49 protein-coding genes, 1 tRNA gene and 1 pseudogene (1 of these 51 running past the window's edge) are annotated in these 57671 nt (G+C 44.0%); 39 read left to right on the top strand and 12 right to left on the bottom strand.

What is annotated here, in order from left to right:
* From R8N28_RS02220 to choV, 13 genes and pseudogenes are all read left to right on the top strand, one after another.
* Window positions 1–979, top strand: the 3' portion of a protein-coding gene (locus tag R8N28_RS02220; RefSeq protein ID WP_046264875.1) for a CoA-acylating methylmalonate-semialdehyde dehydrogenase. It extends 515 nt beyond the left edge of the window; the window shows 979 of its 1494 coding nt (coding positions 516–1494); its start codon lies beyond the left edge, outside the window; its stop codon occupies window positions 977–979.
* 93 nt (window positions 980–1072) lie between these two features.
* A complete protein-coding gene (locus R8N28_RS02215) occupies window positions 1073–2227 on the top strand; it encodes an acyl-CoA dehydrogenase family protein (RefSeq protein ID WP_065275222.1) in 1155 nt (384 codons plus the stop codon).
* Window positions 2228–2276: 49 nt separating this feature from the next.
* On the top strand, window positions 2277–3053 hold the full coding sequence (locus R8N28_RS02210) for an enoyl-CoA hydratase (RefSeq protein WP_065275223.1): 777 nt from the start codon (window positions 2277–2279) through the stop codon (window positions 3051–3053).
* 10 nt (window positions 3054–3063) lie between these two features.
* A complete protein-coding gene (locus R8N28_RS02205) occupies window positions 3064–4194 on the top strand; it encodes an enoyl-CoA hydratase/isomerase family protein (protein WP_065275224.1) in 1131 nt (376 codons plus the stop codon).
* Between the two features lie 19 nt (window positions 4195–4213).
* Window positions 4214–5110: a 3-hydroxyisobutyrate dehydrogenase gene (gene mmsB, locus R8N28_RS02200; RefSeq protein ID WP_065275225.1), complete on the top strand. Its 897-nt coding sequence runs from the start codon at window positions 4214–4216 to the stop codon at window positions 5108–5110.
* Between the two features lie 9 nt (window positions 5111–5119).
* Window positions 5120–5878, top strand: coding sequence for an SDR family oxidoreductase (locus tag R8N28_RS02195; RefSeq protein WP_065275226.1), 759 nt, complete (start codon window positions 5120–5122; stop codon window positions 5876–5878).
* Between the two features lie 462 nt (window positions 5879–6340).
* Window positions 6341–8358: pseudogene (locus R8N28_RS02190) on the top strand (diguanylate cyclase).
* Window positions 8359–8963: 605 nt separating this feature from the next.
* Entirely contained in the window at window positions 8964–9563 is a 600-nt protein-coding gene (gene betI / locus R8N28_RS02185) for a transcriptional regulator BetI (protein ID WP_017820329.1), read from the top strand.
* 18 nt (window positions 9564–9581) lie between these two features.
* The gene (gene betB, locus R8N28_RS02180) at window positions 9582–11042 is read left to right on the top strand and encodes a betaine-aldehyde dehydrogenase (protein WP_033906452.1); all 1461 of its coding nucleotides are present in this window, start codon (window positions 9582–9584) and stop codon (window positions 11040–11042) included.
* A 180-nt stretch (window positions 11043–11222) separates the two neighbouring features.
* Window positions 11223–12938: a choline dehydrogenase gene (betA, locus tag R8N28_RS02175; RefSeq protein WP_005373209.1), complete on the top strand. Its 1716-nt coding sequence runs from the start codon at window positions 11223–11225 to the stop codon at window positions 12936–12938.
* A gap of 36 nt (window positions 12939–12974) precedes the next feature.
* Window positions 12975–13913, top strand: coding sequence for a choline ABC transporter substrate-binding protein (locus R8N28_RS02170; RefSeq protein ID WP_005382646.1), 939 nt, complete (start codon window positions 12975–12977; stop codon window positions 13911–13913).
* 77 nt (window positions 13914–13990) lie between these two features.
* Window positions 13991–14833: a choline ABC transporter permease subunit gene (gene choW, locus R8N28_RS02165; RefSeq protein WP_005392552.1), complete on the top strand. Its 843-nt coding sequence runs from the start codon at window positions 13991–13993 to the stop codon at window positions 14831–14833.
* Between the two features lie 2 nt (window positions 14834–14835).
* Window positions 14836–16014 carry a choline ABC transporter ATP-binding protein gene (gene choV, locus R8N28_RS02160; RefSeq protein ID WP_042523602.1) on the top strand — a complete coding sequence of 393 codons (1179 nt, stop codon included), beginning with the start codon at window positions 14836–14838 and terminating at the stop codon, window positions 16012–16014.
* Window positions 16015–16110: 96 nt separating this feature from the next.
* On the opposite strand, the gene R8N28_RS02155 is transcribed toward choV, so the two are convergent.
* On the bottom strand, window positions 16111–16767 hold the full coding sequence (locus R8N28_RS02155) for an NAD(P)H-dependent oxidoreductase (RefSeq protein WP_042523604.1): 657 nt from the start codon (window positions 16765–16767) through the stop codon (window positions 16111–16113).
* A 243-nt stretch (window positions 16768–17010) separates the two neighbouring features.
* On the opposite strand from R8N28_RS02155, the gene R8N28_RS02150 reads away from it, so the two are divergent.
* Window positions 17011–17445, top strand: a complete 435-nt coding sequence (locus R8N28_RS02150; RefSeq protein WP_017633662.1) for a globin — start codon at window positions 17011–17013, stop codon at window positions 17443–17445.
* A gap of 41 nt (window positions 17446–17486) precedes the next feature.
* On the opposite strand, the gene R8N28_RS02145 is transcribed toward R8N28_RS02150, so the two are convergent.
* Together R8N28_RS02145 and R8N28_RS02140 are read right to left on the bottom strand one after the other, a co-directional pair.
* Window positions 17487–18269: a slipin family protein gene (locus R8N28_RS02145; protein WP_005373196.1), complete on the bottom strand. Its 783-nt coding sequence runs from the start codon at window positions 18267–18269 to the stop codon at window positions 17487–17489.
* Window positions 18270–18279: 10 nt separating this feature from the next.
* The gene (locus R8N28_RS02140) at window positions 18280–19656 is read right to left on the bottom strand and encodes an NfeD family protein (RefSeq protein WP_065275227.1); all 1377 of its coding nucleotides are present in this window, start codon (window positions 19654–19656) and stop codon (window positions 18280–18282) included.
* A gap of 498 nt (window positions 19657–20154) precedes the next feature.
* Here R8N28_RS02140 and R8N28_RS02135 point away from each other — a divergent pair, with 498 nt between their 5' ends.
* From R8N28_RS02135 to R8N28_RS02125, 3 genes are all read left to right on the top strand, one after another.
* Window positions 20155–21123, top strand: coding sequence for a cytochrome-c peroxidase (locus R8N28_RS02135; protein WP_005373180.1), 969 nt, complete (start codon window positions 20155–20157; stop codon window positions 21121–21123).
* On the top strand, window positions 21116–23473 hold the full coding sequence (locus R8N28_RS02130) for an ATP-binding protein (protein WP_005373178.1): 2358 nt from the start codon (window positions 21116–21118) through the stop codon (window positions 23471–23473). Before R8N28_RS02135 ends, R8N28_RS02130 begins: the two co-directional genes overlap by 8 nt.
* Before the next feature lie 99 nt (window positions 23474–23572).
* Window positions 23573–24040: an OsmC family protein gene (locus R8N28_RS02125; protein WP_065275228.1), complete on the top strand. Its 468-nt coding sequence runs from the start codon at window positions 23573–23575 to the stop codon at window positions 24038–24040.
* A gap of 76 nt (window positions 24041–24116) precedes the next feature.
* Here R8N28_RS02125 and gdhA read toward each other — a convergent pair whose 3' ends face one another.
* The gene (gene gdhA / locus R8N28_RS02120) at window positions 24117–25469 is read right to left on the bottom strand and encodes an NADP-specific glutamate dehydrogenase (RefSeq protein WP_017633658.1); all 1353 of its coding nucleotides are present in this window, start codon (window positions 25467–25469) and stop codon (window positions 24117–24119) included.
* Between the two features lie 305 nt (window positions 25470–25774).
* Here gdhA and R8N28_RS02115 point away from each other — a divergent pair, with 305 nt between their 5' ends.
* Window positions 25775–26785 (top strand): DUF2804 domain-containing protein, encoded by a 1011-nt coding sequence (locus tag R8N28_RS02115; protein ID WP_017633657.1) that lies wholly within the window; start codon window positions 25775–25777, stop codon window positions 26783–26785.
* Window positions 26786–26792: 7 nt separating this feature from the next.
* The gene (locus tag R8N28_RS02110; protein WP_005373167.1) at window positions 26793–27650 is read left to right on the top strand and encodes a sterol desaturase family protein; all 858 of its coding nucleotides are present in this window, start codon (window positions 26793–26795) and stop codon (window positions 27648–27650) included.
* A 16-nt stretch (window positions 27651–27666) separates the two neighbouring features.
* On the opposite strand, the gene R8N28_RS02105 is transcribed toward R8N28_RS02110, so the two are convergent.
* Window positions 27667–27741, bottom strand: a tRNA-Gly gene (locus tag R8N28_RS02105).
* Window positions 27742–28136: 395 nt separating this feature from the next.
* Between R8N28_RS02105 and R8N28_RS02100 the strand changes: the two genes are divergently transcribed.
* The 3 genes from R8N28_RS02100 to R8N28_RS02090 all read left to right on the top strand — a co-directional run bounded on the left by R8N28_RS02100 (window position 28137) and on the right by R8N28_RS02090 (window position 29912).
* Window positions 28137–28655 carry a DUF4136 domain-containing protein gene (locus R8N28_RS02100; RefSeq protein WP_005373165.1) on the top strand — a complete coding sequence of 173 codons (519 nt, stop codon included), beginning with the start codon at window positions 28137–28139 and terminating at the stop codon, window positions 28653–28655.
* An 87-nt stretch (window positions 28656–28742) separates the two neighbouring features.
* The gene (locus R8N28_RS02095) at window positions 28743–29180 is read left to right on the top strand and encodes a hypothetical protein (protein ID WP_237289131.1); all 438 of its coding nucleotides are present in this window, start codon (window positions 28743–28745) and stop codon (window positions 29178–29180) included.
* 51 nt (window positions 29181–29231) lie between these two features.
* Window positions 29232–29912, top strand: coding sequence for a DedA family protein (locus tag R8N28_RS02090; protein WP_017820317.1), 681 nt, complete (start codon window positions 29232–29234; stop codon window positions 29910–29912).
* Between the two features lie 124 nt (window positions 29913–30036).
* Here R8N28_RS02090 and R8N28_RS02085 read toward each other — a convergent pair whose 3' ends face one another.
* The 3 genes from R8N28_RS02085 to R8N28_RS02075 all read right to left on the bottom strand — a co-directional run bounded on the left by R8N28_RS02085 (window position 30037) and on the right by R8N28_RS02075 (window position 31875).
* Window positions 30037–30360: a hypothetical protein gene (locus tag R8N28_RS02085; protein ID WP_042522561.1), complete on the bottom strand. Its 324-nt coding sequence runs from the start codon at window positions 30358–30360 to the stop codon at window positions 30037–30039.
* 86 nt (window positions 30361–30446) lie between these two features.
* A complete protein-coding gene (locus R8N28_RS02080) occupies window positions 30447–30905 on the bottom strand; it encodes a hypothetical protein (protein ID WP_017633653.1) in 459 nt (152 codons plus the stop codon).
* 328 nt (window positions 30906–31233) lie between these two features.
* On the bottom strand, window positions 31234–31875 hold the full coding sequence (locus tag R8N28_RS02075) for a murein L,D-transpeptidase catalytic domain family protein (protein ID WP_025767877.1): 642 nt from the start codon (window positions 31873–31875) through the stop codon (window positions 31234–31236).
* Between the two features lie 898 nt (window positions 31876–32773).
* Here R8N28_RS02075 and R8N28_RS02070 point away from each other — a divergent pair.
* Entirely contained in the window at window positions 32774–33349 is a 576-nt protein-coding gene (locus R8N28_RS02070) for an imm11 family protein (RefSeq protein ID WP_053349404.1), read from the top strand.
* Between the two features lie 139 nt (window positions 33350–33488).
* On the opposite strand, the gene R8N28_RS02065 is transcribed toward R8N28_RS02070, so the two are convergent.
* Window positions 33489–35849, bottom strand: coding sequence for an EAL domain-containing protein (locus R8N28_RS02065; protein ID WP_054574642.1), 2361 nt, complete (start codon window positions 35847–35849; stop codon window positions 33489–33491).
* 473 nt (window positions 35850–36322) lie between these two features.
* Here R8N28_RS02065 and rbsD point away from each other — a divergent pair, with 473 nt between their 5' ends.
* The 13 genes from rbsD (at window position 36323) to vctC (ending at window position 48934) form a co-directional block, all read left to right on the top strand.
* Window positions 36323–36742 (top strand): D-ribose pyranase, encoded by a 420-nt coding sequence (gene rbsD / locus R8N28_RS02060; RefSeq protein ID WP_005382620.1) that lies wholly within the window; start codon window positions 36323–36325, stop codon window positions 36740–36742.
* 23 nt (window positions 36743–36765) lie between these two features.
* The gene (gene rbsA, locus R8N28_RS02055) at window positions 36766–38271 is read left to right on the top strand and encodes a ribose ABC transporter ATP-binding protein RbsA (RefSeq protein WP_005373147.1); all 1506 of its coding nucleotides are present in this window, start codon (window positions 36766–36768) and stop codon (window positions 38269–38271) included.
* Window positions 38268–39251 (top strand): ribose ABC transporter permease, encoded by a 984-nt coding sequence (gene rbsC, locus R8N28_RS02050; RefSeq protein WP_005382618.1) that lies wholly within the window; start codon window positions 38268–38270, stop codon window positions 39249–39251. The genes rbsA and rbsC overlap by 4 nt, the downstream gene beginning before the upstream one ends.
* A gap of 87 nt (window positions 39252–39338) precedes the next feature.
* Window positions 39339–40217 carry a ribose ABC transporter substrate-binding protein RbsB gene (rbsB, locus tag R8N28_RS02045; protein ID WP_005373143.1) on the top strand — a complete coding sequence of 293 codons (879 nt, stop codon included), beginning with the start codon at window positions 39339–39341 and terminating at the stop codon, window positions 40215–40217.
* Between the two features lie 222 nt (window positions 40218–40439).
* Window positions 40440–41357: a ribokinase gene (gene rbsK / locus R8N28_RS02040; protein WP_065275230.1), complete on the top strand. Its 918-nt coding sequence runs from the start codon at window positions 40440–40442 to the stop codon at window positions 41355–41357.
* A 35-nt stretch (window positions 41358–41392) separates the two neighbouring features.
* Complete coding sequence (locus R8N28_RS02035; RefSeq protein ID WP_065275231.1) at window positions 41393–42415, top strand: substrate-binding domain-containing protein; 1023 nt, start codon at window positions 41393–41395, stop codon at window positions 42413–42415.
* Between the two features lie 499 nt (window positions 42416–42914).
* A complete protein-coding gene (pnuC, locus tag R8N28_RS02030; RefSeq protein ID WP_065275232.1) occupies window positions 42915–43646 on the top strand; it encodes a nicotinamide riboside transporter PnuC in 732 nt (243 codons plus the stop codon).
* Between the two features lie 10 nt (window positions 43647–43656).
* Window positions 43657–44388, top strand: coding sequence for a nucleoside phosphorylase (locus R8N28_RS02025; RefSeq protein ID WP_065275233.1), 732 nt, complete (start codon window positions 43657–43659; stop codon window positions 44386–44388).
* Between the two features lie 134 nt (window positions 44389–44522).
* On the top strand, window positions 44523–45203 hold the full coding sequence (locus R8N28_RS02020; protein WP_005382613.1) for a Crp/Fnr family transcriptional regulator: 681 nt from the start codon (window positions 44523–44525) through the stop codon (window positions 45201–45203).
* Window positions 45204–45366: 163 nt separating this feature from the next.
* Window positions 45367–46275 carry a siderophore ABC transporter substrate-binding protein gene (locus tag R8N28_RS02015; protein ID WP_065275234.1) on the top strand — a complete coding sequence of 303 codons (909 nt, stop codon included), beginning with the start codon at window positions 45367–45369 and terminating at the stop codon, window positions 46273–46275.
* Between the two features lie 22 nt (window positions 46276–46297).
* The gene (gene vctD / locus R8N28_RS02010) at window positions 46298–47233 is read left to right on the top strand and encodes an iron chelate uptake ABC transporter permease subunit VctD (RefSeq protein WP_017820306.1); all 936 of its coding nucleotides are present in this window, start codon (window positions 46298–46300) and stop codon (window positions 47231–47233) included.
* Window positions 47226–48176, top strand: coding sequence for an iron chelate uptake ABC transporter permease subunit VctG (gene vctG, locus R8N28_RS02005; protein ID WP_005376631.1), 951 nt, complete (start codon window positions 47226–47228; stop codon window positions 48174–48176). Before vctD ends, vctG begins: the two co-directional genes overlap by 8 nt.
* A gap of 2 nt (window positions 48177–48178) precedes the next feature.
* Complete coding sequence (gene vctC, locus R8N28_RS02000; protein ID WP_005376629.1) at window positions 48179–48934, top strand: iron chelate ABC transporter ATP-binding protein VctC; 756 nt, start codon at window positions 48179–48181, stop codon at window positions 48932–48934.
* A 42-nt stretch (window positions 48935–48976) separates the two neighbouring features.
* On the opposite strand, the gene cueR is transcribed toward vctC, so the two are convergent.
* Both cueR and R8N28_RS01990 read right to left on the bottom strand, forming a co-directional pair.
* Window positions 48977–49363 carry a Cu(I)-responsive transcriptional regulator gene (gene cueR, locus R8N28_RS01995; protein ID WP_005376627.1) on the bottom strand — a complete coding sequence of 129 codons (387 nt, stop codon included), beginning with the start codon at window positions 49361–49363 and terminating at the stop codon, window positions 48977–48979.
* An 87-nt stretch (window positions 49364–49450) separates the two neighbouring features.
* Window positions 49451–50419, bottom strand: coding sequence for a helix-turn-helix domain-containing protein (locus R8N28_RS01990; RefSeq protein WP_005376626.1), 969 nt, complete (start codon window positions 50417–50419; stop codon window positions 49451–49453).
* A gap of 116 nt (window positions 50420–50535) precedes the next feature.
* Between R8N28_RS01990 and R8N28_RS01985 the strand changes: the two genes are divergently transcribed.
* The gene (locus R8N28_RS01985) at window positions 50536–52542 is read left to right on the top strand and encodes a TonB-dependent siderophore receptor (RefSeq protein WP_065275235.1); all 2007 of its coding nucleotides are present in this window, start codon (window positions 50536–50538) and stop codon (window positions 52540–52542) included.
* 41 nt (window positions 52543–52583) lie between these two features.
* Complete coding sequence (locus R8N28_RS01980) at window positions 52584–52865, top strand: DUF2218 domain-containing protein (protein WP_005376622.1); 282 nt, start codon at window positions 52584–52586, stop codon at window positions 52863–52865.
* Between the two features lie 88 nt (window positions 52866–52953).
* On the opposite strand, the gene R8N28_RS01975 is transcribed toward R8N28_RS01980, so the two are convergent.
* Window positions 52954–53205: a YgjV family protein gene (locus R8N28_RS01975; RefSeq protein WP_005376619.1), complete on the bottom strand. Its 252-nt coding sequence runs from the start codon at window positions 53203–53205 to the stop codon at window positions 52954–52956.
* An 861-nt stretch (window positions 53206–54066) separates the two neighbouring features.
* Between R8N28_RS01975 and R8N28_RS01970 the strand changes: the two genes are divergently transcribed.
* Window positions 54067–57671 (top strand): retention module-containing protein (locus R8N28_RS01970; RefSeq protein ID WP_318183315.1); only part of this gene is annotated, 3605 nt, incomplete at its 3' end.

Below are 57671 nucleotides of genomic sequence, written 5' to 3'. Positions count from 1 at the left end.
TTTGAAGCCGTCAGAGCAAGTGCCACTAACGGCAATGAAACTGGCGGAGCTGTTTGAACAAGCTGGCGCACCAAAAGGCGTATTGCAAGTTGTTCACGGGACCAAAGAGCAAGTCGACCGCATTCTGACTGATCCAGTTGTTCGTGCGATCTCTTTTGTTGGCTCTGTGCCCGTTGGTGAGTACATCTACAAAACAGGTACAGACAACCTGAAACGCGTGCAGTCATTTGCAGGTGCTAAGAACCACATGGTCATCATGCCGGATGCAAACAAACAGCAAGTCATCAATAACCTAGTTGGCGCGTCAGTTGGTGCTGCAGGCCAACGCTGTATGGCGATTTCGGTTGCCGTATTTGTCGGCGAAACCAAAGAATGGATTCCAGAGCTTAAAGAGGCGTTAGCTCAGGTTCAGCCTGGCGCGTGGGATGATGAAACCGCCGGTTATGGTCCACTGATTAGCCCTCAAGCGAAGCAGCGAGTGGTGAATCTGATTAATGAAGGCAAAGCGTCAGGCGCGAATTGTGTTCTGGACGGGACAGACTGCCAAGTACCTGGCTTCCCGAACGGTAACTGGCTGGGGCCAACACTGTTTACCAACGTGACCACAGACATGTCGATTTATCAGGAAGAAATTTTCGGGCCTGTGCTGTTAACTATGGAAGTGGATGACCTAGATGAAGCGATTGAACTGATCAATGCAAACCGCTTTGGTAATGGTACGTCTATTTTCACGGCGAACGGCGCTGCCGCGAGAAAGTATCAACACAATATCGAAGTAGGTAACGTAGGCATCAACGTGCCGATTCCGGTGCCATTGCCATTTTTCTCATTTACTGGGTGGAAAGGCAGCTTCTACGGCGACCTGCATGCTTACGGTAAACAAGCGGTTCGCTTCTACACCGAGACGAAAACTGTCACCGCGCGTTGGTTTGAAGATGACATTCCAAGCGGTCCAAACATGACCATTCAACTTAGCTAATTACTGGATTAGCGACACCTCTAGCCAAGCGCCACCGTTTAAGTGGGCTTGGCTCGGATACAAATGCAACGAATTAGACCTTAGGACTTCAAGATGGATTTTGAATTAAACGAAGATCAACTCGCGTTTGCCGAAGTAGCAAAGCAGTTTGCAGACCAAATGTTAGCGCCTCATGCGGCCGAGTGGGATGAAAACCATCATTTCCCTAAAGACGTACTGCGTCAAGCAGGTGAACTTGGCTTTCTGAGCATCTATACGCCGCCAGAGCATGGTGGTTTGGGATTGTCTCGTTTGGATGCGGCGATCATTTTCGAGCAGTTGGCTATGGGTTGTACCGCGACTACTGCGTTTATGACCATTCACAACATGGCGACGTGGATGATCACCAGCTTTGCCAAAGCCGAAGTGGCGCAGCAATTTAGCGCGGATCTAATTTCGGGTGAAAAGCTCGCTTCCTACTGTTTAACCGAACCTAATGCCGGCTCTGACGCCGCTTCTCTAACGACTAGCGCAGTGCGTGATGGCGATGAGTTTGTCCTCAATGGCGCAAAAGTGTTTATCTCTGGCGCGGGTGATACAGATGTATTGGTCGTGATGGCGCGTTCGTGTGGTGAAGGAGCGGGTGGCGTTTCTGCATTCGTTGTTCCTGCTGATTGCGAAGGCATTAGCTACGGTAAAAAAGAAGCCAAAATGGGTTGGAACTGCCAGCCAACTCGCATGATTACCTTCGAAAATGTCCGCATTCCGGCTGACTATCTGTTGGGTGAAGAGGGAGAGGGCTTTAAGTTCGCCATGCTTGGCCTTGATGGTGGTCGAATCAATATCGCTACTTGTTCCGTCGGTACTGCGCAACAAGCACTGAACGAAGCCAAGCAATACATGAACGAACGCAAACAGTTCGGCCGTTCACTGGCGCAATTTCAAGCGTTGCAGTTCAAGCTTGCTGATATGGCGACTGAGCTGGTCGCTGCGCGTCAAATGGTGCGACTCGCTGCCGCTAAACTCGATGCCCAGCACGCAGAAAAAAGTGCGTACTGTGCCATGGCAAAACGCTTTGCTACTGATGTGGGCTTTAAAGTCTGCGATCAGGCACTGCAAATTCACGGTGGCTATGGCTACATCAAAGAATATCCAGTCGAGCGCCATTTCCGAGACGTTCGTATTCACCAAATCCTTGAAGGTACCAACGAAATCATGCGTCTGATCGTCGCAAGACGATTACTAACGGAAGGCGTTGAGCTGCTTTAGTCAGCGAGACACAGCCTTACCTCAAGAAATTAAAAAGGACTGAAAGATTATGACGGCACAAATCAAATTAGAGCGCGAAGCGCATATTGCCAAGCTCACGATTAGTAATCCGCCAGCGAACACTTGGACGCTTGAGTCTTTGAATCAGCTAAAAGAGTTGGCGATTGAACTTAGCAATGATCGCTCTATTTATGCGTTGGTTTTAACAGGCGAAGGCGGGAAGTTCTTCTCTGCTGGAGCAGATCTTAATAACTTTGCATCGGGTGATAAATCACAAGCAGCAGACATGGCGTTCGCATTTGGTGAAGCGTTTGAAGCGCTTTCTGCATTCGATGGGGTTTCTATCGCAGCGATTAATGGCTATGCGATGGGCGGCGGTCTGGAAGTGGCGATGGCGTGTGACATTCGTATCGCAGAAGAACAAGTACAAATGGCACTTCCTGAAGCATCGGTAGGTTTGTTGCCGTGTGCGGGTGGGACACAAAACCTGACCGCGTTGGTAGGTGAAGGCTGGGCGAAGCGTATGATTCTATGTGGCGAGCGTGTGACGGCCGAGCGAGCGGAAAAAATTGGGTTAGTCGAAGAGGTGGTGGCGAAAGGTCAAGCACTCGAAGCGGCTATGGAGCTAGCACAGCGTGTTGCAGGTCAATCACCGAAATCTGTGTCTGCGTGCAAAACGCTCATTCAAGGTCGACGCAGCCAAACTCATGCAGCTGGATTGGTTTTGGAGCGTGAACTGTTTTTACAGCTGTTCAATACACACGATCAGACTGAGGGTGTGAATGCGTTTTTGCAAAAGCGCAAGCCACAATGGATAAACAGCTAGCGGAGGCCAAATGACAGGTACAGTAAATGTTTCAAAACTTGAGTGCGCTGATGGCTCTGTTATTGGTGTGCTAGAGCTTGATAACCCAGCAGCTCTCAACGCGTTGAGTTACGTGATGATTGAGAAGTTGTACAAACAGCTTAATGAATGGCAAACGGACGACAGCGTCGTCGCGGTATTCTTGCATGCTCAAGGTGAAAAAGCGTTTTGTGCTGGTGGTGATATTCAAGCGATCTACCGTGCACTTGAAAACAAAGAGCAAGACTTTGATTCTGCGTTTTCAGCGATGGAAACCTTCTTTGACCTCGAATATCGCTGTGATCATCTTATTCACACTTATCCAAAACCGATCATCGCGTGGGGGCATGGTTATCTGATGGGCGGCGGTGTGGGCTTATTTATGGGCGCAAGTCATCGCGTAGCAGAAACCACCACACGCTTTGCGATGCCAGAGATCAAGATCGGCCTTTACCCAGACGTAGGCGCTACCTATTTCCTAAATCAGTTACCAAAACATTTGGCACTTTTCTTAAGTTTGACGGCTTGCCAAATTAACGCGACAGACATGAAAGCGTTGGGATTAAGCCAATGGATTGCACAGCCAGAAAACAAGCAAGTGCTGCTGGATCTGCTTGCATCGGTAAGTTGGAAAGGTGAAGCGAACATCAACGAAAAAATCGCCACTACGCTGCGTTCGGTACACGTGGACGAGCCAACCGAAGGGATGTTGATGCCCTATGCGGAATTGATTGAGCAGTTATGTTCGGGTGACTTAGCGTCAATTGTTGATGCAATCAGCCGTGCTAACGTTGATAGCAAGTGGTTCGTCAATGCGCAGAAGTCACTGAACTATGGCAGTCCGTTGTCGCTCAGTATCACTTATCAGCAGTTAACGCAGTATCAAAACCTCTCTTTGAAAGCGTGTTTTGATATGGAATTTAACCTAACACTACGTTGTGGCTTAGAAGGTGATTTTAGAGAAGGGGTTCGTGCGCTGATTATTGATAAAACCAATCAACCGACTTGGCAACATCGCACGGTTTCTGACGTAACGCCACAAGTTTTGGAGCGCTTCTTCTCGCCAATTGACTCAGCAGAATACCCACTGACCGCATCGTCGGTAGCTATAGCGGCACTTTAGTACAAGGAAGAAATACGATATGGACAAAATTGCATTTATTGGCCTTGGTAACATGGGTGCGCCTATGGCTAAGAATCTACTCAGAGCGGGCTTGAATGTCGAAGTATTTGATTTGAACCCAAGCGCAGTTGAGGAGTTGACCGCATTGGGCGCTTCAAGTGCCGATTCCGTTCAGCAGGCAGTACAAGGTGTGGAGGTGGTTGTCACTATGCTGCCAGCGAGCCAACACGTTCAAAGCGTTTATCTTGGTCAAGATGGCATCTTAGATAGCGTCGAATCAGGTACCTTGCTGATTGATTCTTCCACCATCGATCCGGCGACTGCTCGTTTGGTTGGCGAAAAAGCATCGCAACTTGGTATCAGTTTTGTTGATGCACCAGTATCTGGTGGCGTTGCGGGCGCAGCAGCAGGTACGTTAACTTTCATTGTTGGCGGCTCACAAGAGAACTTTGTTCAAGCCAAAGCGGTGCTTAGCCACATGGGTAAAAACATCTTCCATGCGGGCGATGTTGGAGCTGGTCAGGTCGCGAAGATCTGCAATAACATGATGTTGGGCATTTTGATGAGCGGCACCTGTGAAGCACTCAATTTAGGGATGGAAAACGGACTCGATCCCAAAGTGCTTTCCGACATCATGTTGCAAAGTTCAGGGCGTAACTGGGCGCTAGAGCTTTATAACCCTTGTCCAGGTGTGATGGAAAATACGCCTGCAAGCAATGGTTATCAAGGCGGCTTTATGAGCCAGTTAATGGCTAAAGATCTGGGTCTTGCGATGGAAGCGGCGGTTGCCAGTCAAACATCAACGCCAATGGGCAGCTTGGCTCGTAATCTGTTTAATTTTCACAACGGTCAGGGCAACGGGCAAAAAGATTTTTCAAGCTTGTTTGAGTTCTACCAAAAGCAAAATCAGGCCTAAGGAGCGCTTATGGATCTAGCAAATAAGGTTATTGCGATCACGGGGGCAGGGCAGGGGCTGGGTAAACAAATGGCACTGTCACTGGCGGAAAATGGCGTTCATCTTGCGCTTATCGACCTCAATTCAGAGCAACTGGCTGAAACGAAAGCGGAATGTGAATCTCTCGGCGTTACCGCTCGTTTTTATGTGACGAACGTGACTGACGAACAGCAGGTGTGCACTGCTTTTGAGCAAATTGAGGCAGATTTCAAGCAGCTCAATGGCGTTATCAATAACGCAGGTATTATGCGTGATGGTATGTTCATTAAAGTCAAAGATGGTCAGGTTAACACGATGTCGCTGGAACAATTTCAGTCTGTTCTAGATGTGAATGTAACAGGCACTTTCCTGTGTGGCCGTGAAGCGAGCAAGGTAATGCTGAACACCGATAGCAAAGGGGTTCTGATCAACATATCCAGCGTTGCGCGTGCCGGGAATATTGGTCAAACCAACTATTCAGCATCTAAAGCGGCGGTAGCCACCATGGCAACGGTGTGGGCGAAAGAGTTAGGGCGTTTCGGAATTCGCTCAGTGGCGATTGCTCCGGGTGTCATCAAAACTGCCATGACAGACCAAATAAAACCTGAAGCGATGGAACGTTTAATCGGAATGATTCCGGTTGGACGTTTAGGTTTGGCGGATGAAATTTCATCGACCATAAAATACGTGTTAACCAACGAATTCGTGACCGGACGAGTGTTCGAAGTCGATGGCGGAATGCGAATGTAACCCCCTCTGCAACATAAAAAAGGGGAGCGAGTTTGATTGTCCGCTTCCTTCCACTTTCTTCTTTCTTTTATTGCTTCTATCTGAAAAATGTATTGGATGCATGGTCGACTGCTATCTCATCGAACGGTATAAAAATTGATTCTATTTCTAATGTGAATGGTTAGTTCTATATTGCTTGTCATGTAAATGTATTAACTCACAACTAAGACGATCTTTTGTCTCACTAACGAGATCGTTATTCTTGGTGTGTAAAAAACATTCTTATTGGTCATATTGTAACCGAAAACTATTTCGGCATCTAAAGATGGTGATTTATTATTCAGCGCAAAATACATGGGAATATGAGGCTGACTGAATAACCTTCAGTTGTCTTAATAATAAATAATCAGAATTCTCAATTACACTGAAGTAACTACCCATTAGGGAAGAGCAATAATGTCACTATTTCATTCGCTTAGGACGATGCCGCTATTATTGGGGTGTCTGTGTTTTTCTGTTCAGGCCTCCACAGAAAAGGTGGAACAGGAAGGTAAGTTTTTACAGTCGTTAGAAGGCATCGAAAATCAAATTTACGCATTACCTCAGAGTTCTTTAGCTTTGATTGAAGCGTTAGAAGAAGAGTCTTTACTACAAAACCAACCAACAGCGCTGTTGGTGCGTTACTGGCTTGCCAAGGCCACGGTTTTAGAGCTGCTAGGGCGCGTAGAAGAGAGTCAGAGTGTCGTTCAAAAAGGATTGGAGCTTGTGCGTCCACAGAGCCATGAGTATCTCCTGTTTAAGTTGATTCAGATGCGAACTATGGTTGGAAAGAGCGATATCGATACCGCGCTGCGTTGGATAGCTTGTTGGAAACATCGCGTGAGAATGGTGATAAGCAACTTGAATCAGAAATCCTGTTGCTAAAAGGACGCTATTACGATGAGCAAGGTGAGTTTAAAAAATCCTATGCTGCACTTATGTCGTCCATGGATGCGGCTGAATCTTCAGGTGTTCACGGGTTGGTCGAACGTGCAGCATTAGAGCTAGGTGACGTGCTTGTCAAAATTCAGGGCTACGACCGATCTGAGGCGCTTTTGGAACAAGCATATCGCTACTTTAGGGATAGGCGTATGTCGTTCAATGAGTTGTTGAGCGTTTTGACGATAGCGAAACTTCATAAAGCACAGTTCCAATACGAAGAGGCGATAGCGTCATATCAGCGAGCGTTAAAGCTGGCTCAAATTATCGGTGATGGACGCTTTAGATTTCGAGTTAACCTTGAACTTGCAGCTTTATATCGCGAGACGAATCAAGAAAAGAAGATGGTTAACCACTTGAAGCTGGCGGAGAATTTACAGTACAGAGAAACGTCTAGCGCGTATTTGGCAACATTTAAGTTGTTACAAGCCGAATATATGTTAGAGCAGCAGCAATTTGAAATACTTTTAGCGATGATCGCGCCAATGCTGCCGGAGATTATAGAGAGTCGATACGTCAAGCAACAGCAAATGGAGCTACTAAAAGTCGCCGCTATGGCCTATGCGGGAAGCAATGACTTTAAACTAGCATTCGAAACTTACGGTAACTATCACGATAAATTTATCCAATTTAGCAATCAAAGAGAAGTTGAAAATCTTGAGCGCCAGCAGACGTTATTTGAGTTGGAACGACTTGAATATGAGAACGAAGATCTCAATTGGAACAATGTGTTGCAGCGTATGGAGCTAGAAAATAACCGTCGTACTTTTTACTTATTGGGTGAAGCGCTACTTGCGCTCATCGGTGTTCTATTTTTGATGGCGGTAGTATTTCTCGTCGTCAATCGCTCGCGTTTGAGAATGCGTCGCCTCGCAAAGACAGACACATTGACAGGGTTGTTCAATCGCCGTTTTTTAGAGGACTGGTTCACTAAGCCAGTAGAAGTGAGGCGTGAGCGAAAAGAGAAACCGGTACCTCAATCTAAGCAAGAAAAGATACAACACTTTGTTTTTGAGCAAGTCGAGCAAGTTAAGTACGGTTATCTAGCTTTAAATAAATGGGTAGATAGCAAACTCGATAAACAGAAAATGGTGCCAAATAAACCACAATCGGGGCCAGTAACTTTAGCGTTAATCGATGTGGATTATTTCAAGCAGGTAAATGATACCTATGGGCATGTGTTTGGAGATACCGTACTAACGGGCGTTGCCAAAGTGTTGGAGGAAACTGTACGTGAGAACGACATTGTTGCTCGCTTTGGTGGTGAAGAGTTTGTTGTTGTTATGCCCAATACAGACCATAAAAACGCCCTTATTACTGCAGAACGTTTACGTAGCGCTTTATCCCTACATGGCTTTGTTACGGAACAGAAAGAAGAAGTGAGAGTGACCTGTAGTTTTGGAGTCGTTACCACTGAAGATAATGAGATGAGTTTTAAATCACTTTGCGATCAGGCCGATAAATTGCTTTATCAAGCGAAAGCGAACGGACGCAACTGCGTGAAAGGTCGCTCGCTAGCGTAACAGAAATCAAAAGTTCAGGCTCATCGCACGATGAATCTGAACTTATCCCTCCCATTTACTTTGATAGCCAAGTGACTTTGAGATCCTTGCTTCGAATATAAAACGCTGAATCTAACATCTTAAAGTCACTTGGCGATATTACTTAAAAATGGCTTAAGGATATCGAATCGCATATTCATGGCGTTCAATATAACCTCTCTTTTTGCCTCCTTCACCTTCAAAGTGCGAATGCCACTTGTGTATACAAAACTATAACAAACTAGTGTGTCTATTCTTTGTACAAACAAACCATGTACAGGTGAAATGATTAGTGGTCGATATAAATTTTTTGTGGCACAGATTTTTGTTGTTCAAAAATTAACTCGTTCATCATCGTTTTAAAAATAGAGAAAGAGTTAAGTGTTTGATTTTGTTTTTCTTGTTTGTTTGTTCTTAAACTGAAATCTAGTTATCCCAACAAGTTCTTACCGAGAGATTTTTCGTACACCCTCAACTTTTCATCCTTTTTTACTAACATTTTTCTTTAAAAATAATTTGAGTTCGAATTAATTTTCAGGCATTTTATATTTAACTAACCGTTCAATTAAAAATAACAGGGACGCAAAATGCCAAAGGTGGGGATGCCTGAAATCAGAAAACCGCAGCTTGTGAAAGCGACAATGTCAGTGATTGATAGAGTCGGTTTACACGCGGCGAGTATTTCGTTAATCAGCAAAGAAGCCGGTGTATCAACGGGGATTATCAACCACTATTTCGGTGGTAAGCACGGATTGCTGGAGGAAACGATGCGAGAAATCTTGCGTCAGCTTTCGTCCACTATCACACAGAAGTTACGTGAGCTGCCAAGTGATGCTCATCACCAAAGAATTAATGCAATCATTGACGGTAACTTTGTCGGCTATCAGGCAGAAAACCAAGTTGCTAAGACTTGGCTGGCGTTTTGGTCGTACTCAATGCATGACGAGCAGCTCAAGCGTTTACAGCGTGTCAACGAACGACGTCTATTGTCCCACCTAAGAAAAGAACTCAAAGCATTATTAAATGCAGAGCAGGCTGAATTGGTTGCTCATGGTATTGCATCACTTATTGATGGAATTTGGCTGCGCGGAACGCTCAACCCGCAAGGCATTGATGCAGAAAGAGCGAGAATCATCATCAACGATTATCTCGAAAAACAACTTACGTTTTATTCTGAAAAAATATAAAAGTTACAGGTCTTCAAAATGGAAATGAAAGCACACTATATCAATGGTGCGATGTACGACGGGTGTTCAGATGAACACTTCACCACTTACAATCCGGCGAATGGTGAGCCATTGGCCAACATTAAACAAGCGAACCAAGACGATCTTCAAGCAGCGATTGAATCGGCAAAGAAAGGTTTTGCTGCATGGTCGGCGATGACTGCGATTGAGCGCAGCCGTATTTTACACAAAGCCGTTGCCATTTTACGTGAGCGTAATGACGAGCTGGCTGCATTGGAAGTGGCAGATACTGGTAAGCCCATTCAAGAAGCTATCGCAGTTGATATAACAACAGGTGCCGATGTTCTTGAGTACTACGCTGGCCTTGCTCCAAGTCTACAAGGTGAACAGCAGCCACTCAGCGACGATCAGTTTTTCTATACACGTCGTGAGCCATTGGGCATTTGCGCGGGTATTGGCGCTTGGAATTATCCAATTCAAATTGCGATGTGGAAATCGGCGCCAGCACTGGCTGCGGGCAACGCAATGATCTTCAAGCCATCAGAAGAAACACCATTAACGGCGCTTAAGCTCGCCGAAATTTATTCAGAAGCGGGCATGCCAGATGGCGTATTTAATGTCGTGCAAGGGGATTACCGAGTAGGACAGATGCTAACGGCGCATCCTGATATCGCAAAAGTGTCATTCACGGGTGAGTCAGGCACCGGTAAAGTCGTCATGAGTGACAGCGCTAAGACACTAAAACAAGTAACTATGGAGCTTGGTGGTAAGTCTCCACTGATTATTTTTGATGATGCGAAGTTAAACGATGCCGTTTCTGCGGCCATGGTGGCGAACTTCTACACCCAAGGTGAGGTTTGTACGCACGGTACACGTGTATTTGTCCATGAAGGTATTTATGACGACTTTATCGCACAGCTTAAAGCCCGAACCGAGCTGTTAGTCGTCGGCGATCCGCTTGATGAGAACACGCAAATTGGCGCGCTAATCTCCAAAGATCATGAATCGAAAGTTCTAGGAGCGATTGAAGCCGCGAAAGCGAGTGGCGCGACGTTACTCACTGGCGGCTACAAAGTAACAGACAATGGCCTAGCTAATGGTAACTTTGTTGCTCCAACCGTATTTGTCGATTGCGATGATGACATGAACCACGTTCAACAAGAAATCTTTGGCCCGGTAATGTCAGTTCTGAAATTCCGCGATGAGTCGGAAGTGATTGCGCGTGCAAATGGCACCGATTATGGCTTAGCGGCAGGTGTATTTACTCAAAACCTATCTCGTGCGCACCGTGTGATCCATCAAATTCAAGCGGGTATTTGTTGGGTGAACACATGGGGTGACTCACCTGCGGAAATGCCAGTTGGCGGCTACAAGCAATCAGGTGTTGGCCGTGAAAACGGAGTCGAAACCCTTAAACATTACACACAAACGAAGAGTGTTCTGGTTCAGCTAAGCGACTTCGAAAGCCCTTACAAATGATACTACTCATAGTAGATAACTGACCACTTTAGCTTGTTAAAATGCTCGATAACTACGTTGTCAATTTTGATTGTAGGTTAACTACTTATCAAAATTTCCGCCTTGTTCTCAAGCATTTTTCCTACGCTAATTTCGTTCACTTATCTACGGTGATGAGTATTAACTCCTAGGAGAATAAAAATGCAACAACACTACGATTACATCATCGTCGGTGCGGGTTCGGCCGGCTGTGTGTTAGCGGATCGCTTAAGTGAAAGTGGTCAAAATTCGGTCCTATTACTCGAAGCGGGTGGGTCGGATAAAAGTATTTTTATCCAAATGCCAACGGCGCTTTCTTACCCGATGAACACTGAAAAATACGCGTGGCAGTTTGAGACGGTTGAAGAGCAAGGGTTGGATGGTCGCCAACTTCATTGCCCTCGCGGAAAAGTTCTGGGCGGTAGCTCATCTATCAACGGCATGGTTTACGTTCGCGGACACGCTTGTGACTTCGACCAGTGGGAAGAGGAAGGCGCGAAAGGCTGGAACTATCAGTCGTGTTTGCCTTATTTCCGTAAAGCAGAGTCTTGGATTGGTGGTGCTGATGAATATCGGGGCGATCACGGTCCAGTCGGCACATGTAACGGCAACGATATGAAGCTCAACCCGCTGTACCAAGCTTTTATTGATGCAGGCAAAGAAGCGGGCTACCCAGAAACAAAAGATTACAACGGTTATCAGCAAGAGGGCTTTGGTCCAATGCATATGACCGTCGACAAAGGCGTGCGCGCTTCAACCTCTAATGCATACTTAAGCCGTGCTAAAAAACGCAAAAACTTCACCCTAATGAAGAGGGTGACGGTTCATCGAGTTTTATTAGAAGAAACGGGTGCAGAAGGAAAGAAAGCGGTAGGCGTTGAATTTGAAAAGTCAGGTTCAATTCAGCAATGTTTTGCGAATAATGAAGTGATTTCGAGTGCGGGTTCGGTTGGCTCCGTTCAGCTGTTGCAGCTTTCAGGCATTGGCCCTAAGGCAGTATTGGAAAAAGCGGGCATTGAGGTGAAACACTCGTTGGAGGGGGTAGGTAAAAACCTGCAAGATCACTTAGAAGTGTACTTCCAATATCACTGTAAGCAACCTATCACGCTCAACAGCAAATTAGGTTTGGTGAGCAAGGGCTTGATTGGCACTGAGTGGATATTAACTCGCAAAGGCCTTGGTGCTACTAACCACTTTGAATCGTGTGCATTTATCCGCTCTCGAGAAGGGCTAAAGTGGCCAAATATTCAATATCACTTCTTGCCAGCGGCAATGCGTTATGACGGGCAAGCTGCTTTTGATGGTCATGGTTTCCAAGTGCACGTTGGACCTAACAAGCCAGAAAGTCGCGGGTCGGTCGAAGTTGTCTCTGCGAATCCGAATGATAAGCCGAAGATTGAGTTTAACTACATTTCCACTGAACAAGATAAGCAGGATTGGCGTGATTGTATTCGCCTTACTCGCGAGATCCTCAATCAGCCAGCCATGGATGAGTTTCGTGGGGATGAGATCCAACCCGGTCTGAACATCACAACGGATGAACAGATTGATGAATGGGTGAAGCAAAACGTCGAGAGTGCTTACCATCCATCTTGTACCTGCAAAATGGGCGCAGATAACGACCCATTAGCCGTCTTAAATGAGCGATGCCAAGTACGCGGTATTCAAGGCTTGCGTGTGGTGGACTCTTCTATTTTCCCAACCATTCCGAACGGTAATTTAAATGCGCCAACGATTATGGTGGCAGAACGCGCCGCGGATATGATTTTGGATAACGCCCTAGAAACGTCGAACAACGTACCAGTTTGGATTGCACCGGACTGGCAAGAGATGCAACGAATGCATCCGCCAAAAAGAGATCTCGATTCGATCTCATAAAATGAAAAAGTCAGTAATCATTACAAGGAATTCAACATGTCTAAGATGACAAAAATCTTCTCAACAATTGCACTAAGTACTTTAGCAACAGGCGCTTACGCCAACCAATGTGAAACGGTTCGTTTCGCAGATGTAGGTTGGACTGACATCACAGCGACCACTGCCGTTACATCAGAGTTACTTAAAGGGTTGGGGTACAAAACGAAGACCGATCTTCTGTCTGTGCCTGTAACTTACTCCTCTATGGCTAATGGCGATATCGACATTTTCTTAGGTAACTGGATGCCAACGATGGAAGGTGATATCGCGAAATACCGTGATGCAGGTACTGTTGAAACCGTACGCGCGAATCTCGTTGGCGCAAAGTACACGCTAGCGGTTCCAAAATACGTTTATGACGCAGGCGTAACCAACTTCGCTGACCTAGTAAAACATGCCGACAAATTTAAAGACCGCATTTACGGCATTGAACCAGGAAACGATGGCAACCGCTTAATTCAGTCAATGATTGATAGTAACGCATTCGGCCTAAAAGATTTCAGCCTAGTTGAGTCCAGTGAAGCTGGCATGGTGTCTCAAGTATCACGTGCCGCACGCCGCAATCAATGGATTGTGTACCTAGGTTGGGCGCCGCACCCAATGAATAGTAACGTTGAAATGGAATATCTAGCGGGTGGTGATGACTTCTTCGGTCCTAACTACGGCGGCGCGAACGTCTACACAAACGTACGTAAAAATTACCTCGCTGAGTGTCCAAATGTAGGTCAGCTAGTGAAAAATCTAGAGTTTAACCTAGAAATGGAAAATGAACTGATGGAAGCGATTCTTAACCAGAAACAGAAGCCATCAAAAGCAGCGCAAGCATGGTTGAATGCAAACCAAGAGCAAATTGAAGCGTGGCTAGAGGGCGTGAAAACGGTAGATGGCCAAGATGCGCTAACAGCTATTACAAACTACTTAAAAACAAACGCTTAATAAGCAGTATTTGAGCTCGTTTTTTTAAAAGAAAGTGGGCAGAGTTTTGCCCGCTTCATTAACACAAAGGTTTTATTTTGAATTTTATTACGGACAACAAACTACCGTTGGGCCAATGGATGGAAACTGGCGTCGATTGGTTAACCATCAATGCATCGGGTTTTTTCGATGCAATCTCTATTACACTTGAAACGATCATTCTTTTCGTGGTGGACATTTTTAAATGGATGCCACCTGCAGCGCCAATCATTATGACGGCGGCAATTGCTTGGTTCTTACATCGCAGCATTCCTCTTGTCGTATTTATCGTGTTGGCCTTACTCGCAATTCTCAACCTTGGTTACTGGCAAGAAATGCTGGAAACCTTTGTCCTTGTGTTTGCAGCGACAACGATTTCCGTATTAATTGGCGTGCCGTTGGGCATTATGGCGGCGCACCGTCCTTGGTTATACACCTTGTTGCGGCCAATACTCGATTTGATGCAGACCGTACCGACATTCGTTTACCTAATTCCAACCTTGGTTCTGTTTGGCTTAGGTATTGTCCCGGGTCTAATCTCGACCATCATTTTCGCTATCGCTGCGCCAATTCGATTGACGTACCTCGGCATTATTAAAGTTCCGGAGGAGCTACTTGAAGCGGGTAAAGCATTTGGTGCCAGCCGCATGAAGTTGCTGTTTAAGGTGGAGTTGCCTGCGGCATTACCAAGTATTATGGCCGGTGTTACGCAATGTATTATGTTGTCTTTGTCTATGGTTGTCATTGCGGCGCTTGTTGGTGCTGATGGGCTTGGTAAGCCAGTCGTACGTGCACTGAATACGGTAAACATTTCACAAGGTTTTGAAGCGGGTTTAGCGATTGTACTCGTTGCCATCATTCTTGATCGCTTGTGTAAAGCACCAAACCAGAAGGAGGCATAATCATGGACGCTATTACTATTAAAAATCTTGATGTCGTTTTTGGTCAGCAACAAGCACAGGCGCTAGCACTACTAGATCAAGGGAAGTCTCGACAAGAAATCATTGATGAAACTGGCCAAGTGGTTGGGGTTGATAATGTTTCGCTGAACGTGAAACAGGGTGAGATCTGTGTCTTGATGGGGCTTTCGGGCTCGGGTAAATCAAGTTTGCTGCGAACGGTTAACGGATTGAACGATATCTCTCGTGGCTCTCTGAAAATCAAAGATGGCGACGATATGGTTGAGCTCTCTAACTGTGACGAACAGAAGCTGCGCCACCTTCGTACGCACCGCGTGTCCATGGTGTTTCAGAAGTTTGCATTGATGCCATGGTTAACGGTGTTAGACAATGTAGCGTTTGGTCTAGAGATGCAAGGCATTGGTAAAGCTGAGCGCCGTAAAAAAGCGCGTGAACAGCTCGAAATGGTCGGTTTGTCTGAGTGGGAAACGAAATTCCCGCACGAGCTCTCTGGTGGTATGCAGCAGCGTGTTGGCCTAGCGCGAGCGTTCGCGATGGACACAGATATCTTGTTAATGGATGAGCCGTTTTCAGCGCTTGACCCATTGATTCGTGCTCAGCTTCAAGATGAATTGATTCTGCTGCAAGAAAAGCTAAACAAAACCATTCTTTTTGTGAGTCACGACTTGGATGAAGCACTTAAAATCGGTAACAACATCGCCATTATGGAATCAGGAAAGCTGATTCAACATGGCAAGCCAGAACAGATCATTCTTGCTCCAGAAAACGATTATGTGGCGGACTTTGTTGCTCACACTAATCCATTAAATGTGCTGAAGGGACGTTCCTTAATGCGTGACGATTTGGTTCGCGAAGATACGCGTGTTCTGATTTGCCCTGACAAAGATATTTGGGTGATACAAGAGAGCAAGGGGTTAAGTTTAGCGGATAAAGATAAATCGTTGATTCAATGGAAGAGCGACTCTTCGAACCTTGACGAAGTTAATGAAAACTCTCTGGTTCAGGTTAGTCCAGAAATCAGTATGCGAGAAGCGATTGAACTTAAACAGCGTAGCAATCAGCCTCTGCTTATGGTTGAAGATAATAAGTTGGTTGGTGTGTTAAGCGACAATGAGCTTTACGATGCATTGCTTGGTAATTTTAAGTCAGAGCAAGTTGCGTAACGTTGACGCAGAACCAAGTAAAAAAGAGCCGCACATTAATGCGGCTCTTTTTAGTTTAAACAATGATTTAAGTCGCTAAGCTAAGACAATGGTCGACTATAGAGTCGTAATTACGTCATCCATTGCAAGGCGTGCTTTTGGAAGACCATGATTATAATCTTCCCCATCTTTATGGTAGCCAATTGCCAGCGCAACTTCACAAATATGGCCCTCGAGCTCTTCTTTAAACTCTTCTCCAATCAGAGCCGGATCGACACCTTCCATCGGTGTTGAATCAATGCCTAGTCGTGCCAATGTGTGTAGTAGGTTGCCTAGTGCCAAATAGACTTGTGCTTTTGTCCAGTTTCCGTTGAAGCCATTTTCGTCCGTATTTGCATCGGCAAAAGCGTAAGCACCCATAAAGTTGTTGTACATCTCCGCTGGCAAGTGGCCAGATGTTACTTCTGCATCCACACGCTTCGCAAATTTCTCTTTAGTAAATTTAGGATCGTAAGCAAACAGAATCGTATGTGATGCGGCTTTCGCGTGTGGTTGGTTAAACTGGTGCATATTTGCAAACGTATTGTGGAAACGTTGCTTCGCTTCATCACTTTCAATAACGATGAATTTCCATGGTTGTGAGTTGATAGAAGACGCCGACAAACGCAGTGCTTCTTTGATTATCGCCATGTCTTCTTGAGAAACGCGCTTGGTTTCATCATATTTTTTTGCAGTGTAACGGTTATTTAGATCGGTAATGATTTGATGGGACACGTTTATATCCTCTTTATGTGATGACAGATGAGGATGCACTAGCATCGAAAACCATGCGTACCTCGAATATGGGTTCATGATAATGGATATTTTTTCATTGATAAGAGGGTGTTTATTTAAATCACTTTTTACTTTTTGTTGAAAATCGATGTGAGTTGATCGATTTGAAACTTAAAAGTCCTTATTTGGAAGCTTTTATTTGATATTAAATTAAACTCATATTGAGGCGTAGGGGAAAGCAACATGAACGTGATTGAAGTTTTTAATGATAGTTATGAACGTTGTACTTCAGATCAGGAGTTTTTCGACTTGTTCTACAAAAATTTATGGTCGAAAAGCGCCAACTTTAGACAGAAGTTTGACGGTATAGACATGCACCAACAAGTGAGAATGCTTAGAGGGTCTATCGTGTTTTTTATGATGGCAGATACCTCGACCGAAGCGCACAAAATGGTGGAAAAGTATGGGAAAAAGCATGCAAGTGCAGATATTGGTATAGAGCCGCAGGATTTTGATGTTTGGCTTGAGAGTTTGTTAGAAACGGTTCGGCAGTGTGATTCTGGGTACGATGCCGATGTTGAAACCGCTTGGCGAACATGCTTTAAAACGGGCTTAGAAGTAATGAAACAAGAATGTGATAAAGAAGATGGGCACATCCTTAAAGCGAGTACCAAATAAGGAAGTAACGTGAGTGGTCGTTACTTCCTAGGGGCAGAATCTTACTTATCTTGTGTCTCTTTATTCTTTTTCACCGCTTCGGCGATATCACTGACAGCTTCGACAAGATTGATCGGCATTGGAAAAATAATAGTGGATGTTTTGTCTGTAGTGATTTCAGTGAGTGTCTGCATGTAACGTAATTGCAGTGCATTCGGTGCTTCGTTGAGCATTTGCGCTGCTTCTTTTAATTTATTTGAAGCCTCTAACTCACCAGTAGCGTGAATGATCTTCGCCCTACGGTTACGTTCTGCTTCTGCCTGACGGGCTAGGGCTCTGACCATGCTGTCATTTAAATCAACATGTTTGACTTCAACCGTAGCAATCTTGATTCCCCAGTCATCAGTCTGTTGATCGAGAATGGATTGTAAATCCTTATTGAGGCGTTCTCGCTCTGATAGCAATTCATCGAGTTCATGCTGACCCAATACCGAGCGCAGCGTGGTTTGTGCTAACTGACTGGTGGCATCGCTGTAGCTTTCAATATTGTTAATCGCCATTTGAGGATCGACTACGCGAAAATAAACGACCGCGTTGACGCGCACAGAAACGTTATCTTTGGTAATTAAATCTTGTGTCGGCACATCCAAAACGACAGTACGTAAATCAACCCTCACCATTTGCTGAATAAATGGGATAAGGATGATCAAACCAGGTCCTTTGACTTCTTGAAATCGACCAAGAAAGAACACAACCCCACGTTCGTATTCTCTCAAAACCTTGAACATTTGGGTCGCTAGTGCGAACAGCAGCACCACGATCACCGCAACGGTATAGAGCATCATAAAGCGCCTCCTATTTATTTTGGCGGTCATCAGGCATCACAGTTAAGGTCAGCCCTTTAACATTAACAATGGTGACGTGATCACCTTGTTTGAATTGTTGATGGTCTTTGGCTTTAGCTCGCCATAACGCACCGTTGAGTTGAACGCGTCCTTCGCCATCGATAAAGTCATCGCTTACCACGGCGACCTTCCCAGGGTAAGTCTCTAAACCCGTCGTTACACGCCGGCGACGAATTTTGAGCAGCAGGCCGACGGTCAGCACGATTAGAGCCACGGAAAATATGGCAATACCAAAAATCAAAGGAAGGGCGATCTGGAATCCTGGTAACTCACTGTCCATGAGAAATATCGAACCGAGTACAAAGGCGACAACGCCGCCTAAGCCCAAAATACCAAAGCTCGGGCTGAATGCTTCCGCTATCATTAGTGCAATACCGAGTAACAGCAGACCAAGACCTGCGTAGTTGACGGGCATCATTTGTAGTGCGTACATGGCAAGAAGCAGACAAATCCCACCTAGCACACCGGGTAAGCCAATTCCTGGGTTGTAAAATTCAAGAAGTAAACCGTAGATGCCGATGAGCATTAGAATGTAGGCAACGTTTGGATTGGTGATAACGGCTAGCATTTCTGCTCGCCAATCGGGTGTTCTTTCAATCCATACGGGATTTTCCAGTGACAATGTCACATCACGATTGTTAACTTTAACAGTTTGTCCATCAATGGCTTTGACTAAATCCTCTGGTGAGTTGGCTATATAATCAATAACGTTTAATTCCAATGCCTCTGTGGCGTCCAAACTCGCTGCTTCGCTCACTGCTTTCTCTGCCCACTCTGCATTTCGGCCATGAAGCTTTGCTAAGCCTTTAATATAGGCTCTAGCATCATTAATCACCTTTTTCTCCATTGCGGTTTTCGCGGGAACTTTCTCTGAACCTTCGTTGGTTCCTTCTGACGTTTCTTCCGCGTTTTTATCTTTGCCATCACCCGATGAAGGGGGCTGAGGGGCACCACCTAACGCGACGGGCGTTGCCGCGCCAAGGTTGGTGGCTTCAGCCATTGCGGCAACGTGGCTGGCGAGTAAAATGTATGTCCCTGCGCTAGCCGCTCTAGATCCTGACGGGCCAACCCAAGTCGCAATTGGAGTGGAGGAGGTGGTAATCGCGTGAATAATATCTCTCATTGCACTGTCTAAGCCGCCTGGTGTGTCCATCTCTAAGATCACTAAACTGACACCGTTTAGTTGAGCTTCGTCTATTTCACGAGATAAATAGTCGCTAGTAGCAGGCCCTATAGCGCCTTTGACAGGAACAATCCAAACGGTATTCGCCAGTGCTTGACTGGCCATCAAGAGTAAAGGTAAGAACCATATCCATAGTCGTTTCATGCAGTCCTCCTTGTGTGGTCACAGGGACTTTTTGAAATCCTAATTCAAGTATATCCAAATAACTTAGAGATGCTTGAGTATAGGTTCTAATGAATAAGTTGCCGAGGCTAATTAGGAGACTACTTTTTTATATATAAACGCTGTGTGAGATAGTAAACTAAAGCAAATTATTGGTAATTGTGATGTTTATGTTTATTGTTCAGCGTTTGATTAAGTTGGCCGTTATCTGTGCCGTATTCTTTACTATTTTCGATCTGATCTCGTATGGAGAGGTGACTTGGTTTCAACGGTTTTTGGCTTTTCTACACTAAACTCAGATTTCAATACGTTAGCTACTCTTAAGGCGATAGGTTTCTTCCTATTCGCCTTATTACTCCCTCTTCAACCAAAGCCTTAAACAAAGCAATACTTAACTCGTTTTTTCAACTTCCTGTCGGTGGAAAAAACGCCAAAATGCAACTAAATTCATATCAATGACAAGTTTAAGGTATGTAGTTGATGAGGCAATTCAGCGCAATCGCACTAGCTGTTGTAACACTCATTTTGAGCCAAACAACAACCGCAAGAAACGCGAAGATGTTAGGTGATATCTCCCTAGTTCAGCCCATACAGGGTGATCCTAATGTGGATATTAAGCTAGCGAGAATTGGCTGGCATCTCTTCCGCGATCCTCAATTATCGTCAAATGGTAATGTCAGCTGCGCGACATGCCACAATCTGCAAACCAATGGCGCTGAAAATACACCAGTCTCTACGGGGGTGAAAGGTGATGGAATTAGAAATTCTATAACAGTGTTTAATGCGGCGTTAAATTATCGTTTTTTATGGGATGGAACGGAAAACACCTTGATGGCTCAGATTGATGGTCCAATCCATAATCCAATGGAAATGGACTCAAACTGGCAAACAATAGAGCAATATGTAAAAGAGAGTGAACATTATCAAGCGCTATTTAGTCGTGACGATGAATTGCCGATTAACGTTCATAATATCAAGTCCGCTATTGTGGAGTTTGTTGAAGGGCTGCAGACGCCTGGCGCACCATTCGATGCTTACTTATTGGGTTACACGCATGTACTGAGTGAACAGCAAATCAGAGGTTGGAAAACATTTCAGACTTCAGGTTGTGTGCAGTGTCATCAGGGCAAAAATATCGGCGGAGCGATGATCCAAAGGTTCGCCTATTTCAAGGATAAGCCAGTAGTAGAGGACTCGGGCCGGCAACTCGTTACGATAGAAGATGAAGAGCGATTCTATTTTAGAGTAGCCAGTTTACGCAATGTCGCGCTAACGAGTCCTTATTTTCATAATGGGCAAGTCGATAAGTTATCCGACGCGATACAAATCATGGCTAAAACCCAGCTCGGTATAACGATGAACGATGAGAATGTCGCGGACATTGAAGCATTCTTGCAGTCGTTGACAGCACCTAGACCCATAATTTTAGAGGTGTTGGAAAATGAATAAATTCAAACTGATCAACTTTTGCTTTTTTATTGGGATACTGACGTGCTGCACACTGGCGTATATGTCGTATATGAATTCAAAAAACGCTCAAGAATTTCATGCAGGGCTAATGAATATCGGACATGAGTTGATTGAAGAGCGTGATGTTATCGTGAACCGATATGCCGTTGAAGATAGGAAAAACTATGAGTTAACAACATCTTTAGTAGAGATAGAAATCGCAGCACAGGCACTGTTGGAATCATCAAAGGCATCAGTTTGGTTTCCCGTGACACCCAATCGTATAAAAGTTAGGGATACGCTTGAACAGTTTAAGGAGCGAGTGCTTCAAACAACGTTGAAGCTTGATATGTTAATTGGTGTTCAGGTAGAAAATCGGTATGCATTACTCATGTTGTTCAATTTATATCAGCAAGAGGTTTCTACCGAGAGCGGTCAATCATTGGGTGGCAGTCGTTATTTTGAATTTCTCAACCAGTTGCTTCTAACACAAACTGAAGTTGAGAGTGAAAAAGAAGCGAACTTCCTTAAACGGCTTCAAACGAGTGATAAAAGAATTGAATTGCTGACGAATGAACTGCTTGATCACACTTATATTGAGTTTGTCGAAAGCTCAGAGCATCGGTTACTCAATATTGCTCAAAGTGAGGCGCGTTTTACGTGGTTGTTTGTATTTATCGCGGTGATGTTTCTAGTTAGCGCGTTTGTTTATCAGTCACATCACCGAATGCATAACTTAAAACAGTTGAATCTTGAAATTGAAGAGGCGAGAAACAAAGCCGAGCGAGCGGCAAAAGCGAAATCAAATTTTCTCGCTGCAATGAGTCACGAACTAAGGACGCCGATGAATGGTGTACTAGGGCTTTCTCAAATGATTGCAGAAGAGACCAAAGAGCCGACGACGAAAGAGCATATTAGGGTTATTCTTGATTCTGGCCAGCATCTGATGACTATCCTCAACGATATTTTGGATTTTTCTAAAGTTGAAGAAAACAAACTGGAATTTGAGCAAGCTAAGTTTAAGCTCGATCAAGTGCTTTCTCCGGTGTGTAGCGCAATAAAACCACTTGTTGATGAAAAAAATATCGAGTTAATCTTGGAAAACGAGGTTTCTGAATATACTGAATTTACTGGAGATTGTGCGCGTTTACGACAGATCTTGTTTAATCTCGCCGGTAACGCGGTGAAGTTTACCAATGAAGGGCATGTGCTGGTTAGAACTGAGTTAGATGAATCGAATCAGTTGTTGGTCATGCGCGTGAGCGACACCGGTATTGGTATTGCGCCAGACAAGCACGAGCATATTTTTAACTCGTTTGAGCAAGCAGACTCATCAACGACTCGAAGGTTCGGCGGAACAGGGCTTGGGTTAGCCATCGTCAAAAAACTAACCGATTTGATGGGTGGCCATATTACTCTGAAGAGTATAGAAGGCGTTGGAAGTCAATTTATCGTTGAGTTGCCGATTCCTTGGGTAGAATCTGCTCCGAAAAAGCAGCAAGAAGCACCGAAACCTCGCGCAAAATCACACCATTTCAAGATACTACTTGCTGATGATAACCGTGTGAATGCCATTGTGGCAAAAGGGTTTTGCGAAAAGCTTGGGCATGAAGTGGATGTTGCAGAAAATGGATTAATCGCGGTTAAAAAGGCGAAAGAGAACGAGTACGACCTGATCTTGATGGACAACCATATGCCCGAGATGAATGGCGTTGAGGCGACACGCGTTATCCGACAAGAGTTAGGTATCAAGACATTACTCTTTGCGTACACGGCAGACGTATTTCGTGAAGCTCACGATAGCTTTATCGAAGCAGGAGCAGACCATGTGCTTACGAAACCGCTACAGCATGAGAGCTTTTCAGACGCTCTCAAACAGTTTGCCGCCAGACTCGAACCGAAACAGAATCCGCCACTAACGAGTGACAGCAATGTGCTTCAATTGCAACGTAAGCCAATCGAGAACTTAAGGTTAACAGAGGAAGAACTCTCCCGTTCAGGCATGTTTACTTCTTTACGAGATGAGCCAGAAGCGCTCGACGAGTTGCTAAAAAGCATTATTGTCGATTTTGAGACTTCTGTTGATGAACTTATTGAATACTTTATGGCTGAAGACTTTGCTTCATTAGAGCTGACGTTGCACAAAACGAAAGGGATGGCACTGAACCTAAGTTTACCTATTTTGGCGAGCCAAACGGAGGCCCTGGAAACTCAACTTAAAGCCAACCAAAGTCCCGAGATTGAGCAGTTGCAGATGCTGATCAATCGGTTACAGGTCAACATCCATCAGTCTCATAGACTTTTGGATGATATCCAGAAGAACAATGCCGATCCTCAACAGATTTTATAGTCCCTGTGAGTGCGATGCTTTCCTTAACTCATTTTGTTGTGGTTTACTGTGGCAAGGACGGATAGTGTTGATTCGTCGTCGGAAAATCAGGGAGTTAGAATGAGTAAGCATTCCGCTTTAATCAAATGGCATCGTAGAGCTGGCGAAGAGTTTAGTGATAATAAGTATAGTAGGGCACACATTTGGCAATTTGATGGAGGGTTGCAAGTCCCAGCATCTCCATCTCCCCACGTAGTACCATTACCACTATCCGTAGAAGAAAATGTTGATCCAGAAGAAGCGTTTGTCGCGGCACTTTCTAGTTGTCATATGCTGGTTTTCTTGTCTATTGCAGCAAAGCGGCGTTACGTTGTGGACAGTTACTTAGATGAAGCGGTAGGGGAGCTTGAAAAAGGCGAAAACGGAAAAGAGTGGGTATCAAAGGTAACGTTAAACCCTAAGATAACATTCTCAGGTGAAAAACAACCGACACCATCTCAATTAGAAAAACTGCACCACATGGCCCATGAGAATTGCTTTATCGCCAACTCCGTTAAAACAGAAGTGACAACGCTTATTGCGAATTAAGTGGAGCTCTTTATCAAAAAGCGCGGCCTATTGCGGAGTTATATTAAGCCAGCAGTCATCCTGCTGGCTCGTTCATCTAGACGACACCTTGCTCAATCATTGCATCAGCGACTTTTCTAAAGCCTGCAATGTTGGCGCCTAAAACTAAATTTCCAGGTTGGCCAAACTCTTTACTGGTTTCGTTTGCATTGATGAAAATATTTTTCATGATGGTTTGCAACTGACTATCCACTTGTTCAAACGTCCAGTTTTGCATGCTGGCGTTTTGCGCCATTTCAAGTTGACTGGTTGCAACGCCGCCTGCATTGGCTGCTTTGGCAGGCCCATAAGCTATGTCCGAGTCCACGATAATATTGGCAGCATCACGGGTGGTTGGCATGTTCGCCCCTTCACTAATCAAAATACATCCGTTTTCGATAAGAGCCAGTGCGTCGTCTGACGTTAATTCATTTTGAGTCGCACAAGGGAAGGCAGCATCAGCCTGATATCGCCAAACAGCATGTCCTTCATTAGGATAGTCGCCCTCTGGTGTGTATTCTGCTTCAGGGTAAGTTTCTAAATATTCTTCTAAGCTTGCTCTTTTCACTTCTTTCAGTTGTTTTAGGAGCTTAAGATCAATACCGTGCTCATGATAGATCGTACCTCGAGAGTCGCTGCATGTAACCGGCGTTGCTCCCATATGGTACAGTTTTTCAATGGCGTAGATAGCCACGTTGCCAGCACCAGAAACGAGGCAAGTTTTCCCTTTCAATGAATCGTTGCGGTCGTTGAGCATGCATTCTGCAAAATAGACGGCGCCATATCCTGTCGCTTCTTTTCTGGCGAGTGATCCACCCCAAAGAAGACTCTTGCCTGTAAGCACACCTTCGTAGCGCCCCGTCAATCGTTTGTATTGACCAAACATATAGCCAATTTCGCGCGCCCCGACGCCGATATCGCCTGCGGGAACATCGGTGGCAGGACCGATATGACGGTACAACTCGTTCATAAATGATTGGCAAAATCGCATGATCTCGCCGTCGGATTTTCCTTTAGGATCGAAGTTTGAACCGCCTTTGCCGCCACCGATAGGAAGGCCAGTCAGTGCGTTTTTAAAGATTTGCTCAAAGCCGAGAAATTTTATGATGCTCGCATTGACTGAGTGATGGAATCTCAATCCTCCTTTGTACGGCCCCAAAGCAGAGTTGAATTCAACTCGATAACCTTTGTTTACTTGTACATTTCCAGCATCATCAACCCAAGGAACTCGAAACATGATTTGACGTTCTGGCTCGACGATCCTCTGGATAATCGCTTGTTCCTTATATTTATTATTGCCTTCTATTACCGGCGCGAGAGAAGTTAATACTTCTTCTACCGCTTGGTAAAATTCTTTTTGCGCAGGGCTACTGTGTTGCAACGCAACAATAGTATCGTGTATGTATGACATAGATTTCTTCCTTGATGTGAATAAGCAATCAGTTTATATGAATGTATTTCCATTAAATAGTGATTTTGACCAAGATTCAATGGTTGTAGTGGTATTTCCTGCGGATGAGAATGTGCAGCTTATAACCCGGGCAGTGTTGGTTGAGATAGGTAGGGTGAGCTAAGTAAGCGGGTGGTTGAGTGATCAGTTTCACATATAACAAGCAGAAATCACTTTAGTCGATGTTGTTGTGCAGTTACGCAAATTGTTTATGTTAACGTCATGTTAAAGTTTTTGTGTGTGATAACTTGTGAAAAGACAACTATATGGATGAGCTTAAGGTTCTGAACTCGTTTATTCAGCAGAATGGTCTACCAGCGTTTGGCCACCTTGATGGAATTCCAACATCGTTACAGCTAGATAAATTTACTTACCTCGATGAGATGGATAAGCCAGTGTCTAAGTGGCGCCGTTACCGCGATTATAAGCAGTTTCAGTTCGTCAATTTGGTCACACCTGATTACGTCATTGGAGTAGCGATTGCGGATATACGGTATTTAGCATCCGGCTTTTGCTACCTGTTTGATATTAAAAAGAATAAGTTGATTGAGCAACAATGGTTGAAACCTTTTAATATAGGTTATCAAACTCAGCCTTCCAGTTGGTGCAGTCTTGCCCATCTTGCTAACAAAAGAGTTCAGTTTTCTATTAAGGATGGTATTTGGCACGTCCACTTTGTGACAGAGTCAGTCAATGCGGATCTCTATTTACGTCCAGAAAATATGAGTTTGCCATTAATGTTGTGTACGCCAACAGGTTATGCGGGTTGGACATATACTCAGAAGCACAATGCGTTAGCAGTAGACGGTAACTTGTTCATATTAGGAAAAGAGCAAGATCTATCAGAGGTGGCTGCTGGTTACGATTTTTCCGCTGGGTACATGCGACGAGAAACAAGTTGGCGCTGGGCAAGTATCAATTGCTTTGAGGATGACAGGCGTCTGGGGTTGAACTTGGCAGCTGGCGTTAATGAAACTGGCTATTGCGAAAATGTATTGTGGATTAATGGTCAGCGTCACTTTTTGCAACCTGTGCAGTTTCAGTTTTCACGAAGTGATGAAGGGCAAAAGTGGCATATTACGTCTGAAGATAAACGAGTTAACTTACAGTTCACGCCTTTGAATCGACGCTCAGAGAAGAAAAATTTTTGGCTTCTCAAAAGTAACTTTCGTCAGTACATCGGTTATTTCTCTGGCTATATTATCGATGGAAATGGCATCAAACATCAGTTAGAAGAAGTTATGGGTCTTACTGAAGATCACTATGCAAAATGGTAGAAACACAATGGATTGGACGCAGTTGATGGACCGCCCAGAATTACTTCTGATGATTCTGGCTCCAGTTTTCTTTTTCTGCATGCTTGCCGAATATTGGTTCGGACAAAGAAGGGGACGCTTGCCTGAAAGCGCGACGTATTACTTCCCTGAAGTAGCGTGTAATTTTGTTCTTGCGGGCTTACACCAAGCGACAGACATACTCACGGGTTTACTGATTGCTCAGTTGTATTTGTGGTGGTTTGATTGGCGTTTGTTTGATATCGAAATGAGCGTCTCAGCTTTTCTTTTACTTGTTGTCCTGCAAGATTTTTTCTATTACTGGTTTCATCGGGCTAGCCATCGTATTCGTTGGATGTGGGCCGCGCACGTTGTTCATCACAGTTCGGAAAGAATGAACTTCAGTACCGCCTTTCGTCAAAGTTTAATGTATCCGCTAGCGGGGATGTGGATTTTTTGGTTGCCCTTGGTGATTATTGGTTTTGAGCCAAAATGGGTTGTCTTCGTTGTGTTGTTTAATCTGGGCTTACAGTTTTTTGTTCACACCCAATCAATTCGTTCGCTCGGGCCACTAGAGTGGGTATTTAACACGCCGTCTCATCATCGCGTTCATCATGGTGTGAACCGTCAGTACATCGACAAAAATTATGCGGGTGTATTAATTATTTGGGATCGAATGTTCGGAACGTTTGAACCAGAGGTGGAAACGGTTCGGTATGGGGTTTCTAAACCTGTAAACAGCTTTAATCCCATCCGCGTGACGTTTGCAGAATGGAAAGACATGTTTTATGACGTAACTCGACCAAACTTATCATGGAAACAACGCTGCCGCCGTTTGTTCGCTCCGCCATCGGATTTTTATGAGTAAATTGAGATAAAGAGATTGGAGCGGGCAGCGGGAATCGAACCCGCATCATCAGCTTGGAAGGCTGAGGTAATAGCCATTATACGATGCCCGCGCATCGATAGGACTCAGTTAATATGCCACACTGGACGAAAAAGAAAAGTCTTTTCTCATCAAATGTTTGTCAGTTGCCTAAAAAAGTAGCGGACTGATGTTAAAGTGTTCATTGTCTCTGGTTTTTTGTGGCACTCGCGATTCCGCTACTAAGCCTAGGGGCTTCCAATTAGGTCGTAAACACCGAATTCTTAGGTGTTTAGGTGTTTAGGTGTTTAGGTGTTTAGATGTTGATGATATTCAAGATTTTCTGTGTAAAGGTTAATCTCGTTTATTGAACAGTCACGTTTCATGGTCAAGACTAGATATTGAAATGATTACTTTTTACTGTTGATGCGTATGTATAACACAGGGTAATTCTGCTGAAACAGTCAGCTTAACCAAAGGAGATTTAACATGATGAGAGGTTTGATATTAGGGCTGGTGGTGATGCTGGTATCTGCTTGTACTACCGTTACAACCGATGTAGATAAACAAGCCGACTTTTCAGCTTACAGAACGTTTGACTTCGGTGCTCAGGCGGAAGCTCCTACCAGTATTGATGGTCGACGTATTGAGCAAGGGCTTGCTGAACAGCTTGAGAGTAAGGGTTTAATTAAGGTAAATAGTGGCGGTGACCTTTACGTACATCATGATATCGTAGAAGAATCCGAGCTTGTTTCTTCAGGATCGTCGGTGAGCTTTGGCTATGGCTGGAATAGCTTTGGTGTGATCACTTCAAGCCCAGAAAGATATAAAGAACGTAAGTATGGGAAGTTGGTGGTTGAACTGGTTGATGCAAAGGCTAATCAAGTCGTTTGGAAAGGCGTTTCAAGTCGTAAACTGTCTGAGTCAATGAGCTCTGAGAAAAGAGAATCTCTCATCCAAGAAGAAATCGCGAAGATGTTTGAAAGCTACCCTTACGGTGAAAAATAATTAGTATTCTTAACGATTAAGAATACTAATTGCCAATAGTTACGCACAGGGTTAAAAGAACTTATTATTTTGGTTTTGGTTACCTTTGTGCGTACGACCCTGATTGCTTTACTCGGACTACTTTTCTGCTTGTTGGCTCCGAGCATGAGCCTGGCGCACTCACACCCAAATTTTCTTTCCTTTCATAACCAGAATATTGCTGTTGACGCTAAGTCGAAGCACTTTTCAGAACATCCTATCTCTCCAATACAACAAGACTATCCGAGTTTAAACAGCCGAAATGTATTGAGGGTTAGCCATGCTAAGGAAATGAGCTCGAACGACGATGTAGAACCCGAATGGTTTGAAATGCTTGATGTAGCATGGTGGGCGCATCGTTCGGCAATTTACTCGATGAAGCGGCTAAAACGCATCGGCAATGAGGCTTTAGGTTGTTGTATTGAAAGTATTTTTACTCACTTTAAATACAGGTTCGGAGTGAGAAAAGAATCGAATTTCATATACCGCTTTATACATGCTCGCTAACACATTCCATGTTTTTGCAACTTTTTGGTTAATTATGCTTAGGAGCGGTTTATGTTTGATTCGATCATTCAGGTCTTGAGTGCTTTTTGGCATCAAGATTTCACGGCGTTAATGGCGCCAGGCAGTGCAGGTTTGGTTTATTTTGTTGTTGCAGTGATTATCTTTTTGGAAAGTGGTTTTATTCCTGCTGCACCTTTCCCATGCGACAGTGTCGTCGTATTATCCGGTACGCTGGCGGCGGTTGGCGTCCTTGACCCAATTATGATCATGTTGGTGATAGCTGTTAGTGCGGGGTTGGGAAGTTGGGCGGCTTATTTACAAGGCAAGTGGCTAAATCGCTTACCTAAGGTCCAAGGCTGGGTGAGTGCGGTTCCTCAAAAGCGTTTGGAACAAGTCGACGTATTACTCAGTAAACATGGATTGATTGCGCTTTTGTGCGCGCGGTTTATTCCGGTTGTTCGTTCCCTATTGCCATTAATGATGGGGTTGCGAGTGAAACGTATTAGTAAATTCCATTACTTTGCGTGGCTGAGTGCGATTTTATGGACGCTGATATTATGCGGTTTCGGTTCATTACTTCCTTTGCTACCGGAAAATATGAGCAAAGCAATCACAATGCTATTAATGGCGGCACCAATAATTACTCTTGTGATTGGAGTGCTTAGTTTCTTGTTTGTTAAAGCACGTCGAGCGTTCTGTAAACCCAAGGATGTGTCTGAGTTTTCTCAGTAAGTTTACTTGATTTGCACTTTTAAGCTTGTATGCAGATTAGACATCTAATCGACAGGCTTTTGTCAGTAAAAAGAAAGGCGCATACATTGCGCCTTTCTTTTTGAGTGTCGTTAGGGTTTCGAATTTAATAGCCAATGCTATATAGGTATTCGCCAACTTCTTTGCACTGAGACTTGTAGATGTTCTCTACTTCAGACTCATTCTTATCTGCTGCTTTAAATTCGAGTTCGGCAGACGATAGCTGGTCAAAGCTGTAGTCTCTCTCAGACATTAAGTAGTGTCTGAACATCGCTCTGTGTTCCGGAACTGCAATACGTGCGTTAGAAACGTTGGCACACTCTAACAGAGTGTCGTTACTCATTTCTTCTGGCTTAGTTTCTGTGTTTGCAAAGGTTGAGCCCGCTGAAAATAGTAATGCTAGTGCGATGGTTGTAGCGATTCTTGTCATTATATGGACCTCAAATTGGTTCTAGTAACAATGAGCATATTGGCTCTTATCGTTACATTTTCGTGTTCTCTGTATGTCATAAAAAGTTAAACAACAGAGAAGGCGTTGCGACCATGAGTAAAGACGTACATTAAGTTCGCTTCCTTTCTTCCTGAGAGGCGATAAAGAGAGCGTTGACTCATGAGTCCGCCATAACTGTCTAGAGGTAAGCGAGATGCTTGTTTTGCCAACTCCAGTAGTGGTGGAGAAGAGAAAGCAATAAGTAAAAAATAATCAGGAGTAAAATCTGATGATAAAACGCCATCAGTAGCTGATGTTCGGCGACAGGAGACAAGCCCGAACAACTCGCGCTTTATATGTAGGTAGTAACTTTCTGAACCCCAAGAGCTCAGAGAAGCTGAGGCATGAAAATCAGTGTGTGCTAGCTCAAAATCGTCTTGTTGAGAGAGTTTAAGTAGGCGCTCGGAAGTGTAATGTTTGGTGTGGTGCCACTCATGCGCATATGAAGCTGTGATGAGCCCTGAGAGCAGGGACAAAGAAAGCATCAATAATATATGGTGTAGATAACGCAAGAAGTAACCCTAAACATATAAAGCCACAGTTACCCACCATGATTAAGGAATCTTAGTGGAACTATGATAACGACGAAAGCCAGTGTCTGATGAACTCAGCGTATACTAACGAGATGGAAGGGGGATGAACAGAGTTTTCTGATCGCACTTAGGTATATCAGCGAATAACACAATAGTTTTCGCTTTCGAGTAAGCGAAAATGGAAAGAGAGTCGTTGCACAAGGACGATTAAGCTAACAGGATTATTACTGGGGAAGAAATAGAATCTTCTTTTGTCTTCCCCATATGTGTCGCATCGGTATTACGCGCTTGCGTAAATAACGCTGCCGCCTTTTATAGTGTCAATGATCTCGCGAGACAACTTCTTTGGTAAAGCAGGGCAACCCCAACTGCGTCCGAGGTATCCATTCTTCTTGATAAAGGAAGGGTTTGCGTAATCGGCACCGTGCACGACAATGTAACGCTCGCGAGCTTTGTCGTTTAATCCAGAGCTTAGCCCATCTAATCGAAGTGAATAGCCATTTGAGCCGTAGTAAGTGGTATCAGTCAAAAAAGTGCCCAATGATGTTTTTCGCGAGTTCACGACATTTGAAAACTGTGTCGCTGTTTTCTTTCCGCTGTTCACGCCGTGAGAAACATACGTATTGTAGATTAGCTTCTTTTTATCTAAATCCACCACATAAAAACGCTTTTCAGTTGATGGTTTACTATAGTCGATGATCGTTAGTACCGACTTCTTTCTATCGGGTGTCTTCTGATAAGCGATGTAAGCGTCACTGAACAACTTAAAGTCTACTATGCCATCTAGCTTGGCTTGTTTAAACACATGTTCAACTTGCTTTGGTCGTAAATGATCCCTGGGTTCGTTATCTGATTGTTTTGCAAAAGCAAAAGGTGAGACAGACAACAGCGCACATGTAAATAATAAAATTAACTTTTTCATCTTGGCTAAATAAAACTCTATGGTGTTACAAATTTACCGATTGCTTCATGCATTCGTTAAAACAACATGCACATCAATATAATTCTATTCCCAATGTTTCTTATTGCACGCTTAGGTGCTTGATATTGGGTTGACGATAAGTTTTCGAGTTAAAAACTAACTAATTGAAACTTATATAAAATATGAAGTTTAACGATGGTTTCTATAAACTTCGGCGTAAATAATATCTGATATATGTAATTAATAAAACTGTGTTTAAGGATATTTGTGAAGTTGCTAATTTATAAAAACGGCGTTTTATTTTTCGTACTTTAGAAACTCTTTTTATTTCAATGTGTTTTCTTTTTCTACGCTTTATCCAATACCTCAAAAGTTTGTGATTTAACTCGTAACAAATCGTAACGCCGAATCGTTATGTGTATAAGTGCATTTATAATGTATGAATAAACAACAGGGTGGTAAGAAAAGGCAGTAAAACAACGGTGAATCGGTTGTTTTTAATTCACGATTGACAAAGCTAAGTCTAAGTCGTACAAAAATTGAACTTGTGAATGTATCGTTTAAGTGAGAGTGATAAGCTCGACAAAAGTGAAGTGATGCGTGCTATTGTTTATTCTCTAATTTATTCGATTACATAAGGAAGGGTACATAGTAAAAATTGAAAAAATAATTCTATCGTGTGGATTAAAATATATAAATAATAAAACTTAGAAATTAAAAGATAAGAACGCCAGATATTAATTCATTAAATTTTTGAACATGAAAGTAAACTCTATCTATTATGTTTGGTTTGGTTTGGTTTGGTTTGGTTTGGTTTGGTTTGGTTTGGTTTGGTTTGGTTTGGTGTGAAAGCGCTCGTCTCATTAAGAAAAGCGCTCAAATTTATTTAAGGACGGTTATGACAGCATTTAATAAAGTGTTTATTGTCACTCCCAATGTTAATGATTTTGCAATGTTGCAAGAGTCGCCATTGGAAATGTCTCTTCAAGTAACGGCAAGCAAACCTATCCAACTCTATGGAGAGTCTGTTAAAGCCAGTTGGAAAAGTATTGATATTGAATGGTTAGACGTTAAGGGTGAAAAGCCATTACCCAGGCCTGATATTGCAGCATGGGGATCTTTTACTCTTGCTGTATCCGCTTCTATTGCGGATAAGCTCGATGTGTTGAGCGAGAATGTCGAATTTTTACCATTAAATCTACAAGGAAAGCCTTGGCGAGCATTAAACATTGTCACTCAAATTGATGCCATTGATACCTCTGCTACCGAGTATAATCTTCGTCATGGTAAGCTAAGTCGTGCTAGACCGTTTAAGAAACTCGTTTTGAATAGAGAAGCCGTTAATGAATCTGACTTGTTCAGAGTAAAAGGTGCTGGGCTCAGAACGTTTTGCACGGACAAAAAAGGTGGCTTGTACGATAGCGTCAAAGCGCTGAATTTGACCGGTTTGGATTTCAAGGAAGTGCTGGTTTAAAAACGAATAAATAGTGATTTACTCAACTAAAGTCATAGATATAGGTATGGGGGAACAAAAGCTGAGCATCTATCAATGAAGCTCATATACAGCTAAATACAGCCGCCACAGTTGTGACTGCTGTACGTCTCCCCTTAACTTATGTTCTTGAAACCCTAATTGAGCTGACCATGGACGCATCAAATCGACTGTCGTCATTTGCCGATTGCCACCACAAGCTCAATTGTTCTTTAGTCATTGGTTTGCCAAATAAATAGCCTTGCATATAGTCGCAGCGGTATGCCGATAGCCATTCATGCATCATATTGTGTTCAATACCTTCTGCTGTCACCGTTTTATTTTGGGCATGGCATAGCTCAATAATAGGTTTGATCACATGGCCGTTGTTGGTGTTCATCAATGTAACGAGGAACTCTCGATCAAATTTGATTTTTTGAACCGGATACTGAACGAGCTGAGTTAACGATGTGTAACCAGAACCAAAGTCATCAATTGCAAGACGGTAGCCACGTTTTGATAGCTCATCAAGTAGAGCCGTGCCTTGTTGTTCTGCGGCAAAGGTTTCGGTTATTTCTATCTCAATACATTCTGGTTTAACACTGTGCAGTGTCGCTTGTTCATGGATGTAGTTTGCCATTTCTATCGAGTTTAGCTCTGCTGATGAAAGATTGACCGAAAGAACAATATCCTTACCGAAAATATTCCTTAATTGATGGTATTCCGCCGTTGCATTGGCGAAAACCCAGCGGTCAATTTTATCAAATAATCCGGCTTGCTCTGCAATTGGAATAAACTCCTTTGGGGGGATAGGGCCGATACCTTCGGCTTCCCAGCGCAACAAGACTTCTAACCCCTCAATTTCGTTGCTTCGATTGTTCATATAGGGTTGAAAAACAAGGTGGAATTCTTCCTCTACATTGCTTTTTCGGAGCGCACGTTCAAGCTGACTTCGTCTTTGAGACTCAATATTGAGAGCGGCTGAATAATAGGCGTATTGATTTTTCCCTGCCCGTTTTGCTTGATACATAGCCGCATCGGCACTGGAGAGTAACTTCGCGATGTCAGTACCGTCTTGAGGATATTGTGCAATACCTACGCTTGCCGTAACGGGAAATGAATTACTCCAAGATGAACTGAGATTACTAATCGGTTTTAGTAACTCTGATGCAAGCAAATCAGGCAAGCGTTTTACCTCTTGATTTGAGCTCAGCAAAATTGCAAATTCGTCACCAGACAACCTGGCGGCAAAGCAGGGGCTGTTGTAATCGTGCGAGAACTTTTGACAAGCATTCTTGATGTGTGATGAGAACACTTTTAATAAGTTATCTCCCAATTCATGCCCGTATTTATCATTCACGTATTTAAAGTTATCAAGATCGACGTAAACAACCCACAGAAACTGCGAAGGGGAGATAAGTTCACGAGTGGCAAGCTCATGAAAACGATGGCGATTGGCGAGTTGCGTCAGGTGATCCGTTTCAGCTAGGCGTTTTGTCTTTTTATAGATGACATTAAGTTCCTCATACATATCAAAAAAGCGTGCAGAGAGGCGTCCTATTTCATCGTTTGTTTCTAGCTTTTCAATATTGTCACGTTGATTAGATTCAAGTTCGTTCAGCTGCTTATCAAGGCGAGAAACAGGGCGCAACACATAGCGGTACAACACCAAAATGATTAATGTGATAGTGAAAAACGCCGCTACGCCAAAGGAGAAAGCAAGTTCTAGCCACACTTTATCGACTTTATTCCACATTAAATATTCGGCAGGAGAAAGCACGGCATAAAAGTGCGGCAGCAGCTCAATGGTTTGAGCGAGAGGAATATCAAGATAAATGGGTTTGTCGGCGAAAGTAATCACGCTGTGCGTGTCAAACTCGATGTCATGCTTAATCTCGTTAAAGGCTTCAAGTGATACGGAAACTACCACAAAAAACACATTTTTTGAGTCAAAGCTCAAAGGGTGAGTCCCCGTTCTTTTGTCGACGACCTCATATTGAAGAAGAATGCTTTGTCCACTGGAGTTATAAATAAAGCCAGTGTGACTGAAAGCCTCTCTCTCATTGAAACTTCGTGATATGTACTCTAACACCTTTGGGTCGACCACACCTGATGATTCGTAATATTTGTTTTCTGTGTAGTAGAGAAGGTTTTGTTTGCCGTCGAGGATCGCCATGCTCGCATCGCCTTTGTAACCATGGCTTAATACTTCAGCGGTCTCGTCTAATCGATTAAACAAGACTCGCTCACGATAGGGGTTGTTATGATTAACCAAATAGTCTTGTAATACATCACTTTTACTGAGCGTATAGGCATAGCTATTAAGAAAAATATTCGCTTGTCGAAACTGCCCGGCGAGCTTTTCCATCTGCAACTGAATATAGCTGTCTTCCCGCTTGATGAGCGTCACTTTTTGAATGCTATAAATAATATAGCTAGATACTAACGCGCTTAATAAGATCACTGGCGCGACAAGCAAAATGACTCTATTGCTTAACTTCATTATGGTTCTTAGTTTCCGTTTGTGTCCCTACAAACGTCGCGTACCAGGTAAGGTACTGAACGGATGATGTGTTTTGGCAAATTGTAACCAGATTGTAAGGTGAGCGTTCTCCAAAATCAGGCAGCTATCTAAGAATTGTGATGACGTGAAAGGTTTCGAGCTTATTAACTAGAGGTTTTCTCAGTAGTTGGACGTCTCTTTTCCTCCCTCCCTGTATAAAACCTAACTGTAATGACAGGGAAATACCATCATCGAAACGTTTCGATGATAAAGTGTGACTCAAGTGCACTTTTCCTATTCAATGACAATTGAATTACAGATCATTCTCACACCTTATCGATCTCACACTGGTCAAATTGCGATGACGAATTATTATTTCATCGAAACGTTTCGATGAGTTTTCTGTTAATAACGAAAACACTTTAAGACAGGCGCTCATGGTTGTATGAACGTGTAACCGAAAGGTCGATGAGATGAAAAAAAGTACCCTAATTAACTCAGATATTTCTTACTTGGTGGCGACGCTAGGCCACACCGACGAGATCACGATATGTGATGCTGGTCTACCAATCCCAGAGCATGTTCAGCGAATCGATTTGGCGCTAACGCATGGGGTACCAAGTTTTCTTGATACTGTTCGCGTAATTCTATCTGAGTCCCAAATCGAAGGGGTCATCATTGCGGAAGAGTTCTCTGATGCAAGCCCAGTTTTGCATGAAGCGTTGCTCAACGAACTGAGCAAAGAGAGTGAAGAGACGGGCAAATCTATTGAGGTGAGCTACGTGTCACATGAAGCGTTTAAAGCACGCACGGCCCAAAGTCGCGCTATCGTAAGAACCGGCGAATGCTCGCCATATGCGAACGTTATTTTCCAAGCGGGCGTGGTTTTTTAAGCCAGAGATATTGAGGACAGATTATGACTCAAGCCATTCTACAACTAAGCGAAATTGAGAAGGCGTTTCCGGGCGTAAAAGCACTCGACAAAGCAAGCCTGAATGTTTATCCAGGCCGTGTTATGGCGCTGATGGGTGAAAATGGAGCAGGCAAGTCAACGTTAATGAAGGTGTTGACAGGCATTTACCACATGGATGCGGGGAGCATTCAATATCAAGGTCAGCCGGCGGCCTTTAAAGGTCCACGCGATTCACAGGAAGCTGGTATTAGCATTATTCACCAAGAGCTGAACCTGATTCCTGAACTGACGATTGCCGAAAATATTTACTTGGGACGAGAGTTCACCGGCTCCTTAGGGCGTATCCAGTGGGGCAAAATGTATGACGAAGCTGACAAGCTTTTAAAACGTCTCAATGTAAAGCATTCATCAAAAACATTGCTTGGCGATTTAAGCCTTGGTGAACAACAAATGGTGGAAATTGCAAAGGCACTTTCGTTTGAGTCGAAAGTCATCATTATGGATGAGCCAACGGACGCACTGACCGATACCGAAACGGAATCACTGTTTAAAGTGATTAATGAGCTCCGCGAGCAAGGATGCGGCATCGTATACATTTCGCATCGTCTTAAAGAAATCTTTGAAATCTGTGATGATATTACGGTGCTTCGTGATGGTAAGTTTATCGGTGAGTGCAAGGTGTCCGACACTGATGAAGATGGCCTAATTGAAATGATGGTTGGCCGAAAATTAGAAGAGCAATATCCACGTATTGATGTCCAACATGGCGAAACTTGTCTTGAAGTCATTGGTTTGACTGGGTCTGGCGTTCAGGATGTGAGCTTTACTCTCAAGCGTGGTGAGATTCTTGGAATTTCTGGCTTGATGGGCGCAGGCCGCACTGAACTCATGAAAGTCATTTACGGCGCATTACCTAGTGAGCATGGTGTTATCAATCTTGATAACAAAACTATTAACCCGGTTAGCCCGCAAGATGGCTTGGCAAATGGTATCGCTTACATCTCTGAAGATCGCAAAGGCGATGGTTTGGTTTTAGGTCTTTCGGTTAAGGAGAACATGTCACTTTGTTCGCTAAACCAGCTGACCAAAGGCTTCCAGATTCAACACAGCGACGAAGTGATTGCAGTGGAAGATTTTATTAAGTTATTCAACATTAAAACCCCAACGCGAGATCAAATCATCGGCAACTTATCTGGTGGTAACCAGCAAAAAGTTGCGATTGCGAAAGGGTTAATGACGAAACCTAAAGTTCTGATTCTGGATGAGCCAACACGTGGTGTTGATGTCGGAGCAAAAAAAGAGATTTATCAGCTCATCAACAAGTTTAAGGCCGAAGGCATGAGCATCATCTTGGTTTCTTCCGAGATGCCTGAAGTGCTCGGCATGAGCGACCGTATTTTAGTGATGCATGAAGGTCGTATCACTGGCGAATTTGATGCGAAAGACGCCGATCAAGAAAAATTACTCGCCTGTGCCGTAGGCAAAGAGATCAATGAGGAAGCAGCATGAGTACGAATACCATGAGCAAACCAACCGAAACTGGCAACAAGAAGTTGTTCACAAAAGAGTGGCTGATTGAGCAAAAATCACTGATAGCTTTGATCTTTCTGATCGTTGTTGTGTCATTTTTGAACCCGAACTTTTTTACGGTCGACAACATTCTCAACATTCTTCGTCAAACCTCCGTGAATGCCATTATCGCAGTGGGTATGACATTAGTTATTTTAACAGCAGGCATCGACTTAAGTGTTGGTTCGGTATTGGCATTGTGTGGTGCCTTTGCGGCAAGCATGATTGCGCTTGAGGTTCCGGTGCTAGTGGCGGTTCCAACTGCTTTAGTCGCAGGTGCAGCGTTAGGTGCGATCAGCGGTATCATTATTGCGAAGGGTAAGGTGCAGGCATTTATCGCTACGCTGGTTACCATGACGTTACTACGCGGTGTGACCATGGTGTACACCGAAGGTCGTCCAATCTCGACAGGCTTTACTGACACCGCGGATGCGTTCGCATGGTTTGGTACTGGCTACGCGCTAGGCATTCCAGTTCCTGTTTGGTTAATGGTGGTTGTGTTCGCTGCGGCTTGGTATTTACTTAACCACACGCGCTTTGGTCGCTATGTTTACGCACTAGGCGGCAATGAGTCTGCGACTCGCCTATCAGGTATCAATGTAGACCGAGTGAAGATTGGTGTCTACGCCATCTGCGGTATGTTAGCAGCGCTTGCAGGCATTATTGTAACGTCTCGTCTTTCTTCGGCGCAGCCAACAGCAGGTATGGGCTACGAGCTAGACGCTATCGCAGCGGTTGTTCTTGGCGGTACCAGCTTGATGGGCGGTAAAGGCCGTATCATGGGTACCTTGATTGGTGCGCTGATCATCGGTTTCTTGAACAATGCACTTAACCTACTTGATGTTTCTTCCTACTACCAAATGATTGCAAAAGCAGTGGTTATCTTGCTGGCGGTATTGGTAGACAACAAAAACAAGTAATTCATAACAATCTGTATATATAAAACAGTGAATACAAACCGAGTCAGGGGACGTGTACTGGCTCACCCTACACAAAGGACTAGAACGATGAAAAAACTTGCAACTCTTATCTCTGCTGCACTTCTTTCTTCAACCGTATCGGTAGCGGCGCAAGCTCAAGATACCATGGCGATTGTGGTTTCGACGCTAAACAACCCGTTCTTCGTAACGATGAAAGACGGTGCGGAAGCAAAAGCGAAAGAATTGGGGTACGACTTAATTGTACTGGACTCGCAAAATGACCCGAGTAAAGAACTGTCGAACATCGAGGATTTAAGTATTCGCGGCGTAAAAGCAATTCTTATCAACCCAACGGATTCTGATGCAGTGTCTAATGCAATTCGTATGGCGAACCGTTCTAAGATCCCTGTGTTGACATTAGACCGTGGTGCAAGCCGTGGTGAAGTCGTGAGTCACATCGCGTCGGACAACGTAATTGGTGGTGAAATGGCAGGCCACTACATCATGGAAAAAGTCGGCGAAAAAGCAAAAGTCATTCAACTTGAAGGTATTGCGGGCACATCGGCAGCGCGTGAGCGCGGTGAAGGCTTTATGAATGCCGTGAAGGGCAGCGATATGGATCTTCTTGCTAGCCAACCGGCTGACTTTGACCGCACGAAAGGTCTAAACGTAATGGAAAACCTGCTAGCGGCTAACCCGGATGTACAAGCGGTATTTGCACAGAATGATGAAATGGCGCTAGGTGCACTTCGCGCAGTTCAAGCTTCTGGCAAAGATGTCGTTATCGTTGGTTTTGATGGTACGGAAGACGGCATTGCAGCAGTTAACCGTGGCAAACTAGCGGCAACTATTGCTCAGCAACCAGACCTTATCGGTGCTTTAGGTGTTGAAACGGCTGACAAAGTTTTGAAAGGTGAAGAAGTAGAAGAGTACATCCCAGTACCACTAAAAGTAGTCACTAAGTAAGTTTTAAGTTCAATAAATCATCCTAATTTTTGCTCTCTCCTCCGTTTATATCTGTCGTTTAGGAGGTGAGGGCAAACTTACCCAAAATACTGCAAAGTGTGGGGTATAGATGCCTTTGGCTTTTTGTCGAGACTCCTTTATCAGGAGGAGAAGTTAAAGTCATCTAATGTATTTTCCTAAACAGTTTTTAAAAAGGGTTCATTCAGAACCGAGGATAACCGTATGAATAAGTTAGTGGTGTTAGGTAGTGTAAACGCTGACCATGTTCTTCAAGTGCCTTCTTTCCCTCGCCCAGGCGAGACGTTGCATGGTCGCAACTATCAAGTTATCCCAGGTGGCAAAGGTGCCAACCAAGCCGTCGCGGCGGCGCGATTAAATGCAGACATAGGTTTTATCGCTTGTGTGGGCGACGACTCATTCGGCATTAACATTCGCGAAAACTTCAAAATGGACGGCATCGATATCACTGGTGTGAAGATGCAGCCAAATTGCCCGACAGGTATCGCGATGATTCAAGTGTCGGACAGTGGTGAGAACAGCATTTGCATTTCAGCTGAAGCAAACGCCAAACTGACAGCAGAAGCGATTGAGCCAGATTTAGAGCGTATTCGCCAAGCAGATTACTTGCTAATGCAATTGGAAACGCCGATGTGCGGCATTGAGAAAGCTGCGCGTGTAGCGAAAGATGCCAAAACCAATGTCATTCTGAACCCAGCGCCAGCTCGCGAACTGTCAGATGAATTACTGTCTTGCATTGACGTGATTACACCAAATGAAACGGAAGCTGAAGTTCTGACAGGTATTACTGTAACAGACAACGAAAGCGCGCAAGAAGCGGCGAATGTGCTACATGGTAAAGGTATAGAAATTGTCTTGATCACACTCGGTGCAAAAGGCGTTTGGTTAAGCCAAAACGGTCGAGGCGAAATCATCTCGGGTTTCCGCGTTGAAGCGACGGATACTACCGCTGCGGGCGATACATTTAATGGGGCATTCGTCACTGGTCTCCTAGAAGGTTTACCTTTAGAATCAGCGATTAAGCTTGCACATGCGGCGGCTGCAATTTCTGTGACCCGCTTTGGCGCGCAAACGTCGATTCCAACCCGCGAAGAGGTGGACGCGTTTCTCGCTGAACAATAAGGCGCACAACGCCTCATTAAAATAGGAGTAGTAACATGGCGACGATGAAAGACATCGCAAAACTGGCAGGGGTTTCCACTTCAACAGTGAGCCATGTTATTAACAAGACGCGTTTTGTGAGCGAAGAGATCTCTGAACGCGTTAACAATGCCGCAAAAGAGCTTAACTACTACGCGCCCTCTGCGTTGGCGCGTAGCCTCAAAGTTAATCGTACCAAAACCATTGGTATGCTCGTGACAACCTCAACCAACCCATTCTTTGGCGAAGTCGTAAAAGGCGTAGAGCGCAGCTGCTACCAAAAAGGCTACAGCCTCATTTTATGTAACACCGAGGGTGATAACGAACGTATGCGTCAATCCATTAATACGCTATTGCAAAAGCGTGTCGATGGTTTGATTTTGATGTGTTCGTCGCTAGAAGGAGAGCGTATCGATGTATTTGAGCGTTACCCAGATATCCCAGTAGTGGTAATGGACTGGGGGCCGATGCTATTTACAAGCGATAAAATCCAAGACAACTCACTTCGTGGCGGTTACTTAGCGGCGAAATACTTAATTGATTGCGGCCATACCGAAATTGGGTGCATCACTGGCCCTTTGATTAAACACCAAGCGCAAATGCGATACGAAGGTTATAAGCGAGCAATGAACGAAGCGGGCTTGGAATTTAATGCCAATTGGATCATTGAATCGGACTTCGAGTGTGAGGGTGGGTATCAAGCGTTCAAAAAAATGGCTCAGCGTGGCGCATTACCTAGCTCGATTTTCGTCTCTAACGATATGATGGCGATGGGGGTGATTAACGCCGCAAATGAGCTCGATATTAAAGTGCCGGACGACCTGTCCATTATTGGTTACGATGACATCCATATCGCGAAATTTATGTCGCCATCGCTAACTACCATTCATCAGCCTAAGTACCGTTTGGGTCAGGCTGCCGTTGAGACTCTTGTCCGAAAGTTGGATGAAAAGTCAACAGAGGCACAGGTCGTACAATTAGAACCGGCTCTAGTGGAACGAAAAAGCGTCAAGAGGTTAAAGTCAAACGTCACTGAATGACGTGTGATGTTGAGCTAAAAAATTAAAAAAGTCGTTTCTCTTTATACGATAAAGCCTTACTATCGTCCTTGATTATAAATAAAACTATTAATTGTTGTCTGGCGGATTAGTTAAATGTTATCAAAAGGTTACGCTAAGTTATCTGTAAAACACCCTTGGTTTCACCGAGTTAATGTTATTACAGTTGTATTGATTTTTTTTGTGAGCTGCTATCAGCTACTGGTTAATGAAGCATTTGAGTACGCAATTGGCTTTATTATTACACTTTTGGCGTCAGCTTTATTTGCATCAGCTTCTGCATTCAAAAAACGCTATCTAGGCTTGGATTCATAGGCAGGTCTATTTCCAACATCGTTCAATAGCATCATTTATTGCTTTCAAGTAAACATTGGACTGAATTATGATCGAGTGCATCAAGAGGAGGACAAATGTCCTCCTTTTTGTTGGGGATCACGCTCTAATATAAGCGTATTCCAAACAAAATAATAAAGGACATGTTATGGACCTCTTTGCCTTACTCGATATTAATAATACTCTCGTTAACATTCCGATTGGCGACGGCTACGCAATGAGCTGGATCGAAGCTTTCGGTACCGTTTTTGGACTGCTTTGCATTTGGTTTGCCAGCCAAGAAAAAACCATCAACTACTTATTCGGTTTGCTGAATGTCACGTTTTTTGCCGTTATCTTTTTTCAAATTCAGTTATACGGATTATTGCTTCTTCAATTGTTTTTCTTCTGTGCGAACATTTACGGCTGGTATGCGTGGACTCGTCCAAACGCACAAGGTGAAACGCTGGAGGTTCGCTGGTTAAATAAACAGAAACTTATTACTACTGCCTCTATTAGCGTTGCATGTATCGCATTATTAACGATCTATATCGACCCATTTTTCTTTGCGCTAGCAAACATTGCTGTTGATAGCTTGAATCTCTTTGGTGCTGGCTTGGCTGAACCGGTGCTTGAACCTGACGCGTTCCCGTTCTGGGATGCAACCATGACAGTACTTTCTGTTGTTGCACAAATTCTGATGACACGTAAATACGTCGAAAACTGGATTCTATGGGTTGTGATTAATATTATCAGTGTGGGTATCTACGCGACGCAAGGTGTTTACGCAATGTCTGTTCAGTACGCGATTCTTATGTTCATCGCTGCCAATGGCACGCGTGAGTGGGCTCGTAGCGCTAAGCGCAATGGCGATAAAACCTTAGCGCACGCTGCTGCGTAAGGAACGAAAAATGGCCAAACAACCTCATATCGGAGTGGATGAAACACAAATCGCTCCCCTCGTTATTGTATGCGGCGAGCCAGATCGAGCGAATCGTATCGCGGCATTATTTGATGATGCAGAAATGGTGTCGGAAAACCGCGAGTACCGTGTGTTTACCGGCAACTACAAAGGCAAGCCTGTTTCAGTATGTAGTACAGGTATAGGTGCGCCATCGATGATCATCGCAGTGGAAGAGCTAAAACAGTGCGGTGTGACTCATGTGGTACGCGTTGGATCTGCGGGGGCAATGCAATTAGGCATTCATCTTGGCGAGTTGATCATTGCCGAAGGCGCGGTAAGAGATGAGGGCGGCTCTAAAGCGTATGTCGATTCGTCTTATCCAGCCTACGCAAGCTTTTCACTGTTAAAGGAAGTTGAGCGTTACTTGTCGATGCAAAAAGTGCATTATCATTTTGGTGTGGTGCGTTCTCACGACAGTTTCTATACCGATGACGAAGATGCAATATGCCAACATTGGAACAAGAAAGGCATCTTAGGTGCCGATATGGAAACCTCTGCGCTGTTTACGGTCGGTCGACTACGAGGCCTTCATGTGGCTTCGATATTAAACAACGTGGTGCTGTATCAACAAGATGTGAAAGAAGGGGTTGGTCAGTACGTTGATGAGGCCAAAGTAATGATGCAAGGTGAGAAGAGCGCCGCGATTACGGCATTAGAAGCCTTGGTTGCTCAGCGTTAGCCAGTCTCTATCTCAGTAAGTCACATAAACAGAATAGATGTAAAGCGACAGGTCACTGTCGCTTTTTTATTTGGAGTTACGGGGTACAATCCATCTTAAATAGTTGTCCGTAACTTGTTCTGAGAGAGCAGAAAATGAAAATCAGCCCTTATCCGACTGGTCGCTTCAAAACATACCTTGAAGAAAAGAGTGCCACCTTTCGCGATTTGATTTATCAATGCCAAATAAATTCGCGTTACTTTGATGCTGGGGAAGCAATTCTCCGCCAAGGTGAGCAACTTCAGTACTTGTATGTTGTGCCAGTAGGTCGAGTCTCGATGAACATATTGGCCGCAAATGGACGACGTTTTCAATTAGGGGAAGCTAACTGCGACTATCATATTTATGGTGAAATGGAGTTCTTCACTCAGACTCCTTGTCAATGGAATGTGATAGCAGATGAACATATGCAGGTTGATGTTATCTGTATCCAAAAACTAACCGAAGCACTGCAAAATCATCCCCAAATGATGGTGTTCTTCGCTTCAGCATTGGCTGAGGATTATCAAGACTCCATGGATATCTACACTAATCGTTTGTTGCATCCCATTACTTACAACATTGCCTATGATCTTCTCGTCCGTAATCAGACGGATAAGCTGCTTGGTGGTTTTGATAAAGTGAACCAAGAGGCTGAGCGGTTTGGTACCTCAGGCCGAGTCTATCGACGTGCAGTTAAGGACTTGATTGAAAAGGGATTGATTACAAAAACGGACAACGGTTTGGAGATTATTGATGAGCTGGCACTCAAAGCGTTTATTGAAGCGCATGAATGATACGCCCAGGTATTGGAACTGATGGGTTTTATAAGTCTTTGATATATCTAAGTCTTGAGTAAACGTAACTAATGTAAAGTACCTTAAATTTTGTTGAATGCATTAAAGAGTAGCGTTATATTGCGAACGCGTATGATAATAGATCTCATTAAGGCTTAACAAAATGAAAAAATTCGTCGGTGCGGCTATGCTGTCGTTATTTACTGTTTCTCCTTCTTTCGCTGCTAAAGTTGTGATTGACCACTACATGGGTCAAACAGAGCTAGAACAATCCCCAGAGCGTGTGGTTGTGATTGGCTTTGGCCCGCTAGATGCGCTGGACAACTTTGGTATCGATCCTGTTGCAGTATCTAACTCGTCTAATCTTCCTAGTTACCTTTCAAAATACAGCAAAGATAACTACACCTCTGCGGGTAGTTTGTTTGAACCTGATTTTGAAACCATCTACATGCAAAAACCGGATTTGATTTTGGTTGGTCCGCGAGCGTCTGCGAAATATGAAGAGCTGAGTGAAATTGCCCCTACAGTTGTTTTCGCGGCGAAAGAAAACCAAGGCTATTGGGAAGGCACGCAAGCGCAATGGCGCAATATTGGTAAGATCTTCAATATCGAAGAAAAAGTAGAGCAGAAAATTGAAGCGTTAGATACTCAATTCAAAGCAATCCGCGACTACAACCAATCGAACAAAAATGATGCATTAACGATTTTAAGCATGGGTGACAACATCAGCGCGTTTGGTGCCCAGTCGCGATTTGGCGTCATTTATAACGACTTTGGCTTCTTGGAAACGGTTGAGCACGTGAAAACGGGCACTCACGGAGATGTCATTTCTTATGAGTTTATTCGTGAAGCTAACCCGAAAAATATTCTCGTGGTTGACCGAAATTCTCTGACAGGTACGCCGGATAACGATATTCGTAAATCCATGGATAACGACTTAGTCAAAGCGACTGCGGCATATAAAAATCATAAAATCACCTATTTAGATGTGGACGCTTGGTACTTGTCGATGTCTGGTGTGACAGCAACAGAAAAAATGGTCAGTGAGATAAAGCAAACCGTTGAACTGTAATCCAAGATAGCAGAGGTTAACTTTGAAGAAGTTATTGCTAACCCTTGTGGTTTTAAGCACGGTTTCGTTATTTGTTGGGGTTGCAAACATGACACCCCAACAACTCTTTTCAGGTGATGAGAAAGCATTAGAACTTTTCTTTACCAGCCGTATACCACGTTTATTTGCCATATTGCTTGCTGGTGCTGGCTTGAGTATTGCGGGTCTTGTCATGCAGCAAATCAGCCAGAACCGATTTGCGGCACCTTCTACAACTGGTACGATCGAATGTGCCATGCTGGGCTATGTACTGAGCGTGGTTTTCTTTGGTAATGATAATCACCTTTGGCTCGTGTTCGGCATCTCGGTATTTGGGACGCTGGCGTTTGTTTTCTTTATTCAGCGCATTCAATTTAAGAGCGTGGTTTTTGTGCCACTTGTCGGGATTATTTTCGGCAATGTCATCCAATCCATGACTACGTTTATCGCTTACAAATATGATGCACTTCAAAGTCTGAATGCTTGGACAGTCGCAAACTTCGCCAACATCTTGCGTGGTGATTTTGAACTGCTGTACATCGCGGTACCAATGGTTATCCTCAGCTATCTTTTTGCCGCAAGGATCTCTGCCGTAGGTATCGGAAAAGATTTCGCGATTAACTTGGGTTTGAATTATCAGCAGGTTGTGACGATTGGCGTGCTATTGGTGTCCATCATGTCAGCAAGTGTCGTGATGATTGTTGGCCAGTTGCCATTCTTAGGGCTGATTGTACCGAATCTCGTGAGTCACTTTTATGGCGATAACCTCAAAAAGAACATTCCGCTTACGGCCATGTATGGGGCCATTTTAGTGTTGTGTTGCGATTTGGTGAGTCGTTTAATTATTTTCCCTCATGAAATGCCAATCTCTATCGTGATTAGCATATTGGGTGGCGTGGTATTCATCGCAATGTTGTTGCGAGGTAAGCAACATGCGTGATTCAACGAAAATCCTGCTGCTAGGTGGCATTGCGATTCTTTTCGCGTGTCTGTTTATTGGTATTGGGCTAACGGCTGACAACTACCAATATTTTTTGTCTCGTAGAGTTCCTAAAGTATTGGCGATAGTGCTAGCGGGTGTGGCCATTGCTCAGTCTTCACTTGTATTTCAAACCATTACGCACAACCGAATTTTAACGCCAAGTATCATGGGTTTTGATGCGCTGTATGTGTTAACCCAAATTTTGATCGTGTTGATTTTTGGTGGGTTGAGTACCTTAGTTCTTAACTTGTACGTCAATTTCGCGATTGCAGTAATTGTAATGGTGTCGTTTTCGCTACTGCTGTTTGGGTTTTACTTTTCAAAAGGCAGCAAGAACTTGATTACGTTGCTATTGGTCGGCTTGATCTTTGGTCAGCTATTTTCCAATGCGGCGTCATTCTTTTCTTTGCTGATGGACCCAAACACATATGCAATTGTTCAGTCGAAACTGTACGCCAGTTTCAATAATGTCAAAGTGAACTTGGTTTACTTTAGTGCTCCGGCTTTGATGTTTGCATGTTGGTTGTTGTTTAGGATGCATCGCACTTTAGATGTGTTTTGGCTCGACCAAGACAATGCGAAAAGTTTGGGTGTTGATGTACCTAAAGTGACGAGAAATGTGTTTATTATCTCGGCGGTTTTGATTGCTATTTCTACGGCTTTGGTAGGGCCAATCATGTTCTTTGGTTTACTAGTGACCAACTTAAGCCGAGAAATGTTCCGAAGTTACCAACATAAAACGCTATTGGTCGGATGTTCGTTTCTATCCATCAGTTCACTACTTGCTGGGCAATGGATAATCGAAAACGTGTTCAGTTTTGAGACGACGTTGAGTGTCGTAATTAACTTTATCGGCGGTGCGTATTTCTTATACCTGCTGCTGAAAAACAAAGTTGTATAAATATGATAGTAATAGACAAATTAACGAAGGCTTTCGGTTCAAACAAAGTCGTAGACGAGGCCAATACTCAGTTTGAAAAGGGCAAGGTAACATCGATTATCGGTCCAAATGGCGCGGGAAAGAGCACGCTGTTATCTATGGCCTCGCGCTTAACGGAGCGAGATGGCGGTAGTGTTATCATTGATTGCAAGGAAATCGCGGAATGGGACACAAAAGAGCTAGCGAAAAAACTGGCAGTACTTCGCCAAGCTAACTCGATTACAATGCGGTTTACCGTAAAAGAGTTAGTCTCTTTTGGTCGTTTCCCATACTCTAAAGGAAATCTGACTAAAGAAGATCATGAGGTCATAGAAAAAGCGATCGACTACTTAGATTTGCAAGATATTCAAGACAAATACTTGGATGAATTAAGTGGTGGTCAGCGACAGCTTGCATTTATTGCTATGGTGATTGCACAAGATACAGATTATGTCTTTCTTGATGAACCTCTTAATAACTTAGATATCAAACACTCTCTTCAGATCATGAAAGTTGTGCAGCAGTTAGCCCATGACATGAATAAAGCTATGGTGGTCGTGATTCATGATATTAATTTCGCGGCGTGTTACTCAGATGTCATATTGGCGCTTAAGAAAGGTAAAGTTGTGGCGAGTGGTGCGGTTGAAGAGGTTATTCAAGCGTCTACGCTAGAGGACATCTACGAAACGCCATTTAACATCATAGAGTTAAACGGTAAGCGTATGTGTACTTATCATTAAGCGAGCTAGTTCGTTTTTAACGAGATCAATAGATAGGCGGGCTTACTTGGTGAGCTCGTCTATGATTGGGCATCGGCTCTCTGCATCTCCAGGACAAGAAGAAACCCAACCTTCAAGTTGCGTTTTGATCTCCATGAGGTGTGCAATTTTTTCTTCAACCTCTCTCAGTTTGTCCATGGTTCTTGCTTTTACTTCGCTACTTTTGCGGTTGGGGTTATGAGCAAGTTGTACGAACTCTTTGCATTCTTGCAACGAAAAGCCTGCGCTTTTTGCGCGTGATACCAAGTTAAGCTCTTGAATATGATTATCTGAATATTCGCGATAGCCAGAGTCGCTGCGCGCTGGTGGAGATATGATCCCTTTGTCTTCATATAATCGAATCGACTTAGATGAAAGCCCTGTGAGCTTCGCGACAGCACCAATATTCATGTTTAACCTCCATAACGTTTAAGGCGAGTATATACCGATGTTGTGGATAAGACACTCCTAAATAACAGTCAGTTACCTAGAGTCCCCTTACTCTTTAATCACTTCATGTGGTGGCACACCAAATGCCTTTTTGAAGGCATAAGTGAAGTTAGAAGGGTGGTGGTATCCGGCTTCATAGGCGGCTTCTGTTATCGTCACTAGGCCACGTTCCAAATGTTGCCTAGCAATCTCAAGACGTCGAAAACGAATGTAGCCGTTTATGGTCATATTAAGTGATTGTTTAAATCGGCGCTGCAGGTTTGAAACACTCATTGAGAATTGGCTCGCCAACTTTTCCAAGCGTAGTTCTTGATCAAGGTGAGTTTCAATATAGCTGACAATATCCTCAATCCGACCGTCAATGTGTCGTTCAATACTGCTGTTTTTAGCACTGAAATTCTTAGGAATTTGCTTGGTGGCTTGATGTAAAATTTGATAGATCAAGCTTTCGACCTCTAGCTTCTCTTGGAACTCTTGCGGTGTTTCTCTATTTGTTAACGTGTCAGCCAGCTCGCATAGCGTCTGGTTAAGCTCCAACTGTTGAAACGCCTGATGAGAGTTAAAAAAGGCTCGATGGCTACAATTTTGCTCAAGGCGGGCCTCTAGCCATTGGGGCTTAACCAATATGTTGATCTTATTAATGAGGTTATCTTTGAGCAGTGAACGACGAAAATTTGCAGGTTTGAGTAAGTTCACCACTACACCCTTAGGGCCGTCGCTCGCGTCTAAATCAAATTGCAAATCGTCGTAGCCAAACGAGAGTCTACCTTCTAAAAGAATAGTGACCAGCAGTGAGGCGTGTGCAGTAGAAACAATATTCGAATCAATAAGTTCTAGACAACGCCCGCCATGAACAAAAATTTGATCATTATACTGATATGATAGGAACTTACCTTCGGCCAGTTGAGTTTGACAAGGTTGGCCTTGCGTGACAATCCATTGTTTCTCTGTCGCCTCTAGTCTTTGGGTTAAAGCTATCTTGGCAATTTTAGTTCGTTTTGTTGTGACTTCCTGCATTTGACACTTCCTCATAACACTTGTGCGATTTCGCATAACTAAATCGCCTTTGTATTTATAAAACTCATGCTTATTATACCTGAGAATTATTATCATTAATATTTAGGAATGAAGTTATGGAAAGCCCTGCTTGTTCACCTATCAAGCTTTCAAGCCTTTGCCTTGCAGTGGGAATGGCGCTATCAACCCCTGTTTTAGCTCAAGATACTGAGTCACATTTTGAAGAGGTCGTTGTATGGGGAACGAAAGTTTCCAGCAACACTGAGTCGATGTTTGCGGACGACATGTCACTGAAGCAAGCGGATCATATGTCTGATTTACTGCGCGATATTCCCGGTGTGGATGTTGGTGGAACACACTCTGTGAATCAACGTATTACGATTCGTGGTTTGAGCGAAACCGATTTGGACATTCGTCTTGACGGTGCTTCTCAGCATGCGAGCATGTTCCATCATATTGGTAACTTGACGTTGAACCCTGACATTCTCAAATCTGCGGACATTCAGGTAGGTAATAACTCTGTGACTCAAAACGGGTTAGGCGGTTCGGTCTACTTTGAAACGAAAGACGCTCGTGACTTACTTCGTTACGATGAAAAGTTTGGTGCGCGTGTTTATGGCGGCTATGCATCCAACGACAACCAACAAGGTTCGTTGACACTGTACGGACTTTTGTCCGAAAACATTGATGCGATGGTCTATGGCCATTACGTTACGCGTGATGATTTTGAAGATGGTGATGGCAATAAAACCTATGGTGCTGCAGGTGATGTTTACAACATTCTGGCTAAGCTGGGGTATGAACTAAATGACATCCATCGTTTTGAGCTCTCTTATGACATGTACCGAGACAGTGGAGATTACAGTCCGCGTCCTGATATGTCTGGTAGTGCAAATAATAGCCTGTCGAGCAAGTTACTTATCCCTACGGATTATGACCGCGATACCGTTACCTTGAGTTACGAGTTGCGAGGCGAACAACACCAAGGAAACGTCACTCTTTATAATACCGAGACAGAAATTAAACGTGACGAAACGGTGATGGCCCCTCGTTGGCCCTCGAACCGTTTATCAAAGAACACCGCCAAAAACCAAAACTTTGGTTTGAATGGCAAATTCCAGTCAGATGTTATGTTAGGTGAGTTTGATAATCGAGTCACTTATGGCTTCGACTACATGGATAAAACGTCTTCGAGTTACTACGGTAGTCGTAAGTTTATGGACGAATCGGCGATTTCAACCGCACTGTTTGTAGAAGATCAGTTCTTCTTCTCTGATGCCTTCTTTATTACTGCAGGTATGCGCTTTGATGATTACAAACGCAAAGCTGAGACAGGAACCAGTAATTATGATGATGTAACTTGGGCTCTAGCAGCAGAATGGGCGGTGACGCAAGATTGGACGTTGTTTGCGAGTGCACGCTCTCTATTTAAAGGTCCAGAGCTAATGGAAACCTTTATTGCTTACCAAGACGTTGCATTTTTAGAGGATGGGTTAAAGCCAGAAACGGGATTGAACACGCAGGGTGGTGTTCGTTTTGATAAAACCTTTGATAAGCATTTCTTTGGGGCGAATATTACGATATTCCAAACGGAAATTGATGATTACATTGCAGACCAGTACCAAAACGCGACTCAAACTTACCTGATTTACAACTTAGGTGATGTTGAGATTAAAGGCTTTGAAGCAAGTGCTTCTTATGGTTACGACAAGTTTAACAGCAAACTTTCTTACTCTAAGTCGGACACCAAAAACAAGAATACTGGTGGTCCTGTTGCTGGGGGCAATGGGCGTAGCATTGATATGGGGGATAGCATTGCTCTAACTTTGGATTACCAGTCAGACGCTTTAGAAACGATCTTCGGGTGGAACTCAATGTTTGTTCTAGAGGAAGACAACGTCTTTGATGGTCAGCCAAAGAAAGCAAGTTATGATGTGCATAATCTATACGCTCAATGGGTGCCGTCTGATATTGATGGGCTGTCGGTGACCTTTGGTATTGATAATGTATTTGACGAGTTGTACAGCTCTCATGCGTCTCGTTCGGGGACTGCACGTGGCTTCACGCTTGATGACTACGAGCCGGGTCGCAACTTCAAGCTCTCTGCAGCTTATCAATTCTAACAAGGTTCTTCATAGGACGTTTCAAAGTAACGAGTAAGTTCATGATTAAAGAAAGCACCCGAATAGATAGCGAACACGCTGACAAATACTTAGTGACGCTTTGTCGGCATTTTGGACGAAAAGTTCCTGCTACTTGGAATGAAAATAGCGGTTTGGTGACATTTCCGACGGGAAAAGCTGAGTTTAACCTTTGTGCATCTAGCTTAACTATAACCTGTGAGGCGGATTCAGAAGAGAAACTGAATACGGTGAAGGCGATCATTTCATCGCATGTGGACATGTTTTCTCGTCGAGAAACACTAGCACTTAGCTGGGTTCGTTAGCGCTCGTTTAAGGATGCTGTGATAGAAAGGGAATGTTAAAAGCAAAAGCCCGCAATCTTATGATTTGCGGGCTTTTATTGTTTGAATGCTATTGCGCTTTCTCAGGCTCTAGGCTTTTTTTTTCCTGCTGCATTTTTGCTAGGAAGTAGATGTTAACGCAAGCAATAAAACCGTTAGTTAGTACTACAGGCCAAGAATCAATCATTAGTCCGTAAGCAGTAAATAGCGCACAACCAATAAAGTTAAGGATACGAAGCTTAACAATATCTTTCATAGTTAGCGAAATAGCGACCATGATTGAAGCTGCATAACCTAAAATCTCAACCATATTCATGTCCATTTTTTGACCCTCTTAAAATCTGCCGAATTTTGTCGGTACCAATTCTTCTCATCTTGAGATTAATGAGGAAGCTCCATGCCTCGAATGGTCTTTTTTTGTTGTATGGACGCACTATATCAATGGAAAAACCGTGATAAAAGCCTCAAATCAAGGTTAAGAGAAGGTTAGCGATTACGCAAACGTTTAGGACTGGAATTACTGATAATTTTACTTATTGTGTTGATTGATAATAACGATGACATTAATAGCTCAAACACCATTGAAAGTAAGGGAATATTTACATATGATTGAAAATGATAATTATTTTCAAGTGCTGTGTTTATGTATTTTATTATTAGCTTGCTCGTGTTTTTTTTGCTGTATATCAGAACAAAACCGAACTCGTGGTGTGCGGGGATTCATATCGTAAGCCACTTTTTTATCGTTGCATTTTGTCCTGCAATTTATGTTGTTCAATATTTAATCGTTACGTTTTTTTCGTCACCGATATTGATTAAGATGTCATCACGCTCCGGTGTATACAACATTCTCATTGCTTTTCTTCCATTATTGATCGCAACCGGCAGTCTGGCGTTTAGCTGAATGATTTCATCTCTCTTCTTTTCTTAAAACAACTACACTTAATCAGAATAAGGTATCAATTTCATATAATTATTCGATATCTACGCGTCAGCACATGTGTCACATTTCTGTGACTACGAGTAAGTTTTACTTATGTTGCTTGGTAGTAGGGTATTTATCGATTGTTTAATGATTCAATACTTAGTTTAATCGTATAAAGGTGTGCAGTATGCCGCACTAAATTAATAAGAAATTATCTAAAAAGGTTAATGGGAAACGTAAGCCATTAGCGGAGGTCAGATGAGTACGCACACGGTACCGCAGAGCGCGATTGTAAATGCTGTCAAAGGTGAAGTTTTGGTTTTGGGCCTGGATGGAAACGTTAAGGTCATAAAAGCGGGGGATGAGTTAAGACCTGGCGAGATTATTATCACAGAAAATAATGCTTCTCTCGACGTACAGATAAATAATGAGCTTTATCTGGTCGATGCAAATTGTGTTGCTTGTCTTCCTGTGCCTTCTTCTGAACCGTTAGAACCAGTATTGGTACAATCTCCAGTTAATGGCTTGGTGACTTTTGACCCAACGGCTATTGGAAGTGCTGACTTCGACGCCAACGATATTGCCGCTATTCAGCAAGCTATTTTAGACGGAGCTGACCCTACCGCTATCTTAGAAGCAACAGCTGCTGGCGCAGGTGCTGAAGGCTCGGCTAATGCTGGCTACGTGACGGTTGAATATAATAACCCGGAAGTACTCGCTTCTACTTTTTTTGAAACGTCTGCGACTCGCAGCGGAGAAGATGATCGCGACGAAGATGACGGTTTGAATGTCACGATTTTTGCTGATGGTGGGCAGTCACTGCAATCTAGCGTAACAGAAGGCTCAATTTCTCTATCAAGCTACCCGCAAACCATTTCGTCTAGTGTGCTGGTTGAAGCAGGGGATCTCGCACTTGATACTGCTTCATTTGTACCCGAAACGTCTTCTTTAGAGTCTTTGTTGACTGAGCTTAACAGTGATATTACCTCTGGTGGTCAGCCAGTGGCGTTCGTTTATGACGAAGCGCAAAATGCCATTATCGGTACTCAAGAAGGTAACGAAGTGCTTCGTATCGAGATCGAAGCGACATCTGTAGGCCGTGATTTAGAGTTAGAAGTCGTTACCACGATTAGCCAGGGCGTTGACCATGTTGCGTCTGTTGCTGATGGCCAAGTATCGATCGTCGGTGATCAAATCAATATTGCTTTTGATATTACAGGTGCAGATATTGGTGGTAACAGCATTCAAGCGCCTATCGATTTTACGACAACCGTTATTGATGGCGATGCTCCTGCGCCGCAAAACGTTACTTTTGAAAACGTTGAATCTTCTTCTACACCAATTACTGGCACCTTTGTTGATATTGGTAGTGATCAATTGGCAACGGTCACGTTTAATCAAGAAGGACTTAGTCAGTTCGATGGCCTACTGAGTGATAATCAGGCGACAGAAGCGGTACTCTCTGAAGACGGCAGTACTATCACCTTGTCCATTGCTGGCTCGAATGAAACCGTCTTAACCATCAGTCTGAATACTGATGGTACCTACCAATTTGAGCAATTTAAGCCGTTAGAACAAACAAACGGTGAAGATACGATTGAGCTCTCTTTACCAACCACAATCGTCGACTATGACCAAGATACGGCAAGCAACACCTTTACGATGACCATCCTCGATGGCGATAACCCAGTGATTGAGAACGTGACGGGCTTGTCTTTAGATGAGGCGGGGGTTGACCAAGGTTCACAGGAAGGCGCGGCAGTAACAAGTGGTACTGGGTCGATCACGACAGCGGTCGGAAGTGACATCATTGATCACTATGAGTTGGAACCTACAGAGTTCAATGTTGGTGGAGAACTCCAATCTCAAGGGCAGGTTGTTCAACTAGAACTAGCGTCCGAGAGTAACGGCGTACGTACTTACGAAGGCTTCATCGAGCTGGATGGTGTGCGTATTACCGTATTTGATGTGGCGATTGATGCACCTGCATTGGGCGAATACCAATTCAACTTGTATGAACAACTTGACCATACGGGTGCTAACGATGACTCGCTCACTTTCTCACTGCCAGTTTACGCGGTAGATGCGGATGGTGACCGCTCCTCTATTACCGAAGGTTCGAACACACCAGAAGCTGCGCAAATTGTCATTCAAGTTCAAGATGACGTTCCTTCGATTGATGGCGTTGATGCGCTAGCCGTCGATGAAGACGATTTATCAAGCATTGGCTCCGATCAAAGCGACTCTGTGTTCGCGCAAGGTAGCTTCACGACGACTCAGGGCTCAGACCGTGTTGTAAGTTATCAATTAGAGAGCGGCACTGATCCACTCAATGGGTTGGAATCGCAGGGACGATCTATCTCTCTGACGGAAACAACCAATTCAGATGGCAGCTTTACCTATTCTGCAACGGCAGAAGGGGACGCTATCTTCACCTTACAAGTGAACCCTGACGGTTCTTATTCATTTACCCTTGAAGGTCCAATCGATCATGCTGTGGGTAGCGATAGCTTAACTCTAGACTTCACTATTGTCGCAACGGACTTTGACGGTGACACCAGTTCACTTGTTCTACCGGTAACCATTGCCGATGATGTGCCAACCATTAATGACGTTGTCGCTCTTACCGTCGATGAAGATGACTTAAGTTTGGTAGGCTCTGACCAATCACAGTCAACGCTGGTCGAAGGTCAGTTTACGACAACTCAAGGTTCTGATGGCGTCGTACAGTATCAGTTGGATGTAAACGCTGATTCTTTAAATGGCCTGCAATCTCAAGGTCAAACCGTTTCCATTGCCGAAACGCAAAATGCAGATGGCAGTTACACCTACAGCGCAACGGCAAATGGCAGTGCAGTTTTCACATTAATTTTGAATACCGACGGCTCGTACAGTTTTGAGCTGCAAGGTCCAATTGACCATGCGGCAAATAGCGACAGCTTAACCCTTGATTTTAGCGTTATTGCTACAGACTTCGATGGTGACACAAGCCAAATCGTATTGCCTGTTACCATCGTGGATGATAAGCCAACTATTACCGATGTTGATGCGATTACTGTTGATGAAGATGATTTAGGCACGATTGGTTCGGACCAGACTGACCCGATTTCTATTGATGGTAGCTTCACCACCACACAAGGCTCTGACCGAGTGGTAAGTTATCAGCTTGATGCTTCTGCAACACCAGTTGACGGCCTTACATCACAAGGCGTGGCAGTTACGCTGACTGAAACCGCAAACGCTGATGGCAGCTTTACTTACGAGGCGACAGCGGGTAGTGAAGCGGTCTTTACGCTGACGGTGAATACTGATGGTAGCTATAACTTCACGCTTGAAGGTCCAATCGACCACGCGGTAGATAGCGATGAGCTGACACTCAACTTCCCAATCATCGCAACAGACTTTGATGGCGACACCACAAATGCCACTATCCCAGTGACAATCGTGGACGATAAGCCTGTTATTACCGACGTCGACACCATTACGGTTGATGAAGATGATCTAGCGTCAATTGGCTCAGACCAAAGCAATCCAATTTCTATTGATGGCAACTTTACTACCACACAAGGCTCTGACCGAGTGGTGAGCTACCAACTCGATGCTTCAGCAACACCAGTGGACGGTTTAACATCGCAAGGCGTGGCTGTAACGCTAACAGAAACCGCAAATGGTGATGGTAGTTTCACTTATGAAGCGACTGCGGGTGGCAACCCAGTATTTACTCTGACAGTAGATACTGATGGCTCTTACAACTTCACGCTAGAAGGGCCAATTGATCACGCGGTGGATAGTGATGAGCTGACACTCAACTTCCCAATTATCGCAACCGACTTCGATGGCGACACCGTTACTGAAACCATTCC

It is taken from the genome of Vibrio sp. Vb1554 (genome assembly GCF_033344235.1).
The sequence above is the reverse complement of the archived record's forward strand: the minus strand, read 5'-3'. Positions and strand labels throughout refer to the sequence as shown.

What these genes read in the sequence shown, in the direction of transcription:
- R8N28_RS02125 (WP_065275228.1), top strand. Translation starts at nt 23,573, where the DNA reads ATGAGTAAGCATTCCGCTTTAATCAAATGGCATCGTAGAGCTGGCGAA.
- rbsB (WP_005373143.1), top strand. Translation starts at nt 39,339, where the DNA reads ATGAAAAAACTTGCAACTCTTATCTCTGCTGCACTTCTTTCTTCAACC.
- betB (WP_033906452.1), top strand. Translation starts at nt 9,582, where the DNA reads ATGGAAATGAAAGCACACTATATCAATGGTGCGATGTACGACGGGTGT.
- rbsA (WP_005373147.1), top strand. Translation starts at nt 36,766, where the DNA reads ATGACTCAAGCCATTCTACAACTAAGCGAAATTGAGAAGGCGTTTCCG.
- R8N28_RS02130 (WP_005373178.1), top strand. Translation starts at nt 21,116, where the DNA reads ATGAATAAATTCAAACTGATCAACTTTTGCTTTTTTATTGGGATACTG.
- R8N28_RS02205 (WP_065275224.1), top strand. Translation starts at nt 3,064, where the DNA reads ATGACAGGTACAGTAAATGTTTCAAAACTTGAGTGCGCTGATGGCTCT.
- R8N28_RS02025 (WP_065275233.1), top strand. Translation starts at nt 43,657, where the DNA reads ATGGCCAAACAACCTCATATCGGAGTGGATGAAACACAAATCGCTCCC.
- rbsD (WP_005382620.1), top strand. Translation starts at nt 36,323, where the DNA reads ATGAAAAAAAGTACCCTAATTAACTCAGATATTTCTTACTTGGTGGCG.
- R8N28_RS02145 (WP_005373196.1), bottom strand. Translation starts at nt 18,269, where the DNA reads ATGATGCTCTATACCGTTGCGGTGATCGTGGTGCTGCTGTTCGCACTA.
- R8N28_RS02150 (WP_017633662.1), top strand. Translation starts at nt 17,011, where the DNA reads ATGAACGTGATTGAAGTTTTTAATGATAGTTATGAACGTTGTACTTCA.
- R8N28_RS01980 (WP_005376622.1), top strand. Translation starts at nt 52,584, where the DNA reads ATGATTAAAGAAAGCACCCGAATAGATAGCGAACACGCTGACAAATAC.
- R8N28_RS02035 (WP_065275231.1), top strand. Translation starts at nt 41,393, where the DNA reads ATGGCGACGATGAAAGACATCGCAAAACTGGCAGGGGTTTCCACTTCA.
- betA (WP_005373209.1), top strand. Translation starts at nt 11,223, where the DNA reads ATGCAACAACACTACGATTACATCATCGTCGGTGCGGGTTCGGCCGGC.
- betI (WP_017820329.1), top strand. Translation starts at nt 8,964, where the DNA reads ATGCCAAAGGTGGGGATGCCTGAAATCAGAAAACCGCAGCTTGTGAAA.
- R8N28_RS01990 (WP_005376626.1), bottom strand. Translation starts at nt 50,419, where the DNA reads ATGCAGGAAGTCACAACAAAACGAACTAAAATTGCCAAGATAGCTTTA.
- R8N28_RS02020 (WP_005382613.1), top strand. Translation starts at nt 44,523, where the DNA reads ATGAAAATCAGCCCTTATCCGACTGGTCGCTTCAAAACATACCTTGAA.
- gdhA (WP_017633658.1), bottom strand. Translation starts at nt 25,469, where the DNA reads ATGTCATACATACACGATACTATTGTTGCGTTGCAACACAGTAGCCCT.
- cueR (WP_005376627.1), bottom strand. Translation starts at nt 49,363, where the DNA reads ATGAATATTGGTGCTGTCGCGAAGCTCACAGGGCTTTCATCTAAGTCG.
- R8N28_RS02090 (WP_017820317.1), top strand. Translation starts at nt 29,232, where the DNA reads ATGTTTGATTCGATCATTCAGGTCTTGAGTGCTTTTTGGCATCAAGAT.
- rbsK (WP_065275230.1), top strand. Translation starts at nt 40,440, where the DNA reads ATGAATAAGTTAGTGGTGTTAGGTAGTGTAAACGCTGACCATGTTCTT.
- R8N28_RS02135 (WP_005373180.1), top strand. Translation starts at nt 20,155, where the DNA reads ATGAGGCAATTCAGCGCAATCGCACTAGCTGTTGTAACACTCATTTTG.
- R8N28_RS02065 (WP_054574642.1), bottom strand. Translation starts at nt 35,849, where the DNA reads ATGAAGTTAAGCAATAGAGTCATTTTGCTTGTCGCGCCAGTGATCTTA.
- R8N28_RS02070 (WP_053349404.1), top strand. Translation starts at nt 32,774, where the DNA reads ATGACAGCATTTAATAAAGTGTTTATTGTCACTCCCAATGTTAATGAT.
- R8N28_RS02170 (WP_005382646.1), top strand. Translation starts at nt 12,975, where the DNA reads ATGTCTAAGATGACAAAAATCTTCTCAACAATTGCACTAAGTACTTTA.
- R8N28_RS02015 (WP_065275234.1), top strand. Translation starts at nt 45,367, where the DNA reads ATGAAAAAATTCGTCGGTGCGGCTATGCTGTCGTTATTTACTGTTTCT.
- R8N28_RS02080 (WP_017633653.1), bottom strand. Translation starts at nt 30,905, where the DNA reads ATGCTTTCTTTGTCCCTGCTCTCAGGGCTCATCACAGCTTCATATGCG.
- vctG (WP_005376631.1), top strand. Translation starts at nt 47,226, where the DNA reads ATGCGTGATTCAACGAAAATCCTGCTGCTAGGTGGCATTGCGATTCTT.
- R8N28_RS02085 (WP_042522561.1), bottom strand. Translation starts at nt 30,360, where the DNA reads ATGACAAGAATCGCTACAACCATCGCACTAGCATTACTATTTTCAGCG.
- R8N28_RS01975 (WP_005376619.1), bottom strand. Translation starts at nt 53,205, where the DNA reads ATGGACATGAATATGGTTGAGATTTTAGGTTATGCAGCTTCAATCATG.
- R8N28_RS02115 (WP_017633657.1), top strand. Translation starts at nt 25,775, where the DNA reads ATGGATGAGCTTAAGGTTCTGAACTCGTTTATTCAGCAGAATGGTCTA.
- R8N28_RS02195 (WP_065275226.1), top strand. Translation starts at nt 5,120, where the DNA reads ATGGATCTAGCAAATAAGGTTATTGCGATCACGGGGGCAGGGCAGGGG.
- pnuC (WP_065275232.1), top strand. Translation starts at nt 42,915, where the DNA reads ATGGACCTCTTTGCCTTACTCGATATTAATAATACTCTCGTTAACATT.
- R8N28_RS01985 (WP_065275235.1), top strand. Translation starts at nt 50,536, where the DNA reads ATGGAAAGCCCTGCTTGTTCACCTATCAAGCTTTCAAGCCTTTGCCTT.
- R8N28_RS02100 (WP_005373165.1), top strand. Translation starts at nt 28,137, where the DNA reads ATGATGAGAGGTTTGATATTAGGGCTGGTGGTGATGCTGGTATCTGCT.
- R8N28_RS02210 (WP_065275223.1), top strand. Translation starts at nt 2,277, where the DNA reads ATGACGGCACAAATCAAATTAGAGCGCGAAGCGCATATTGCCAAGCTC.
- choV (WP_042523602.1), top strand. Translation starts at nt 14,836, where the DNA reads ATGGACGCTATTACTATTAAAAATCTTGATGTCGTTTTTGGTCAGCAA.
- mmsB (WP_065275225.1), top strand. Translation starts at nt 4,214, where the DNA reads ATGGACAAAATTGCATTTATTGGCCTTGGTAACATGGGTGCGCCTATG.
- R8N28_RS02110 (WP_005373167.1), top strand. Translation starts at nt 26,793, where the DNA reads ATGGATTGGACGCAGTTGATGGACCGCCCAGAATTACTTCTGATGATT.
- vctC (WP_005376629.1), top strand. Translation starts at nt 48,179, where the DNA reads ATGATAGTAATAGACAAATTAACGAAGGCTTTCGGTTCAAACAAAGTC.
- R8N28_RS02140 (WP_065275227.1), bottom strand. Translation starts at nt 19,656, where the DNA reads ATGAAACGACTATGGATATGGTTCTTACCTTTACTCTTGATGGCCAGT.
- R8N28_RS02215 (WP_065275222.1), top strand. Translation starts at nt 1,073, where the DNA reads ATGGATTTTGAATTAAACGAAGATCAACTCGCGTTTGCCGAAGTAGCA.
- R8N28_RS02075 (WP_025767877.1), bottom strand. Translation starts at nt 31,875, where the DNA reads ATGAAAAAGTTAATTTTATTATTTACATGTGCGCTGTTGTCTGTCTCA.
- rbsC (WP_005382618.1), top strand. Translation starts at nt 38,268, where the DNA reads ATGAGTACGAATACCATGAGCAAACCAACCGAAACTGGCAACAAGAAG.